The following is a 57,671-nucleotide window of genomic DNA, read 5'->3' as shown; positions in this document are numbered from 1 at the left end:
GAGGAGAAAGAGTACAAGGAGTTTTGGGAAAAAATGTACGATGAGTTTCAGCTTACCACCCAGCTCCTGCTCGACGTATCGGGCCAGGGCGAGCTGCTCAGCAACAACAACGTATCCAAGGAGTCGATCCGGATTCGGGAGCGGATCGTGCTGCCGCTGATCACCATCCAGCAGTACGCCCTGCAGATGCTGGCCGAAGATCCCAAAACCCTACCTGTCGACGTAGAGATGTACAACAAGCTCGTGATGCGGGCCATGTTCGGGATTATCAACGCCGCCCGGAATTCGGCTTAAAGGCAAAGTACCTTCAGGTACTTTGAAGAGATAAGCGGTAGAGGGTTCGCGTTGCAAACGCGAACCAGCCCAGTACGTTAGTTTGCGTTTGCAACGCGAACTACAGAGGCTAATCCCTGAAAATTCATCCAAAACGCCCAGCGAATAAAATTGTCCGCTGGGCGTTTTGGGCTTTATTCCTGCGCTCGGGTATCTTAGGTACCTCTTTCCCCTCCCTTTCCTCTTATTTAAAATAAAAATAGTTCAAACAATTTGACTTAATGGGTAGTTTGTTTGTATAATTGTTGCCTAAACAATAGTTGTTTTGCTTTGACTTGAGTTTGCCGTTAAACCATACGCGCTATGCCCATCTACCACCGACAGGGGACGATCCCCCACAAGCGCCACACGCAGTTTGAGAAGCCCGACGGCGGGCTGTACCAGGAGCAGGTATTTGGTACGATTGGCTTCGACGGCATGTCGTCGCTGCTGTACCACATTCACCGGCCCACGCAGGTGAAGTCGGTAGGGCCGCCGCTGGACGTACGGCCGCGTGTCGCGGTGGAACACAACCTTACCATGCGCAAGCTGAAAGGCTTTGAGCTGGCCCCGGCCGAAGACTACCTCCAAAGCCGGGTACCTCTGCTGCTCAACCGCGACGTCACCATCGGCCTGGCGGCACCGCAGCGTTCGCTGACGGGGTACTTTTACAAAAATGCCGATGCCGACGAGCTGCTGTTTGTCCACCGGGGCTCGGGGCGGCTGCGTACGCTGCTGGGTACGTTGCCGTTTGTGTACGGCGACTACCTCGTCATTCCGCGCGGCATGATTTACCAGATCGAATTTGATACGCCCGACAACCGCCTTTTTTACCTCGAATCGCACACGCCCCTTTACACGCCCAAGCGTTACCGCAACCACTTCGGACAGCTGCTGGAGCACGCGCCCATGAGCGAGCGGGATTACAAACTACCCCACTACCTGGAGACGCACGACGAAGCGGGCGATTTTCTCATCAAGATCAAAAAGCAAGGGATGCTCCACGAGCTCGTCTACGCCTACCACCCGTTCGATGTTGTGGGCTGGGACGGCTACAACTATCCCTGGGGCTTTTCGATCCACGATTTTGAACCCATCACGGGGCGCATTCACCAGCCGCCGCCCGTACACCAAACCTTCCAGACCGACGCCTTCGTGGTGTGTTCGTTTTGTCCGCGGCTCTACGACTACCACCCCAAGGCCATTCCGGCCCCTTACAACCACAGCAACATCGACTCCGACGAGGTACTTTACTACGTCGATGGCGACTTCATGAGCCGCAACGACGTAGCGCCGGGGCACATCACGCTGCATCCGGGCGGGATTCCGCACGGGCCGCATCCGGGAGCCTACGAGCGCAGCATCGGCAAAACCGAAACGCACGAGCTGGCCGTGATGGTGGATACTTTCCGGCCGCTCATGCTCACCGAGGCCGCCCTGGCGCTCGACGACGGCCGGTACTTTGCGAGCTGGCTGGAATAGCGTAAAACCATTCAGAATAAGGTACTTCAATTCATCAACAAAATAAAGAAAGTAACATGGAAGCATTGGAAATAAAAGACGTTCAGGTACCCGATGAGGTGGATTTTTTACCCATCAATGGTACCGACTACCTGGAGCTCTACGTAGGCAACGCCCTCCAGGCGGCGCACTACTTCCAGACGGCCTTCGGCTTTCAGCCGCTGGCGCACGCGGGCCTCGAGACCGGCCAGCGCGACCGCGAGTCGTACGTGCTGGTGCAGGGCAAGATCCGGCTGATATTGACCTCGCCGCTGATAGGAGGTACCACCATCGGTTTGCACCTCGACCGCCACGGCGACGGCGTACGCGTCATTGCGCTCTGGGTGGACGACGCTACCCACGCTTACGAAGAAACCGTACGGCGCGGCGCGCGGCCTTTTCTGCAACCGACCACCGAGCAGGACGAGCACGGTCAGGTAGTTCAGTCCGGCATATTCACCTACGGCGATACGGTGCATCTGTTCGTGGAGCGCAAAAACTACCAGGGTACTTTCCTGCCGGGCTATGTACCCTGGGAGCCTACCTACCGCCCCGAAGCCGTGGGCCTGAGGTACGTCGACCATCTGGTGGGCAACGTGGGCTGGAACGAAATGAACGAGTGGGTGCGCTTCTACGCCGAGGTGATGGGCTTCCAGCAGTTGGTTTCCTTTGACGACAAAGACATTTCTACCGACTACACCGCGCTCATGAGCAAGGTCATGAGCAATGGCAACGGGCGCATCAAGTTCCCGATCAACGAGCCCGCCGAAGGCCGCAAAAAATCGCAGGTCGAAGAGTACCTCGACTTCTACGGCGGGCCGGGCGTACAGCACATCGCCGTCGCTACCGACGACATCATCGCGACCGTTGAAGCCCTGCGCAGCCGGGGCGTGGAGTTTTTGCAGGTACCTGCGGCCTACTACCTGGACCTGCAACAACGGGTAGGTACCATCGACGAAGAAATGGCGGAGCTAAGTCGGCTGGGTATTCTGGTGGACCGCGACGAGGAAGGGTACTTGCTACAGATTTTTACCAAACCCATCATGCCCCGTCCCACGTTATTTTTCGAGATAATCCAGCGCAAAGGGGCGAAGTCGTTCGGCAAAGGAAATTTCAAGGCACTTTTTGAGGCCATCGAGCGGGAGCAGGCGCGGCGGGGTACTTTATAGCAGGGGGCATAGGGTTAGGGGCAGAGGGTCAAGGGTACTTTCAAAAAACAGATTTAAGCCATGGATCAAGCGTATGACACCTATACTGCCGCCGACCACGCTACGTGGAGGCGGCTTTTTGAACGGCAAATGGAGCAGCTACCGGCTATTGCCAGCCGCGCCTACCTCGACGGCCTCGGGCAAGTAGGCTTCGTCGCGGATCACATTCCAAACTTCAACGAAGACACCAACCCCCGCCTGCGCGCGCTCACGGGCTGGGAGGTGTACGTAGTGCCGGGGCTGATTCCCCACCGCGCGTTTTACGAGCTCCTGGCCCACCGGCAGTTTCCGGCCTCGACCTGGCTGCGGAGCCCCGAGCAGCTCGACTACCTCGAGGAGCCCGACATGTTTCACGATACCTTTGGGCACGTGCCGCTGCTCAGCAACCAGGCCTTCTGTGATTTCATGGCCGATCTAAGCCGGGTAGCGCTGCGGCATATCGACAGTGAGGAGGCTCTGCAATGCCTCTCGCGGCTGTACTGGTATACGGTTGAGTTTGGGCTGATCCGGGAAGAAGGTACCCTCAAGATTTACGGCGGCGGTATTCTGTCGTCGCCGGGGGAAAGTCAGCACTGCCTGAGCGCGGAAGTACCTAAAATCGACTTCGACGTAGCTACCTTGTTACGGACGCCTTACCACATCGACCGCTTCCAGGAACGCTACTTTGTCATTGATTCGTACCGACAGCTTTATGAGTCGGTGCCGGAAATCGGAGAATTATTAGATGAAATGATAGGCAAGTCGGTATTTTACTAAATATATTTCAAAATAAATCAAATTTTATTAGTAAACTAATAGTTGGTGCGCACTATCTTTGCAGCAGGATAACAGAGATAAACCTTTAGCTAAACGATATGACGCATCATTCCGACCAACGCGCCTATTTTTTTAAGATTGATACCACAATCAAGAAAATACGCAATGCCTTGCAAAAGCGCCTGAATGAAGCCGGGATTGATTTGACGGTAGACCAGTGGGTATTGATCGATCATATCTCCCGCGACGAAGGTACCAGTCAAAATTCCCTGGCCGAAGTGACCTACAAGGACCCCCCGACGGTGACGCGCATCGTGGATCTGCTGGAGAAAAAAGGACTGGTGGAGCGCCGCATGGCCGCCGGAGACCGCCGCAAGTTCAATCTTTTCCTGACGGCCAAAGGCGAAAGTACCTATACAAAGGCCTTCCCGATCGTGGCCGAGATCCGGCGAATCGGCTGGGGGGACCTCAGCGAGGCCGACTACCAGCAGTTTGTACGCCTCATGGATTCGATCTACAATAATTTTAGCGACAAAGAATGACCCAAGCCACTTCCTGGCTGGCAATCCCGGCCGACTCCGATTTTTCCTTCCAAAACCTACCGTACGGGATTTTTAGTACGGCGGCTTCGGAAGAAAAGCGGGTCGGGGTGGCCATCGGGACGTGGATCATCGACTTGGCCGAAGCCGCCCGGCTCGGCCTTTTTCACGACTGGGAGGCCCGCTACGCCGAAGCGAAGCTGGTTTTTCGGCAAATTACCCTCAATGCTTTCATCGCCCTGGGCGCGGCGGCGCATCAGGCCCTCCGCCAGCGGCTGCGCCAACTGCTCACTGAGCCCGAGGCGGGCCTGCGCGCCGGGGCCGAGGAGGTACTTGTGGAGCAAGCGGCGGCTACGCTACACTTACCCGTCCAGATCGGTGACTACACCGATTTTTATTCCAGCCAGGAGCACGCCACCAACGTGGGCAAGCTCTTCCGGCCCGACAACCCGCTGCTGCCCAACTGGAAGTACCTGCCAGTGGCCTACCACGGGCGGGCTTCGTCCATCGTGGTTTCGGGTACTCCGATCCGGCGGCCGTGGGGACAGGTACTTTCCGGAGAGGCGACTGTCCCGGTTTTTGAACCTACCCAGGCGCTGGATTTTGAGCTGGAGCTGGGCTTTATTATTGGTAAAGAATCACGGCTGGGGGTACCTGTACCCGCTGCCGAAGCGGAGAATTATATCTTTGGATTGGTACTTTTCAACGACTGGTCGGCGCGGGATATTCAGCGTTGGGAGTACCAGCCGTTGGGGCCGTTCCTGAGTAAGAATTTTGCTTCGTCTATTTCACCCTGGGTGGTACCGCTGGCGGCGTTGGAGCCGTTTCGGGTACCCGGTCCGGTGCAAGATCCAGCGCCGCTGCCCTACCTGCAAACCACCGGCGCGCTCAATTTTGATCTTCAATTAACCGTCGAAATCATCACTTCCCAAAGTACCCCCGCCGTCGTGACGCGCACCAACGCCAGGTACCTGTACTGGAACATCCGGCAGCAAGTAGCGCACCATACCGTTACGGGCTGTAACCTGCGGGTGGGCGACCTGCTGGCTACGGGTACCATCAGCGGGGGTGAGGGCCCGGACGCGCACGGCTGCCTGCTGGAGCTCACCGAAGGCGGACGCAAGCCCCTACAACTACCTACGGGCGCCGCACGTACCTACCTGCTCGACGGCGACGAGGTGGTGATGCGCGGCTGGGCCCGAACTGAAAATAGTCGGGTTGGTTTTGGGGAAGTACGCGGAAAAATAGTACCATCGGCCTATGAAAACCCTTGATCCGTCCCAGCTCAGCGCGCGCGCCTTCTACGCCTACCTCAACTCGGCGGTAGCGCCGCGGCCCATTGCGTTTGCCAGCACGGTAGACGCCGCCGGGCGCGTGAACCTTAGTCCGTTTAGTTTCTTTAACGTCATGGGCATCGACCCGCCCATTTTGGTCTTTGCGCCCAACCGCCGCGGGCGCGATAATACGGCCAAGCACACGTCCCTCAACCTGCTGGAAGTACCCGAGCTGGTGATCAACATGGTGAGCTACGCCATGGTGGAGCAAATGTCGCTGACGAGTGCGGAGTTTGAGCGGGGCGTCGATGAGTTTGTGAAGGCGGGCTTTACGGCGGTGGCATCGGAGCGCGTACGGCCGCCGCGCGTAGGGGAGTCGCCGGCGCAGTTTGAGTGCCAGGTACTTGAGATCAAGACCATCGGCAGCATGGAGCTGGTGATCGCGGAGGTTATTTTAGCGCATTTTTCCGAAGAAATCCTGGACGAAAACGGGCGGATCGACCAGCACCGCACCGACTGGGTGGCCCGCTTGGGGGGCGACTGGTACGCGCGGGCCAGCGGCGCGGCACTCTTTGAAGTACCCCGCCCGCAGATGGGCGTAGGCGTGGATGCCCTACCCGAGGCGGTGCGTACCTCCCGCATCCTCACCGGCAACGACCTGGGCCGCCTGGGGAGCGTCTTGGAGGTACCTACGCGCGCCGAAATAGAAAGATTTCGGCAGACGCCTGCCATGATGGCCCTGCACGAAGAAGCCCGCCTGGGCTGCCAGTACCTGCCTGATCTACTGCATCTTCACGCGCAGAAGCTCCTGGCGCGGGGGCAGGTCCATGAAGCCTGGCTCACATTACTCCAAAGTACCCTTTAAACCTTTTGCCACCGGCGCGGGTCATAGAGGGGTAGTTGGGGGCCATTCGCTCCGAGCACGTTTTATTTACCAAGTACCTTCATTTTTTATCAACATTGAGCCATGAAAAAACAAGCTTTGCTTACCCTCACTATGCTCGTCTCGACCCTGGGACTGGCTGCTGCCCAAAGTACCCGTACGGACGAAAAACCCACCCGTAACATCGAAGTGACCGGCTTTGCCGAAATGGAAATAACGCCCGATGAGTTGTACTTTACGGTGTCGCTGCGGGAGTACTTCAAGGACGAAAAAAACCAGAAGGACAAAGTGACCATAAGTACCCTGGAGCAGCAGCTGACCAAAGCCGTGGCTGCCGCGGGTTTGCCCAAAGAAGCCCTCACGGTGAGCGGCCTGGGCGGGTACCAAAACTACTGGGACAAGAAAAAGAAGCCAAGTACCTTCCTGGAAAGCAAGCAGTACCTGCTCAAAGTAGACCGGGCCGATAAGCTCGACGGGATTCTCTCGAAGATCGAAAGCCGGGGCATCCAGTACGCCAACATCAGCCGGGTGGATCACTCGCAGAAGGAGGAGCTGAAAAAGCAGGTGAAGATTAACGCCCTGAAAGCCGCCAAGGAAAAAGCCGTTTACCTGCTGGCGGCCATTGACCAAAAGGCCGGGCCGGTGATCATGATCCGGGAGCTGGAAGATAACCTCTACTACCCGCAGCCCATGCTGGCCAAAGCCAACGTGCGCATGATGGCGGCCGAGTCGGCAGATGCGGCTCCGGACAGTGATCTGGAGTATCAGAAGATCAAGATCAGCTACCGGATGCAGGCCGCTTTTGAAATTCAGTAACTAAAATAACTAATAGGAGCCAGGATTTGTTAGTACCCTAACCGATCCTGGTTTTTTATTTAGTAGTACTCCAAAAATCCTAACTGCTATGAGTGTCAACGCCAAACATCTTGCTACGTTTATCCTGGGTGCCGCCGCGGGCGTAGCCCTTCAAAAGTACTTCCAAACCGAAGAGGGAGAAAAACTGGTAGAAAATTTGAAAGCCAAGGCCGAAGGGCTGAGAACCGAAGCGACCGAAGCCGCCGAGAAAGCACCCGAGTACTTTGCGCAGCTCAAAACCAAAGGAGCCGAAGCCTTGAAGGAGAATTTTCCCGACATTGAAAAAATCCTGAACGACCTCATGGAGAAATTCGCCGGGGCTACCCAGCCCGCCTCGGACGCGCCGCCTACGGCGTCGGCCGGATCCCCGTCGGCCGGTACCCCGGCGGGTGATTCGCCGCTGGTGTAGGGGCATTTTCTAGATCCGGATCTGATTGATCAATTTGCTGAAATTCGTGGCGTCGATACCCAGGTAGTTGGCCAGGTACTTGTGCGGCACGCGTTGCAGCATGTGCGGACTGCGCCGCAGGAGCTCCCGCAGCTTTTCTTCGGACGAGTAGCACTGCAGCTCCACCAGCCGCTCAAGTACCCCCGCCAGCGCGTGGGTGAGGCCTTGCCGTACCAGTACTTCCACCGCCGAATGCGCCTGCATCTGGGCAAACAGATCCTCGACTGACGCCCGCAAAAACACCGAGGGCGTAAGCGCTTCGTAGTAGTAACGTGAAGACTGCCTCAGCAGCAGCGCATCGAGCACGCCGCCAAACGACGGTGCGTAGGTAAACACCAGCGTGGCCTCCCGACCCTGGTCGTCGTACCAATATACACGCTGCACCCCTTCCTGCACAAAATAGAGGTACGCCGCCCGCTCTCCGGCGGCGAGCAGCATTTCCTTGCGCCGGGCGGTGTAGGGTTTCCAGATGGTGGCAAAGTCGGCCCAGGCTTCTTGGGGCAGGGGATGCACGGCGTCGACGAGTTGGCGGAGTGCGTGAGGTACTTCGGGCATAGCGCGGGGTCAATAAAAGGTACTTTTCAATACTACTCATTTTTTGGCGTTGCTCCGCTAGGTACCCTCTAAAAGTACCTTCTGGTTTATTTCTGGCTTTGTACTTTCTACGTGGTGTCCAGGTACCTGCGCGCCCTTTCCCTTTTCTTTCCTGCTTCGCTGAGGTACTTTAAATACCATTCAATCACTTTTTTATTTAAATACTATAAAAATAGTTTGCAAACTATAAATATAGTAGTACCTTAGAGGCATGGAACTAGAAAAACTGACCAACAAAGAAGAAGAAGTAATGCAGGTGCTCTGGGAAATGGAGCAGGCCTTCGTCAAAGACATGCTGCCGCGCTTCACGGCCCCGCCGCTGCACTACAACACGGTGTCGACCATTGTGCGTAATCTGGAAGAAAAAGGCTACGTGGCACACCGGCTCTACGGCAACCTGCACCAGTACTACCCCCTGGTGAGCAAAGAAGCCTACCAAAACCAGTTTGTGATGCGCAAGGTACTTGGCGACTACTTCAATAATTCGTACCGTGACATGGTGGCGTACTTTGCCCGCAAGGAAAAAATCAGCGCCCACGAGCTCCGCGACATCTTGCGGGAAATTGAAAGCCCCGACGACGATGAAAGTACCCCTTCCTGAATAAGTACCCCAAAGTACCCCCATTTTCCGCACGTATAAAAACACCAAACTGATCATCCTATGTACCTCTTTCCTTACCTACTGAAAGTCAGCGTGACGCTGGCGCTACTGACCGTCGGCTACCGCTGGCTGGTACGGCGCGAAACCTTTTCGGGCCTCAACCGCTCTCTGCTCTGGATCAACGTGCTAGCGGCCTGGCTGCTGCCGTGGGTACCTCTGGCCCACTGGGGCCCCGCCCAGGTGCAGCAGCAGGTACAGCGCGTGGCTCCCTGGCCGGTGCTGGAAAGTACCCTTATTTCTGAAAAGACGCTGGCTACTTCCCAAGTACCCCTCCCTCATTACCAGCCCGCGCCCGCAAGTACCTCGGTGCTGGCCTGGGTAGGTACTTGGGGTTGGAGCGAATGGCTGCTGGCGCTCTACCTGCTGGGCGCAGGTACCTTGCTGCTGCGGCTGCTGATGGGTACTTTGGGCTTGGCGCGGCGTCTGCGCCAACTACCCTTCGAGCGCACCACCGACGGCCTGCGCCTGGTGGCAGACCCGCGCACGGCGGCCCCGTACTCGTTTTTTCGCTGGGTGGTGTACAATCCCGAAGCGCACAGTCGGCAGGAACTGGCCGAAATCTTGACCCACGAGGCTGAGCACGCCCGGCAGTGGCACAGCCTGGACCTGCTGCTGGCCGAGGTACTGCGGGCGTTGCTTTGGTTCAATCCGGTGGCCTGGTGGCACCAGCGACTCGTGGAGGAGAACCTGGAGTACCTGGCCGACCGCGCCGTGCTGGGACAGGGCTTCGAGAAAAAACACTACCAGCACCACCTGTTGAAAATGGCGCTGCAAGCCCAGGAAGTACCCTTCACGCATTCGTTTGCCCAGACGACGTTGAAGAAGCGTATCCGGATGATGAACCGTCGGCCGTCGTCGTGGCGAGCCGCGGGTAGGTACGCACTGCTGCTGGGGGTACTTTACGGGTCGTCGGCCCTGGTGGCACCCTACCGCGCGCGAATCGTGCAATTCGCCCCGCCGGTGGTGCGACCCATCGTGGAAGCGGCGCTACCCGCTGCGGAACCGGAAAAGAAAACCGACGAAGTATCCGTACCGGAGAAAGTACCCCAGCTTAAGGTAGAAAGTACCTTTACACCAACGAAGCTTGAAGCCCAGGAGGAAGTGATTTCACCCTACTGCGTCATGCGCAACGACACGATTTTCTGGATCATCACGCCGCTCATCAGCATGGATGAACTCATGACGATTCGGGAAACTATCCGTAAGAACAATGGGGATTTTTTCATCGATGAGCTGAAGTATGATTCACAAAGGGCGTTTCTGGAGAGTATGAGATTTTCGGTGATAGAAAATGGGGGAGGTGGTGCATCCTCAGGTTCGAAAGCGGAGGCTAATGAGCCGATAGAAGGTACAGCCGCTTTGTATAGTACAGGTGTAAGGGCGGTTGGGCGTAATTTGTCTTTACCTAGCCAGCTTCGGGAAAAAATGAAGAGTGATTACGAAGAGGCTCTCAAAAGAAAGGAGACGAATCGGATGAAGTACCTGGTTGAAAGAATAAAAGCGGAGGTGATTAAAAACAATTTTGGTGAGAAGCCCAGCATGGGAGGGTCAAATTTCACCATTACGGAAGAATGGATAAAAGAACAAAAAGCCAAGGGATTTTCGGAGCGTCTGGGAATGGGAATCAAGGAAGATGGTACTTTACGAATAGGCGAGCGCTTAAGGAATGCGTTGTTCTTCAAAAATGATCAACCCTCGACTTTTGAGGCCATTAATAAAATACCATATGCAGATGCCTACGAAGTTATGATTTATACTAAGTATAATCCAGAGCAGGATTTCGTAATCGTGTTCATGAAGGAGTGAGGGCGAGTTGTTACTGGAGATAGTGTGAAGTGGATTTTGGTAACGTAGATAAAACGTACTCTTATGATGTACCTACTTCCTTACCTACTGAAAGTCAGCGTGACGCTGGCGCTGCTGACGCTCGGCTACCGCTGGCTGGTACGGCGCGAAACCTTTTCGGGCCTCAATCGCTCTTTGCTCTGGATCAATGTGCTGGCGGCCTGGCTGCTGCCGTGGGTACCTCTGGCCCACTGGGGCCCCGCCCAGGTGCAGCAGCAGGTACAGCAGCAGGTGCAGCGCGTGGCTCTCTGGCCCGTGCTGGAAAGTACCCTCATTGCTGAAAATACGCTGGCTACTTCCCAAGTACCCCTTTCTCAGTTTCAACCGGTACCCGAAAGTACCTCCGCGCTGGCCTGGGTAGGTACTTGGGGCTGGGCGGAGTGGCTGCTGGCGCTCTACCTGCTGGGCGCAGGTACCTTGCTGCTACGGCTGCTGGTAGGTACCTGTCGCCTGGTGAGCCGTTTGCGTAAATGCCCCGCCGAGCGCACGGTCGATGGACTACTTCTCGTGTGTGATAAACAAACGGCGGCTCCGTACTCGTTTTTCCGCTGGGTGGTGTACAATCCCGAGGCGCACAGTCCGCAGGAACTGGCCGAAATCCTGACCCACGAGGCCGAGCACGCCCGGCAGTGGCACAGCCTGGACCTGCTGCTGGCCGAGGTACTGCGGGCGGCACTTTGGTTCAATCCGGTGGCCTGGTGGCACCAGCGGCTCGTGGAGGAGAACCTGGAGTACCTGGCCGACCGCGCCGTGCTGGGACAGGGCTTCGAGAAAAAACACTACCAGCACCACCTGTTGAAAATGGCGCTGCAAGCCCAGGAAGTACCCTTCACGCATTCGTTTGCCCAGACGACGTTGAAGAAGCGCATCCGGATGATGAACCGTCGGCCGTCGTCGTGGCGAGCCGCGGGTAGGTACGCACTGCTGCTGGGGGTACTTTACGGGTCGTCGGCCCTGGTGGCACCCTACCGCGCGCGAATCGTGCAATTCGCCCCGCCGGTGGTGCGGCCGATCGTGGAAGCTGCGCTACCTACCGTGGAGCCGGAAGAAGAAAGGGTGAGTCAGGAAGTACCTTTGGAGGAGCCGGAGCAAGTCGTTTCAAAGCCTACCACCGATACGATAAGACCTGTTTCAATGGTACCTTTAGAGGTGGTAAATCCCGCTCCGCCCTTTCGCTACGCGTACGAAAGCAACGATACGCTCTACTGGGCCATAACAGCCCTTTGTACTATGGACGACATCACGCGCATAGCCACGGCGCTCGAACGCTACGGGCAAAAGGTAGAAATTATAGAACTAAGCTATGAACGGCCCGAAAAGTATGACTTTATGTTCCGCTCAGATATTGAAACCTACCTTGATCATTTAGTCGTAAAAATTGGGAATGGATGGAGTTTTGGGCCGAAAAGTGAAATCCCGTCACCTACACATCATCAGTACGGATTTTATACACTTGGCAAAAAGGGGGGGCGGTCGGGCGGTGAAGTACCCTCCGAGTGGATCAGCAAGGTACTGAAAGAGGACAAACAAGAAGCCGAGCGGCGATTTGCAAAAAACCGTCCGGCGCATGTGTACAAGGCTTTTGAACAGAAAATGAAGCCCCAGCAAGTTACGGCAACCAACTACCAGACAAGAACGCTGTACTACCATACGGACTATGCTAGGGATAGTATCCTTTTTCAAAAATACTGGATATTGGCCCCGCACCGGCGATTCGACGACATCTACATCGACGGAGTACCGTCGGGATACAATACGGTCGCGTCGTTACCCCACAAGGACATTCACAGCATTACGCTCTTTGATCGGGGGAATATTGTCAAGTCGGTGCTGGTACTTACTAAGCAGGGAAATTGGCCTCACGGCAACTAATTAGTACCCTCGCCACTTACGAAGAAATAAAAATTTAACACGGAGGAATGGGTTTTTTAGGCGAAATTGAGGAACAACCAACGTCCAACCCTATGGCAAACCTGAAATTGCTCCTGTGGAACATGGAGTGGATGAATGACCTGTTTGATCAAAACGGGAATTTCCGCGCCGATACGCACAAACCCCAGCACGCCCCCTCGACGACGGTACGGACGCGCCGCAACCACCTGAGTGGGGTCATCAACGAGCTGGCACCGGATATCGTGGTGGTAGTAGAAGGCCCCAACCAAGAGAAAGAGCTGAACCTGTTTTTTGAGGACGACGTGGAAGGTACCTGGGTAGTCCGGCTGCAACCCACCTCGGGGTCGTCACAGTGCATTGGCTGCGCCGTCCGGACCGACCGCGGGCTGCTGCACGCCGAGGAGCCCATCCGCTTCTTTGATACCCGCCAGCTACCCGTTTTTCAGCCCTTTGAACTACCCAACCAAAACGACGGGATCATCGAAAAGTACCAATTTGAGCGCTTCCCGTTGTACGCCGAAATCGTGACGGCCCAGGGAGAGGCGTTTCGGATCTTGGGGCTTCATCTGAAAAGCAAGGGTATTTTTGACGCCTACGAATGGAGCAAGTGGTGGGCCATGGCCGACGCCAACCGCAAGAAGCTCCTGGCCCAGACCCGCCAGATCCGCGTGCAGTTTCTGGACAAGTACCTCGGCGATGTTGCCACGCAGCGCATTCCGCTCATCGTGTGCGGCGACATCAACGACGGGCCGGGCATGGACGCCAGCGAGAAGCGCCTGCTGGGTAGTGCCATCGAGCAGCTCATGGGCAACGTCTGGCGGCCGTTTCTGTGCCTGGGCAACGCGCTCTTTGACGCGCTGCCGCCCAAAGACCAGGATGCGCTGCGCTTCGACAGCATCTACACTACTACGTTCAAAGACCCTATTTTTAACAACGTGCAGCACCGGGAGTGGATCGACCACGTCCTGTACAGCATGAACCGCGCCGAGTGGGTCAAAAACGCCCGGGTCATTACCACTATGACGGACGGCCAGAAGATCGGCACGAAGTACAAATTTGCCTCCGACCACCTGCCCGTCGTGGCAGAGGTTGAGTTGGATTGAGTGAAAGTACCCCCGCTTCCTGAAGGGTACTTTCAGGATTGAAAGTACCTAAACCTATAGGGTTGGCAGGGGTACTTTATTTTTTATTAACTTATTGATTATTAATAGTTTTACATTGAAAATAGTTACTAAATGGTGTAATGATTTTGCTCTGTTTTGTGTTCTATAAAAGGTACTTTATAGCTCATGAAATAGAATAGCAAAAGCGATGAACAAGCTAACCAACCAAGATAGATCACAGGTATTTTCGACGGCCTGGTCGGTTCTGCCCGACTGCACTAACTTTGCCGAGGCACTGCGTAAGGCCTGGGCTTCTTACAAACTTCGCAAGGCCATGAACGAGGGCATCGTGGCCTTTGTCTACCGCAAAAAAGACGGGTCGTTTCGCCCGGCGGCAGGTACTTTGCAGCTCGATCTGCTACATACCGACTATACGCCTAAAAGCGAGCGAGAGCCGCAACTCAGCGTACTCACCTACTTCGACGCCCAGCGCATGGACTGGCGCTCGTGCAAAGTAGCCAACCTCCTGCTGGCGGCTTAGTAGGGGTACTTTCAGGAAAATATACAAAAAGATCAGGGCCTCCCTTCTACTTGAAGACAGGCCCTGATCTTTTTTGTGAGTATACCCAAAGTACCCCTACCGATCCAGCACCACCAGATTTTCTACTAGGAAGGAACCCATTTCGGTGCGTAGGGTACAGGCCGTGGCAACCGGGCGGGCTTTGGCTTGAATGAGGCCCACTTTCCAGGCCGAGAGCAGGCCCGTGGCGGCTTCGTAGCGCAGCAGCACGTCGCCTTTCTTAAGCTCACTCACCAGCTTGCGTCCAGCCAGCGTCTGCACGGGGTGATTGGGCGTGGCTTCCAGCAAGAGTGCCGGTACCATCGGCCAGCTTTGGCGGCTGGCGGTCACTTCGTCGACGGGCCGTAGGTACAGCTCGGTGATGGAAGTAAGGGCGGCTGTGGCTACCTCTTTTACGTGGGTGGTGGTGAGTTGGCCTTCGTAGTAGCACTTGATCCGCTCGCCCGCGCATACTTTTGAAATGGGCTTGGAAGTACCGTCGGCCATCGTGACGGACGCGTAAGCGGGAAAAAAAGCCGGGGCGTTTTCTTTCGTTGCATCGCCCTGAGGCACTTCCTGCGCGGCAAGGTACCTTTTCTGTTGTTTTTTGGACTGCGCCAAGGTACTTACGGAAAGGGTAGCGGCTACGGCCGTAGCCACCAGCATCAAGCGTATTTTCATCCTAGGTAGGTTAAATGCTTAGGGCCAACCAGGTACCTGGTTGGCCCTAAGCCATGTTGGTTAGACCGCTATTTTCTGGAAAGCATCGCCAAAGTACCTCATTTCTTCCATGGTACCCAGGCTCACCCGGCAGTACGACTGCCCGCGGTAGTCCCAGTGCTTGATCGACACGCCCTGCTTGGCCATTTCGCCCACAAAGGCCCTGCCGTCCGACTTCAGTGGGAAAAGTACAAAATTGGTAGAAGAAGGAATGGGCGTATAGCCTTTGCTTTTGAGCAAGGCGTAGAGGTACTGCTTGGCCTCTTCGGTTTTCTGGAGCGAGTACTTCATAAAGTCGGCGTCCTGGTAGCTCACCACGGCTCCCTGAATGGAGGTAGCACAGATTCCGCCGCCCCCGGCGTAGAAATTCCGGATGGTATTGACAATCTCGGGCTTGGCCAGCAGGTACCCTACGCGCAGGCCGGCGAAGCCATGTACCTTGGAAAACGTACGGGCGATGATCACATCCTGCCCCTTACGGATACACTCGGTCATGGTGGCCGTTTTGGGATCTGATACGTAGTCGATGTAGGCCTCGTCGATAAACACCGGTTTTTGCTTCGTGGCCGTTTGGCAGAAAGCCGCCAGTTGGGCCGAGTCGACGGGGATGCCGGTGGGATTGTTGGGGTTGCAGAGGTATACCAGGGAAGTACTACCGTCAATGGCCGACAGCATGGCATTCAGGTTGTAATCCAAATCCGCCGTGAGAGGTACCCCTTTAAAGTCTACGCCAACTTTTTTGGCCGCGCTGATGAGCTGCATGTAGGTGAGGTCGCCCCCCACGATGTGGCTCTTAGGCCCGCCTTTCATGGCGTAGCACAGCGCCGTAGCCACCAGCAACTCCCCGGAGCCCGCGCCCAGGATCACGTGGTCTTCGGTGAGTCCGTTCTCCGCCGCAATGAGCTTCCGCAGCTTCATGGACGACTCGCGGTGGTACATGTAGCTGGACGGAATGGCCGCCGCTATAACCTTCTGCGCCTTGGGCGAAGGACCGTGCGGATTCTCGTTGGAGCTAAGCCGGGCTTTGATCGCCATACCGGCCAGGTGCGGCAAACCTACTTCGGCTGCTTCGGCAGGCCGCCAAAAATCAGTGACCGCAACGCCGGCCGTGAGCGCGGCGGCAGAGCGCAGCCAGTTGCGGCGGTTGAACGTTGTCATGGGGCTCGGGGATTAAGGTGAAGGAAGTTTTTTTGCAAAAAACGAATTAAGGAAGCCAGCCTAGGCCTTGGACAGCCGCACGAAGACCTTACTTACTAAGTTTGGGACGGCACCCAGGCCAATGAGGATCAGCCCGGAGGTGATCAGCGTCGTGACGTCGGCGAAGAAAGTACCCGTAGAAAGGATACCCAGGATCAATACCGTTGAGAAGGGCAGCGAGAAAGCCAGCAGCAGTACGGCCAGCTCCATGTCGAACGTCCGCCGCTCCTTGGATTGCCCGTTGGCGTCTTCTTTGAGGTTGAAGGCCGAAATGTGCGCAAACGGCCAGAAGCTGGCCGAGCTGAGCGGAATCACCGTAGCCAGCAGCATCATTTTTAAATCACTGATGTTAAAAATGGTAATGATGGCCGCGCTGAATAGCATCGTAACCCCCGCCCGAAAAAACAGGATGGACGTAACGAGTTTCTTTTTACCCTCCCGTAGCTGCACGGCCAGGCCAATGAAGATCAGCACCAGGGGCGTCATGAGCGCGCTGGTTTTGTCAAATAGCTCGGCAATGACGGGTGGAAAAGCCTGGTAGTTAATGCCCAGGCTGAGCAGAATAAACGCCAGCAAGATAAGAATGTTGATCGGTTCTTTCAGTAAACTCAGGAGCAGGCTTTTGATCTTGCTGCCCAAATTGGAGGTTTCGCTGGCGCTGTTTTTCAGGTACATGCCCATCGCGATCATATACAGAAAGATAAGCACAAAGAACTTATTGCCGACGTCGGCCATGGCGGCCATAGCCAGGCTGTCTTCCCCCAAAAACTCGGCAATGAACGGAAAACACGACAAGCCCGGTGCCAGCGAAGGAATGAGCATCATGAGCGTGCGGCCCGTAGCACTGTGCCGCTCAACGCCAAAAAGCGACAGCGCAAAGGGCGAAATGAGGTACATAAAAAAGTTGAAAACCAACGTAACCAGCGGCACCAGGATGAGAGTGGTATCGACGTGAATTTTCATTAAGGCAATGAAGATGGTGGAGGGAAGTGCTACTGACAGCACGATCTCCTTGATCCCATTGGTCTGTTCTTTGTTTTTAAATTTTGATCGAAGTACCAATCCCAGGCCAATCAGTAAAAGTAGGGTGATGGTTTTTTGCAGGGCGTCGCTCATAAACACAGGTGGTATTTAAAGACTACTACTTTCGTCTTAATAGATAATTAATCCTGAAAACCAGGATGTTTGATTAGGTAGTGGGTAAAGCGTAGCCTCCCATCAGGGACCTTTCTACCTGATCGAGAGACTACGCTTGTGTGAGGGTTGGGCGGGCCTTCCACGCCAGGAGAGCCCGGCTCCGTGTTAGCTTATTTGCTGCAAGGCACCTACGAAGAGTTTCATTTCGTCCATCGTACCGATGCTCACCCGACACCACGGCTTGTTCTGGATTTCAAACGCCCGCACACCAATGCCCTTGGCCGACATCTTAGAGAGCAAATCCCGCCCTGACATCCCAATCGGGAAGATCACGAAGTTGGTATAGGAAGGAATGTACTTGTAGCCCATCTTGTCGAGGTTTTCGTAGAGGTATAGCTTGGCTTCGTGGTTGAGCTTGCGGGTTGTTACCTGAAACTCAGTGTCGTCCATGCTGGCGGAGGCGGCAAAAATGGAGGTGTAGGAGATACCCATACCCCCGCGCGTGATTTTCTGGATCTGCGCCAGGAACTCCGGCTGTGCGGCCATGTACCCTACGCGGATACCCGCCATTCCCATGATTTTGGAGAAGGTACGGGCTACGATCACGTTTTTCTTCTGAGCCAATAGCGACACCATGCTTTGGGTATCGGCGCCAACGGCTAGTTCAATGTAAGCTTCATCAACAAAAATGGGTACTTTTTCCGAAACCCGCGAGCAGAAATCCAACAGCTCTTTGCCGGACGTAATGCTACCCGTGGGGTTGTTGGGATTACAAATATACACCAGTTTGGTCTCGCTGTCGACGGCGGCTTCCATGGCCTTCAGGTCGTGTGACCAGTCAGACGTACACGGAACGGCCTTCCAGCTCGCGCCGACGGTTTTGGCTACGTTGACCAGCGACATGTAACACGGATCAGCCGACACGACGTTGCCTTTGCCGTTCATGAAAAGTACCAGCGCTACTTTTTCCAGCAGGTCCGAAGAGCCGGGGCCCATCATGATATGTTCGGGCGTAACGCCTTCTTTCTTGGCTATCTTTCCGATCAGGTCGTACATTTCCTGCCAGGCGTAGCGGTTGCCGCGTTCAACCGATTCGGCCACGGCTTTCCGGGCCGACATGGGCGGACCGTAGGGATTTTCGTTGGCGTTGAGTTTCGCCACGATTTTGGGAGCGTTCGTATTGTCCAGAAAGTACTCGCGTACCATCGGGCTGCGGTAGATCCGCTGCTCGGGGTCCAGCGTAAGGGACGAGTCACCGAAGGCACCGGCGGTCAGGTGAGGGGCTACGGCAAGGCCACCCAGGGTCATCAAACCAGATTTGAGTAAGTCGCGGCGGTTAAGTTTTTGATTCATTGTGACTAGATGTTGGTTGATAGGTAAATAGTAAACAGGACAAGTACTTTCTAAGACAAGAGTAATTTAACGCCTAATGAATTAGTATTCAATATTTTGATTCAATTTTTTCGGAGAAAATGCTATACCTGCTGGCTCTATGTATGTATAGACCAGCAGGTATAGCAAGTCCAGTTGACTACCTGGCCTGTACTTGAGACAGCCGGGTAAACGTAATTCCTTTATAGCTCCCGGTCCAGGATATTCTCACATTCGAACCGGCCCGCGGTGCCGCTACGCCTAGTTCTGCCCAGGTTTTTTCGAGCCTTACCATTCCGTTGGCATCCGAAGTTACTTCGCCCAGCGTAGCACCGGTGCGGAGGGTAATCTTCATGGCAATATTAGCAACCGGAATGGAATCAATACCCTTGGTATAATCCAGGATATTGGTTTTGTCGAGTTCGAGGAGGCGGGCCGTCAGAATTACCCGGGCGTCGGTAGCTGGGTACGTCACGGTAGGTTCTGCTCCGAAAGGAGCCGCGTAGGGAGCCCCTACGATGTCTACCAGCACGGGCGCTACCACCCGATCCACGAAGGGATCATCCACTTTGCAGGAAGTAACAAAAAGAGCCGTTGAAAGCAGGCAAGCTGCGGATAAGCAATGGATAAGTATTTTTTTCATAGTGAAATGCTGTTTTTCGGTGAACTACGTACGGGTTGCGTTCCTATTTCTCGGCCCACCAAAGTTTGGTTTGCATCGTATTCGCGCCGCCGTTGAGTGCTTCGCCCGCCTTGACGTTGGCTTCGTTGAGCGAATACTCGGAGTTGGGGTAGGGGAAGCGGGTAGGTAGTATGCCGTTGTTTTGCAGAATAGCGCGTGAGTCCGGGGTAGGAAATACGGGGAAGCCCGTACGACGCCATTCGATCCAGGCCTCTACCCCCTGGCCAAACAAAGCGATCCACTTTTGGTCAAGTACCTTTTCGCGGGTAACAGGGCCAACGGTGGCCAGGTAGTTGGCAGGTACCGTCAGGCCAAATTGGGTAAAGGAAGCCGCGATGCCTTTTTCAAAGTACCCCTGGGCGTCGCCACCCGGAATGTCTCCGTCCAGGGCCGCTTCGGCCAGGATCAGGTTCAGTTCCGACAGCGTCATCACTACCTCCGGGGCATTGGCCCGGGTAAAGTAGTTGCCGATGGTAGAGCTGGTAGCCAGGTACCCGGTGGCGATGGCGTCAGGTAGTCCGTTGGCGTGGCCTTCGTACTTGCCATCCTTGTTGGGGTTGGCATACACCGTAATGCGGGTATCACCCAGGGCATTCATTTTGTCGGCCAGCGTTTTGCTGATGTTCCAGTCGGTCCGGCCGTCCTGGATCATCACCTGGTGCCACTCGTTGTTGCTGGGCAGTACCGTGGTACAGTTGAGCTGGGCGTTGTCGGCGTTGCTCGTGAAGATAGGGTACTTGGCCGGGTCACCCAGGATTTCGGCGAAGATCGCCCGCGACTCGGCGGGTTTCTTAGCCGCCTGGCGGTTGGCCAGTCGCAGCCGCAGTGAGTTAGCAAACTTTTTCCACTTCAGAATATCGCCACTGTACAAGATGTCGCCCGCGATGGCCGGTCCCGAGGTACTTAGCTTCTCGTTGGCGGTTTTCAGGTCGTTCAGCATACCGGCGTACACCTGCTCCATGGCATCGTACTTAGGCGTGTAGATGGGCTCACCCGAGGTGCCTTTAATGGCTTCCGAGTAGGGAATGGCCCCGTACATATCCGTGAGCAGCGAGAACACCCAGGTACGCATCACCAGCGCTACGCCTTCGTAGTTGGCGTTGGGGGCCGTACCATCCGGTGCCGACTGGATGATGATGCGCTGAAAGTTCAGCAGGGCGTCATTGAAGAAGCCTTTCCAGTTGTTGGCCACCAGCGCGGGCGATACCGTGTAGTCATCGCCTTCGTTGGAGTAGATGTTGCGGGTCAGGTGCTGCACGTACAGCTCCGCGGCATCGATGTTAATCCGCTCAAAGCGCGTGCGGTGTCCCCAGTAACGGTCGATGGAGGCTTCCAGTCCGGTAGGAAGCAGGTACTGCGCTCCAATGGCCGTCGGGCTGTTGGGATCGGTATTCATTTTATCAAAGCCGTCGGTGCAGCTGCTGATGGTGAGTAGCCCGGCGAGTGCGGTCGCGCAAACCATCTTATAGTTTAGTATTCTTTTCATAGGATAAACTTTTTTTTAGTCAATCTGGGGCTACGTGATTAGAAAGAGAACGATAGGTTCATCCCTAAGCTACGGGAGCTGGGAAGCTCACCGTACCCAAAACCTTGTCCGTTGCCTCCTTTGGCATCAAACTCAGGATCGACATGGGGCGTGTTTTTGAAGATCATCCACACGTTACGTCCCACCAGCGATACCTTGGCCGATTGAATGTGAATCTTTTTGAGCAGCGATGCCGGAATGTTATAGCCCAGCGACAGCTCACGCAGCTTGACGTAGCTGGCGTCGAAGATCGCCGCTTCGTGGTAGTTACGGGGGTTGTTGTAAGCGTAGAGTTGGTTCGCCGTCACGATGATGTCGTTCGGGATGTAGCTCACCGAGCCGTCGGCGCCTTTGATTTCACGTACTCCCTTGCCAATAACGCCTTCCTCGCGTCCCAGGGCCGTTTCGGCGTATTGGCCCGTCCAGCGGCCGGTGCCGGTACCTTCATCAAAGATGTCGCCCCCCATGCGCACGTCCACCAGGGCCGTGAGGGTAATGCCTTTGAAAGAGAAGGTATTCAACATACCGCCGGTCCAGTTGGGCTGGATGTTTCCGATGATCTGTTGCGTGGGGTTGAGGCGGGGCAGGCCGTTATCGCCGTACACGATCTGGCCGTCCGGTGAGCGCAGGAACGCCACGCCGTACAGGGTACCGTAGGGCTGTCCTACGCGGGCTTCGGACGTCATCCCCCGTTGCGTAGCCAGGATGTAGGTCGTAAGGCCTTCGGCCAGCTCAACCACCTCGTTGCGGTTGCGGGCAAAGTTCAGCGACACATCCCAGGAGAAACCATTGGCCAGCTTTACCGGGCTGCCGGACAGCACTATTTCAATCCCTTTGTTGGTTACCTCTCCGGCGTTCAGTACGCGGCGGTCGTAGCCGCTGGCTTTCGAGATCTCCACGCCCAGGATCTGGTTGCGGGTCGTTTGGCTATAATAGGTTACGTCCAGGCCAATTTTGCCGCGCATAAACCGCAGGTCGGCTCCTAACTCCAGTCCGGTTGTGATTTCGGGTTTCAGCGAAGAGTTCGCGATTTCGGTACTTTCGGTAAATTTAGAGAGAGAGCCGTTCCAGGAGCCATTGGCCGTAAACGTCTGGGCCAGACGGAACGGATCGGCGTCGTTACCTACCTGGGCCAGGCTGGCGCGGACTTTGCCAAAGCTGAGCACGTCGCTGTTCAGATTAAGCAGCTCCGTGACTACGGCACTCACCGAGGCCGAAGGGTAGAAGTACGAACGGGCGCTGCTGGGGAGGGTACTTGACCAGTCGTTGCGGGCGGTCAGATCCAGGAAGATCATGTTGCGCCAGCCGAAGTTGGCTGCGCCAAACAAGCTTTGTACCTGCGACCGCTCGATCCGGCTTTGGATGGTGTTCAGGCTGGGTACCGAGTTACCGGCGTTGTAAATCCCATCCACAACGAGCTCTCCCACGTTGAAGTAGTTCCGCTTGTAGTAGTTGCTCCGGATAATCCCCCCCACCTGCACGTTGGTGGTGATGTCGGGCGTAATGTCTTTATTAAACGTCAGGATAGCATCCGAGTTGCTTTCCTGATTGCGAAGTACCTCTTCGTTGAAGCTACCCGGCGTGCGGTTTCCGTTACCGATGCGCTCGAAGTTGGTGATGTTGATGCGGGTGTCGCTCCACACGTCCGTTCCCGTCCGTAGCATCAGGCTCAGGTAGGGCGCTATTTTGTAGTTAAGCGCCACGTTTCCTAGAAGCCGGTCTTTGTCGTTGCCGTACGGGAGTTTTTTATTAGAAAAGAAAGGGTTCAGGAAAAACGTATGTTGCCAGTTAGGCGGAAGGTTATCCGCGGGCCGATTGGCTACCTGGCGCTGGTTGTGTACGCCGATGTAGCTTTCGTAGTCGCGCAGCTGAGCCCAGGAGATGTGGCGGTGCGACCAGATAAACTGCTGGCCCGACTGGTAGCCCCGGTTGGTCGAGCCCGACTTGATGTACTCACCAGACATGGTCACGCTGACGTTTTTGGCCAGGTTATAGCCCGAGTTGATCCGGAAGTTGTTGCGGTGAAAGTCGTTGTAATACATGATCCCCTTTTGATCCACGCGAGAAAGGGCCAGGCGGAAAAAGCCTTTGTCGTTACCGCCCGAGAGGGCCACGCTGTTGTTGATCGTCGAGCCCGTGTTCCAGTACTCTTCCCAGTTGTTGGGCTGGGGCGTGAGCGGCGCTACCTCGTTGCCGCTCCACCAATGGCGTACCAGACGGCCGTCCAGGGGTGCTCCCCAGCTTTCGTCGGTACCGGCCGTGCCGGTGAGCGGGTAGCGAGCGTCGTAGACGGCGCGGTACTGCTGGATTTCGAGCGGGTTCGTAATAGAGCCACTGCGTCCATCGCTGTACCAGGTACGGTAGCCGTTGCCACCGCCGTAGGTATTTTGGAAGTCAGGCTTCACCCAGGGCCGCTCAAAGGTCACGTTGGAGTTGACCTCCACGCCCAGCCCTTTGGTACCTTGTCCGTTCTTGGTCGTGATCAGAATAACGCCGTTGGCAGCGCGTGATCCGTACAGAGCCGCGGCGTTGGGTCCTTTCAGTACTGACATTTCTTTGATGTCGTCCGGGTTCACCTCAGATATTCCTCCTCCCATGGTTCGGTTGCCACTTTGCTGCATAGGTACCCCGTCGATGACGATCAGCGGCTGGTTATTGCCGGAGATCGACGAAGACCCGCGTATCTGGATGGTAGAGCCGCTACCAGGGCCGCCGTTGGACTGGATACGTACCCCGGCGATTTTACCGGAAAGCCCGTTCGCCACGTTCGTTGAGCGCGACTCGGTCAGCGCACTTCCTTTAATTTCCTGCACGGTGTAACCCAGGGCTTTTTTCTCCCGCTCAATACCAAAAGCCGTTACGACGATTTCTGACAGCTGACGCATGTCCGCGACCAGCTTGATGTCAAACTGCGTTTGACTACCAATGGCGATCTCCTGGGTTAAATAGCCTACAAACGACGCCACCAGCACCCCATCGTCGGGTACGGTGAGCGCAAAGTTACCATCGGCGTCGGTGTTGGAACCAATATTGGTACCCTTGTATATAATAGAGGCACCCGGCAAACCGAGCCCATCCTCGACGGCCGTGATCTTACCCTTGATCTGACGCACCTGCGCCGTACCAACGGTAGCGATCAAACAGCCCCATATAAATAGAAGTACAGTTTTCTTCATGAGGAATATCAATTTGGTGAACAGACAGAAGAATGTGTTAAGGTTGTGATGTAAGTACTGAAAGTTATGACTGTGGCAAGTCAGCGCGTTCATGGGCCGCACACACGAGCACGCAACCGCCACAGCCATAATCTTGACCTGTTTTTGCTTTTCCGGAAAGCCCTGTTATCCTCACCGTCGAGGACGATCAGCTGGCGAAAGGGGGTAGTTTACAGACAATAAAATACCCACCATCAACGAGGCTGCTCGTTCACGCTTGTACAGAATAATATCTTTATGAATGTGCTAGGCAGATCGGATGACGGGCTGTTACCATTCACGTAGTTAGTGAATCGGCGGGCCTTCGTTCCGACTACCTTAAATTACAAGTACTTCGAGTGCGGCTGGAAGGTACTTGTCGGTTTAGAAGTCGTCGCTTTTTCTTAATTGACAGATCAAATATATTGTTAAAACGAAATGATGCAAAATATTAAGGGTATTATTTTTCGGTTTTTACAATAAAAGTTGGTCGATCTAGAATTAATCGAAATATAATTGGATTATGCTAATAAAAATTTTGTTAAAAGATACTCTACTGGTTTTGTGGGCTTAAAAAATGCCGTTAGATTGGTTGGAACTGGTACGATGCCGAAAAAAATAGAATAGGATTTTTTGAAGGGTACTTTTTAATAATAATCTTAGTTTTGATATAGTATATTCATTTATAGTTGTTTAGCTATAAGTGGCGGTTATATGGATAGTACATTTTAACTATAACCGTTTGGGTTAAATTAGTGAAATAGGGCGGTGGATTTATTAAATTGGCTCAGATAAGATCACCCAACTAGGGCAAACTACCCCTACTTTCGTCTATACCTTAAAAAGGTACCTTGCACGGTTGCGGAGAAGCGGAGAAAAAGCAGGAAACTAATTGAGGAAAGACCATTAAAAAGGCTGGCTTTTATACTTTTAAAGTAGGCCGATCGGTTTTATAACTAGCTCGGTAGCGTATCTTCTATAGTAAGGCTAATGAAAAAAACGTTTTTTCTCCTCTGTGGGATAGTTATAGTGCTTCTTTCCTCGTTTTCGTGGCTGGGGCTGTTTCGGGATAAGATAGATTACAACGCAGACGTAAAACCTATCCTGAACAAACACTGCATGGCCTGCCACGGCGGGGTGAAAAAGGCGGGTGGCGTGAGCTTTCTTTTTGAGGAAGAAATCATCGAGCCTGGCAAGTCGGGCAAGCGGCCGGTGGTACCCGGCGACGCCGCCAGCAGCGAGATGATCCGGCGCATCCTGACCGACGACCCCGACGAGAAAATGCCCAAAGACGGCCCGCCCCTGACCGACGACGAGGTGGAGGTACTTCGGAAGTGGATCGACCAGGGCGCTACCTGGGGCGACCACTGGGCGTACCAGCGCGTGGAAAAACCCGAGGTACCTTCGGTGGGTACTTTCTGGTCGAGGCTGGGGGTAACCAAAAACAACGAGACCGAATGGGTCAAAAACGAGATTGATCCCTTTACCATCCAGAAACTCAAAGAGCAGAAGTTGTCTCCGGCCGCCGAAGCCAGCCGCGCTACGCTGATCCGGCGGGTGAGCCTGGACCTGACGGGCCTGCCACCTACGGAACAAGAAGTAGCCGACTTCCTAAAAGACACCTCGCCCAACGCCTACGAAAAAGTAGTGGACCGCCTGCTGAAAGCGCCCGCCTACGGGGAGCGCTGGACCGCCATGTGGATGGACCTGGCCCGCTACGCCGACACCAAAGGCTACGAGCGCGATCCGGGGCGGAGCATCTGGCGCTACCGCGACTACGTCATTAAGTCCTTTAACGAAGACAAACCCTTCAGTCAGTTTACGGTGGAGCAACTGGCCGGTGATCTGCTGCCCAACGCCACCGACGAGCAACTGGTGGCGACGGGCTTCCACCGCAACACCATGACCAACGACGAAGGAGGTACCCAGGACGAGGAGTTTCGGGTGGCGGCGCTCATCGACCGCGTCAATACCACCTGGGAGGTATGGGGCGGAACTACCTTCAGCTGCGTGCAGTGCCACAGCCACCCGTACGACCCCTTCCGGCACGAGGATTACTACAAGTACATGGCTTTCTTTAACAACACGCGCGACGAAGACGTGACGACCGAAACGCCCACGCTGCGGTTTTATAAAGGCGAAGACTCGGCGCGGGTGGAGCGGGTAAAAGCCTGGATAAGTACCCACCAGCCCCAAAAGGCGCGTGAGTATGTGCAATTTATGCGGGTGATGGAGCCCAAAATCAACTCGCACGATTTCGATCAGTACGTGAAGGCCTCCCTGCTGGACGCCAAGTTTTTTGGCGCGCAGCACCAGGGCTCGGGCCGCATACCGGGCGTGACCCTGACGGGCAAGAACCGCTTTGTGATGCAGAGCAGCACCGGAGCCGAAGGGGCCACCATGACGCTTTCCCTCGACTCGCTGGGCGGCAGGGTACTTTTACAAACCAAAGTACCCCAGCGCGACACGGTATCCATCCTTCCCATGCCGGCCATAAAGGGCAAGCACGACCTGTACCTGTCGTTTGATAGCCCTACTACGCCTACCAAGTGGGTGCAGATCAAATGGGTGGCTTTTCAGGAAGCGCTGCCCGGCGAACTACTACCTACCTATACGGCCGTGCTGGATGATTACACCAAAGTACTGGCCAGCCGCACCGAAAGTACCCCCATCTTCTGGGAAGGTACCGGCGACCTGGCCCGCAAAACGCAGGTCTTTGAGCGCGGCAACTGGCTCGTGAAAGGCCCCGAAGTGCAGCCGGATGTACCCCATTCGCTGGCCGCGCTGCCGAAAGAGTTCCCCCGCAACCGCCTGGGCCTGGCCCGCTGGACGGTGAGCCGGGACAATCCGCTGACGGCGCGGGTCATCGTGAATCGGTTCTGGGAGCAGCTCTTTGGCGCGGGGCTGGTGGAAACCGTCGAAGACCTGGGCTCGCAGGGCATCGAGCCTACGCACCGCGAACTGCTCGACTGGCTTTCGGCCACGTTCATGGAAGACTACCAGTGGAGCGTCAAGCGGCTGCTCAAGCAAATGGTGATGTCGGCCACCTACCGGCAAAGCTCGGAGGCCTCGCCCGAGAAATTGGAAAAAGATCCGTACAACACCTGGTTGTCGCGCGGGCCACGGGTACGCCTGAGCGCCGAGCAGGTACGTGACCAGGCCCTGGCCGCCTGCGGACTTTTATCCAAAAAAATGTACGGCCCCAGCGTGATGCCGCCGCAGCCGCAGGGTATCTGGCTGTCGCCCTACAGCGGCGAAAGCTGGAAGCTTAGCGAGGGCGAAGACCGCTATCGCCGGGCGCTCTATACCTACTGGAAGCGCACCGCTCCGTACCCGTCGATGGTCACCTTCGACGCCCCCAGCCGGGAGTTTTGCCAGTCGCGGCGCATCCGCACCAACACCCCGCTGCAGGCGCTGGTCACGCTCAATGACCCGGTGTACCTGGAGTCGGCGCAGAAACTGGCCGAAACGATGCAGCAACGGGGCAAAACGCCCGCCCAGCAACTTACCGAAGGCTACCGGCTGCTGACCTACCGCCGCCTGGACGAGCAGCGTCTGGGGGTACTTTTGAAGGTTTATAACCATGCATTGGCCGAATTTAAAAAGAAGCCAAACGAAGTGGATAGCCTGCTGACCTTTGGCGAGAAAAAATCGCCCGGTTTGGCGGCGTTGACGGTTTCCGCCAACGTACTGCTGAACCTGGATGAGGTCGTGACGAAGGAGTAAGGTAATTCAATAGAAAAGAAATACAAGTACCCAGGCTTGCCAGTTAAGCAGGTACCTTGGGGTACTTTAACAATACAAATACTATTTAAGGATGGAGAAGCTACTAAAAGAACTCCAGCAGGCCGATCTGCAACGCCAGACGCGGCGTCATTTTCTGGAAACCTGTGGCTTTGGGCTGGGGGCGATTGGGCTGGGAGCTTTGCTGGGTTCCTGCGGCTCCGAGCCGCGAAACGTGACGGCCTCCGCCGAGCTGGCCAACTCCATGGACGTGCGGCTCCCCCAGTTTGCGCCTAAGGCCAAGCGGGTGATCTACATCCACATGGCCGGTGCGCCCTCGCAGCTGGAGCTCTTCGACTACAAGCCCGAGCTGGCCAAGTACCACGGCGTGGACTGTCCGGCGGAGTTTCTGGAAGGTAAAAAATTCGCTTTTATCCAGGGGGTACCTAAGATGCTCGGTCCGCAGGGGCAATTTAAGCAACACGGGCAATCGGGAGCCTGGATCTCCAACTACCTGCCCTACCTCCAAACCATGGCCGACGACGTAAGCTTTCTGAAAGCCATGTACACCGACCAGTTCAACCACGCGCCCGCGCAGCTCCTGATGCACACGGGCAGCGCGCGGCTGGGGCGCCCCAGCCTGGGGGCGTGGTCGGTCTACGGGTTGGGGTCGGAGAATCAAAACCTCCCGGGCTTTATCGTCCTGGCCTCCGGGGGCAAGCAGCCCGACGCCGGCAAAAGCGTGTGGGGGAGTGGCTTCCTGCCTACGGTGTACCAGGGCGTGCAATGCCGTACCGGCGGCGACCCCGTGCTGTACGTTTCGGACCCCAGCGGCATGAACCGCGACCTCCGCAAGCAAACCATCGAAGCCATCAATGAGATTAACCAAAAAACCTACGAGGAAGTAAAAGACCCCGAGATTCTGACCCGGATCAGCCAGTACGAAATGGCCTTCCGGATGCAGATGTCGGTACCCGACGTGATGGACGTATCCAAAGAGCCGCAGTACGTACTGGATATGTACGGCGTACAACCCGGCGAAGGTACCTTTGCCATGAACTGCCTGCTGGCGCGTAAGCTGGTAGAAAGCGGCGTGCGCTTCGTGCAGCTCTTCGACTGGGGCTGGGATACCCACGGTACCAGCTCCGACGGCGCCATCGAGATTGGCCTCATGAACAAATGCCGCCAGTCGGACCAGGCCGTAACCGCATTGCTGCAGGACCTGAAAATGCGCGGCCTGCTGGACGAAACGCTGGTGGTATGGGGTGGCGAGTTTGGCCGGACGCCCATGCAGGAAAACCGCGACGGACAAACGTTGCCCTTCATGGGCCGCGACCACCACCTGGAGGCCTTTACGGTATGGATGGCCGGTGGCGGCGTGAAGCCAGGCATCAGCTACGGCGAAACCGACGAGCTGGGCTACTACGGCGTCAAAGACCGCACGCACGTCCACGACCTGCAAGCTACCATTCTGCATCTGATGGGTTTTGACCACGAAAAATTCACGTATCCGTTCCAGGGACGCAACTTCCGCCTTACCGACACGGCAGGGAAGGTAGTCAAGCCCATTTTGGCCTAGCGGAATTTTAGCAGAAAAGCGGAATGCCTGCTACCCCGCGCAAAGTTTATATTTTTTAGATTGAGTACATCGTAAGCCCTTTACGCTTTATAATACACAAACTAGGTGGGCGGCCCGGATTGGGCACAAGTACCTATTCTCTCGTAACGTATGTTGATTGCTATTCTCCTCCAGGTCTCTGATTGGGCTATTTTTTTCGGACGTTTTCACCCGGTTCTGGTTCATTTACCCATTGGTTTTCTATTGCTGGCTGCTCTGCTCGAAATGGGGCGACGGAGTGGTAAAATCGCCGTCAGTGATTCCACCATTGCCTTCGTATTGCTGTGGTCGGCGCTGGGGGCTACGTTGGCCTGCGTAGCGGGCTACCTGCTTTCGCTGGGCGGCGGCTACGAAGAGCAGCTCCTCAATGACCACAAGTGGCAGGGTATTTGGGTGGCGATTCTGGCCTGGGTAGCCTGGCTGGTCAAGTCCGAGCGCTTTGCCGACAAAGTACCTTTCGGGCCGCTCTTTTACGTACCGGCGCTGGGCATTGCTACGTTGCTTACCATGCTGGCGGGGCACAAGGGCGGCTCGCTTACCCACGGCGACGGGTACCTGACGCAGTACACGCCGGAGCCTTTCCGGGGGCTGGCGGGGCTGCCGCCCCGAGCCGAGGAGATCACCGAGCTAAAACCCATCGCCAACGTAGAGCAGGCACTGGTGTACCAGGACATCGTGCAGCCGATCCTGAACGTCCGGTGCGTGCAGTGCCACAATGCCTCCAAACAAAAGGGAGGCCTGCGCATGGATGGCCTGGACAAGTTGATGAAGGGAGGCGAAAATGGGGCCGTATTTGTGGTTGGGAAAGGCGCTGAGAGCGAGCTGGTCAAGCGCTGCCTGCTGCCGCTGGAAGACGACAAGCACATGCCCCCCAAAGGCAAAACGCAGCTGACCAACGCGCAGATTGACTTGCTAAGCTGGTGGATTGACCAGGGCGCACCCGCCGATAAAAAAGTGGCCGAGCTCCAAGTCAATGAGGCCATAAAGCCCGCGTTGGCTACTTTGAGCAAGGGTGGGCAGGAGCCGGAGTCGACGGAGGGCAGCCAGTCGGCGGTGCTGAGCCTACAGGTACCTGCGCCCGACGCCAAGGCGGTGGAGTCGTTGAAAAAAGTGAACCTGCTCGTGATGCCTTTGGCCCAGGGACAAAACCTGGTGGAGGTGAGCGCCGTCAACGCGCCATCGTTGGCCGATGGGCAGGTGGCCTTGCTGGCCCCGCTGTCGGAGCAGGTCGTATGGCTGAAGCTAGGCCGTACCCAGGTCACCGACGCCGCCATGGCGGAAGTAGCCAAGCTTAAAAATCTCAATAAATTACACTTAGAGCATACGGCCATCACGGATGCAGGCCTGAAAAAACTGACCAACTTATCCTACCTGGAGTACCTCAACCTCATCGGTACCAAAGTGACCGACGCCGGGCTGAAAGAGCTGGCCGCCCTGAAAGGCCTGAAAAGCGTTTATATATGGCAGTCAGCGGTATCGGATAGCGGCATTGTGGCGCTTCGCAAGGCGCGGCCTAACCTGGAGATCATCAACGGGCTGGACGAGACGGCCGTTGCGGCTTTCTTAAAAGCGGGCGAAGTACCTCCCACGCCCGAAGTACCCGCCAAGGATAAGAAGCAGTAGGTCGTACCTAACCTGCTTTGGAATGCCTCCTGCTTTACATTTAGCTTAGGTCATAAAAAATCCCACTAACGCGTGTGCTAGTGGGATTTTTTATGACCCATGTATCCGTAATAGATAAGTAGATTCTTTATTATTTAAAGTTTTTTATAAAATGTATGGTAAATACTAAATAGATTTGGCTTAAGAATAAAAGTAGGGCAATTCTTGACGAATCCGCTCCGGTCTCATATCCTCCCTTCTTTAGAGTTCCTCCACACTGCAAGTGCCTAATTGGCTTTATTTTACTTAAATTGTTCTTACTATTTTACCAAAAATATCAAAAAACAGTCATAAGTAATCAATAGCCGGAAAGATTATGGCACTTTATGGTTGTAAAATTGTACTTTGAATTTTTTGTAAACCCATTACTCTATGCAATAGAAAACTACTTTACTTTTTTCTTCTTGCCAGGCCGTCCGGCTTCCGGATAGCAGTCTGATCTACGCTGGTTTCATAGCCTATGGCTTTGATTCTCTGTTGCCTCTTTGCCCTTTAATTAATCTATTTTTTGTATCATTCAACTTATGTCAATCGTATGAAATTTTCTACGCAAAGGACACATCTCATCATGAGGAGGTGTATGTACGCGCTTTGTTTATTCCTGGCTTCGGCCCTGGGCGTAATGGCGCAAAGCGTATCTGTAAAAGGAACGATCACCGACGAGCAGGGGCAAGCGCTGCCGGGCGTGAGTGTGGTCGTTAAATCTACCACGGTGGGTACCGTTACGGACGGAGACGGGAAGTACTCCGTGACGGCCAGCCCGGGTGCTACGTTGGTGTTTTCATTCATTGGATACCTAACCCAGGAAGTGAATGTTGATAATCGTTCTACCGTTAATGTTACTTTAAGTACCGATATCAAATCCCTCGGTGAGGTGATTGTGGTAGGGTACGGTACTCAGAAGAAGGAAACGATCACGGGCTCGGTTGTGTCAGTAAAAGGAGAAGACCTGGTAAAATCGCCCGCCCTGAACCTTTCTAACTCCCTGGCGGGACGCCTACCGGGCGTTACGGCCGTAAACCGAAGCGGTGAGCCGGGCTACGATGGCTCGACGATCCGGATACGGGGTGCTAATACCCTCAATAACAACGGTGCTCTCATTGTTGTGGACGGAATTCCTAACCGGGCCGGTGGGCTCGACCGGATCAACCCGGCCGACATCGAGAGTATCTCGGTTCTGAAAGATGCCGCCGCGGCTATTTACGGATCGCGCGCAGCCAACGGGGTTATTCTGATCACGACCAAAAAAGGGAAAACCGGCAAGCCCGAACTTTCCTATTCGCTCAATCAGGGCTGGTCGAACCCCACAGTCATTCCTAAGGTAGCCAATGCGGCTCAGTACACCAGCATGTTGAACGACCTGCACATTTACGAACTACCCGTATCGGAGTGGGCCGCCGCCAACCAGGCGTACAAAACGACGGGTTCATTCACGCGGCCCAACGGCACCGTACGTAACGCACCTTTCTCACCGGACGCCATTCGTAAGTACCAGGATGGCTCCGATCCCTGGGGCCACCCGGATACGGATTGGTTTGGGGCTACGCTAAAGAGAAACTCGCCGCAGGTACGTCATAACGTACAGCTAAACGGCGGAACCGAAGCTGTGCGCTACCTGGCCTCGCTGGGCTACCAGAACCAGGATGCCTACTACATCAACTCCGCTACGGGCTACAAGCAGTACGACCTGCGCCTGAACCTGGATGCGAAAGTAAACAAGTACGTTAACGTCAATTTGGGCGTGGTGGGTCGGCAGGAAGGCCGGGGTTTCCCGACCAAGTCGGCCGAAACGATCTTCCGGATGCTGATGCGGGGCAAGCCGCAGGAGCAGGCCTATTGGCCCGACGGACGGCCTGGTCCGGACATCGAAAACGGAGAGAACCCGGTGGTGATCACGACGGATTTGAGCGGGTACGACCGCGATACGCGCAACTACCTGCAAACCAACGGAACGCTGGAAATTAAGGTTCCGGGCGTAGATGGTCTTAAGTTTACGGGTACGGCGGCCATTGACTACCTGAGCCGTAATACCAAGCGCTGGGAGATACCCTGGACGCTCTACCAGCGCGGAAGTGGCTTCGAAGCCGATGGCGTAACGCCCGTACTGGTAGCGAGCCGACGCGGCCCGGCCGATCCTAACCTGAACCTGGGAAATAACAACCAACTAAATATCTTGCTGGGAGGGGTACTTTCCTACGACAAAACCTTTGGTGACCATACTCTGAATCTGTTGGCCGGTACCAACCGCGAGACCATCGAAGGAGATAACTTCTCAGCTTACCGCCGCTTCTTCCTCTCGACGACCCTGGATCAAATGTTTGCGGGGGGTGATTTGCAGCGGAACAACAACGGGGGGGCTTTTGAAATTGCCCGTATCAACTACTTCGGTCGGGTAGGGTACAACTACAAAGAGAAGTACATTGCGGAGTTCCTGTGGCGGTACGATGGTTCGGATATTTTCCCCCAAGAGACGCGCTACGGATTCTTCCCAGGCGTCATGGCGGGATGGGTTGTTTCGGAGGAAGGCTTCTGGAAAAACAATATCCCTACCGTCAACTTCCTGAAGGTAAGGGGGTCGATCGGACAGCTGGGTAATGACCAAATCGATCGTTACCAGTACTTGTCAACTTACGGTTTCCGGTCCCACATCATTGGAAACCAGGAGGTGAAAACCCTGTTTGAGGCCCGCATCCCGAACCGGAGCATTACCTGGGAGGTGGCTACCAATTCCAACATTGGAATGGAAGGACAATTGTTTAACGGCGACTTGTTCTTTGAACTAGATGCCTTCTGGAACAAGCGTACGAACATCCTTTGGACGAAAAATGCCTCCGTTCCCCAAAGTACCGGCTTAACACTTCCCCGCCAAAATATTGGTGAGGTGTCCAACAAAGGGTGGGAATTTAACATAGGCTACCGCAACCAGATCAACGACTTCAAGTACAACGTCAGCATTAATGGGGGCTATGCTCAGAATAAAATTCTGTTCTGGGACGAAGCACCCGGTGCCCCGGATTGGCAACGTACCACGGGTAAACCCATGTTTACGTACCAGATGTACCTCTACGACGGGGTATTCAAAGACCAGGCTGAGATCGACGCCAACACCATCAACTACTCGGCGATCGTGAACACCCTGCGCCCCGGCGATATGAAGTACAAGGACATTGGTGGGCGCGATGCCAACGGAAATCCTACGAATGTACCCGACGGGAAGATTACACCGGATGATATGATACGGAACAACCGGACCAACATTCCTCTCTTCACGGGCGGAATCAACCTGGGCGGAAGCTACAAAAATATCGACCTGACGGTGCTGATTCAGGGCGCGGCGGGTGCTCAACAGTACATCAGTACGGGTGAATCTGGGAACATAGGAAACTACCTGCTGGAAGTGTACGAAAACCGCTGGACCATCGAAAACCCCAGCAGCGTACACCCCCGCATCGCCAACCGGAGTGACCAGTATTTCTCCGGAAATAACACCTACTGGCTGCGCAGTACGGATTACGTTCGTCTGAAAAACCTGGAGGTGGGCTATACGCTGCCTACTTCGATCATTAGTAAAATTGGCATGAGCAACCTACGGTTCTACTTCAACGGCATGAACTTGTTCACGGTCAGTGAAATGAAAGCGTTCGATCCTGAGGCTGCCAACGCAACGGGCTACTACTACCCTCAGCAGAAGATCATCAACGTGGGTTTAACGGCTGCATTCTAATTCTGTAAATTGAAAAGACTATGAAAAGATATAAATTAGTAGGTTTAGCGTGCGTAGCATCCCTGCTTATCACGACTAGCTGTAGCGATGATTTTGTGAACACGCAGCCGCTGAACGAGCTTTCGGAAAATGCGGTGTGGTCTGATGCCCCCCTCGCCGAAGCCTTTGTGACGGAAATCTACGCGGGCTTTCAAATGGGTGGTTTCGAGGAGCAAATGCTGGCTTCTCTGACCGACGAGGCTCTCTTTACGCACCCCGGCCGGGGTATTACCACGGTGACGGAAGGACGGACCAACCCCGCCGATATTGGCTGGATCAGCGGTACCCGTACCTGGCAGCAAATGTACCTGCGCATCCGGGCGGCCAACCTGGCCCTGCAAAAGCTTGAAAATGCGCAGTTTCCTAACACGGGCGGCATCGTGGATCGTCTCAAGGGAGAAGCTAAGTTTCTGCGGGCTTATTACTACCACCAATTGGCGCGTAACTACGGCGGAATACCTTTGATCGATCGTCCTTTTGAACTGGGCGAGGAAGATTATATGACCCCGAGAGGTACTTGGGAGCAAACCGTAAACTTCGTTGTGAAGGATCTGGATGAGGCCGCCGCCTTACTGGATGGCCGCTCAATGGCCGCCGGACGGGCTACCAAAACGGCTGCCTTGGCGTTGAAATCAAGGATGCTGACCTACGCAGCCAGCGACCTTTATGACAACCCTACGGCCAAAGCGAAGTCGAGTGTGATTGCTTCGTACACAAAACCGGAGCTAGTAGGGTATCTCAGCGGTAACCGCACGGAGCGCTGGCAAAAAGCCAGGGACGCTTCCAAAGCGGTACTGGATATGGCCTCGGGCAACCTGATGAACCTCACGGAGCCCGTGAGCGCGCAGCAGGGTACTACCAACTACATGAACAACTCCCTGTCCAGAAACGGCGGACAGAACGAGCTGATCCTGGCCCGCTACTTCATTAACCTGAAGCAGGAGAACGGCGGCCGTCAGGGACTTTACAATGGTCCTAACGGCTACAACAACTGGGCGGGTAACACGCCAGTACAGCTGCTGGTAGATGACTACGAAATGATGGATGGTACGAAGTTCTCCTGGAGCAACCCCGCGCAGGCGCAGGCACCTTACGAAAACCGCGACCCTCGTTTCTATGCTTCCATCATGTACGACGGCACGCAGTGGAAGCCCCGCAGCTCGGCCAACGCCCCCCGCGATCCGCTCGGCCAAATCCAGACCGGACGCTACGAAGTAGGAAGTGCTTCGGGTACCAAAACCACGCACTTTGGCCTTGATACCCGCAGCAGCCCCATCGAAGACTGGAACGGAAGCTACACCGGCTACTACGTACGGAAGTTTATCGATCCCAACCCGGCTATCGTAGACCAGAACACCTGGCAGGAAGTACCCTGGCCCATGATTCGCTACACCGAGATCGTGTTTAACTACATCGAGGCCAGCATTGAGCTGGGGCAGGATGCGGAAGCCCGCGCCTGGCTGAACAAGATCCGCTTCCGGGCCGGTATGCCCGCCATCACGGAGTCTGGGGCGGCGCTGAAAGAACGCTTCCGTCAGGAAAAACGGATTGAGATGGCCTTTGAGGAGCAACGCTACTACGACGTCCGTCGCTGGATGATTGCCCCCACTACCCTAAACCGGAAGGCCAACGGCATCAACATCGTGGGTACCCTGAAGCCGGGCGCATCGGTGAGTGTGTATCGCTACGATAAGAATAGCTACAACTACTCTTATACCGTTTTTGAAATAGACCCTGGTAAGGAAAACCGGGCCTGGGCCGATAAGGTATACTTTATGCCCATTCACCGCGACGAAATGAACCGGAACAAAAATCTGGTCCAGAATCCGGGCTACTAAGTACCCTGAGTTTAGTAATCAAAGAAACTATGCTGGCCTCCGGGGCGGCATAGTTTCTTTTTGTATTTTTAACCCTACCAAAGTACCCCACCGGCATAAGGTACTTTGCTTCCTCTCTCGTGTATGAAATGCTTAAGGTACCTCCTGGCGCTGGGGGCAATGGTAGCGCTGGCTAGTTGTCAAAAATCGACTTCGGACGAAGCAGAAAGTACCTCCCAGGTACCTCCGCTTTTTACGCTGATGTCCCCGGAGCAAACGCGCGTTTCCTTTGAAAATACGCTCACCGAAGGCCTCAACGCCAACGTACTCATGTATGAGTATTTCTACAATGGCGGTGGCGTAGCCGTGGGCGACCTTAACGGCGACGGCCTGGAAGACCTCTACTTCTCGGCCAACATGGTGCCTAACCAGCTCTACCTCAACCGGGGTAGTTTGCAATTTGACGACGTCACCGCGCAAGCCGGGGTGGCCGGGCGCGAAGCGGGCTGGAAAACGGGCGTCACGATGGCGGACGTCAACGGCGACGGTCTGCTGGATATTTATCTTTGCTACTCAGGTAACTACCCGCCCGAAAAACGAAAAAATGAACTGTTCATTAACCAGGGGCCCGACGCCCAGGGCGTTCCCCGCTTTCTGGAGCAGGCCGAGCAGTACGGCCTGGCCAGCGAAGCCACCAGCACCCAGGCTACCTTTTTCGACTACGACAAAGACGGTGATCTGGACGTATTTCTGCTCAACCACAACCCCAAGTCGCTGCCCGTTCTGAACGAGCTGGGAACGGCCGAAATGCTCCGGCAGGACGACCCGATGAACGGCTCGCGGCTCTACCGCAACGACGGAGGTACTTTTAAAGACATAACCCGCGAAGCGGGCATTCAAAGCTCGGCCTTGTCGTACGGGCTGGGGGCGGGGGTGTCGGATGTCAACGGCGACGGCTGGCCGGACCTCTACGTCTCCAACGACTACCAGGTAGCTGACTACCTCTACATCAACAACCGCAACGGTACCTTCACCGACCAGGCCGCCACGAGCCTGGGGCATACGTCGCACTTTTCGATGGGCAGCGACCTGGCCGACGTCAACAACGACGCCCGGCCCGACATTTTTTCGCTGGATATGCTGCCCGAAAGCAACCGCCGCCAGAAGCTGCTCATGGCCCCTGACAATTACGAGAAATTTAACCTGAACGTGCGGCTGGGCTTCAACTACCAGTACATGCGCAACATGCTGCATATCAACGACGGCAACGGCGGCTTCCGGGAAGTAGGCCAACTGGCGGGCGTATCCAATACCGACTGGAGCTGGTCGGCGCTATTGGCCGACTTCGACAACAACGGCTGGAAGGATCTCTACATCACCAACGGGTACCTGCGCGACTACACCAACATGGACTTCCTGAAGTACATGAGCGATTTCATCCAGAACAAGCAGCAGGGAATTCAGCGGAGCGACGTGCTGGAGCTTGTGTATCAGATTCCTTCCTCCAACCTCACCAACTACGCCTTTGCCAACGGCCGTGACTTAACGTTTACGAACGTGACCCGCGCCTGGGGGCTCGATACGGCCTCGCACAGCAACGGTGCGATCTACGCCGACCTGGACAACGACGGCGACCTGGACCTGGTGATCAACAATGTCAATAAACCCGCCTTTATTTTTAAAAATGAAACGGATCAGCGTCACAAACACCACTACCTCAAAGTAAAAACCCAAGGTACCGCCCCCAACACGCAAGGGATTGGCGCGCAGCTGACGCTCTACAGCGGTGGCGCGCAGCAGTACCTGGAGCAGGTACCTACGCGCGGGTACCAGTCGAGCGTGTCGCCGGTGCTGCACTTTGGGCTGGGTGAAAAAACGACCATCGACTCGCTCCGGATCGTGTGGCCAGGTACCCGCCGCACCGGTGGCGAGCGGCAGCAGGTACTTCGCAACGTCCAAGCCGACCAGGTACTTACGCTATCCGAAAAAGACGCCACCGAGCCCTACCGTCGTCCCGGCCCGGTACCGGCACTGTACCAGGAAGTAAAGGCGCCCATTGCCCATACGGAGGCTACGCCGGTGCTCAATGATTTTTACCGGCAACCTTTATTGGTCAATCCGTTGTCGTTTGCGGGGCCGGTCCTGGCCAAGGGCGACGTCAACGGCGATGGCCTGGACGATGTATTGGTAGGCGGAGCCAAAGGCCAGGCCAACGGGCTGTACCTGCAGCAAAAAGACGGACGATTCGTACTTAAAAGTACCCCCGCGTTTGAGGCCGATAAAGCCAGCCAAACTACCGCGGCGGTGTTTTTTGACGCCAACGGCGACGGTACCCTGGACCTCTACGTAGGCCACGGCGGCTACGCCGATTTCGCGCCGGAGGACGCGCGCCTGCAAGACCGCCTCTACCTCAACGACGGCCAGGGTACTTTTACGCTCACTACCAACGCCCTCCCCGCCTTCCTCACCAGTACTGGAGCCGTGTGCGCTGCCGATTTCACCGGCGATGGCCGGCCGGATCTTTTTGTGGGCGGACGCGTAGTGCCGGGCAAGTACCCCGAAGTACCCCGCAGCTACCTGCTCGTCAACGACGGCCAGGGGCACTTCCGCGACCAGACAAGTACCCTGGCTCCCGAGCTACAGCAGATCGGCCTGGTGACGGATGCGGCGGCGGTGGATTTGAATAACGACCAAAAGCCGGACCTCGTCCTGGTGGGTGAGTGGATGCCCGTGACGGTGCTGATCAACGAAGGAAAAAAATTAGCGGATAAAACCACCGACTACTTCGACAAGCCCTACCGCGGCTGGTGGAACCGGCTCCTGGTACAAGACCTCAACGGCGACGGCAAACCCGACCTGGTAGTAGGAAACCAGGGCCTCAACTCCCAGGTGAAAGCCAGCGACCAGCAACCCGCCTCGCTGCACTACAAGGATTTTGACAAAAACGGCACCCTCGATCCCATCCTGAGTTTTTACATCCAGGGCAAAAACTACCCCTACCTCACCCGCGACGAGCTCGTGAGCCAAATGAGCGGCATGGGCGCGCGCTACCCCAACTACAAAAGCTACGCCGACGTAACCCTGGATGAGCTATTTTCGGCCACGGAGCTCGAAAGCGCCCAGCGCCTGGAAGCCAACTACCTCCAGACGGCCTGCTTCCTAAGTACCCCCGCCGGGAAGTTTCAGCTTAGCCCACTGCCCCTTGAAGCGCAGCTGTCGCCGGTGTTTACCATCACGGCGCTGGACTACGACCAGGACGGCCACCAGGACCTGCTCCTCTGCGGCAACATCAGCCGGGGACGGCTGCGGCTGGGTAAGTTCGACGCCAACCACGGGGTACTTCTGCGCGGCGACGGGCGCGGCGGCTTCACCTACGTGCCGCAGCAGCAGTCGGGCTTCCGGCTCACGGGCGACGTCCGGAGCGTACTGCCCATCGGTACCACGCTGCTCTTTGGCGTGAATCAGCAGCCGCTGAAGGCTTATCAGTACCGTGGGGCTGGTAGGAAGTAGTCAGAGAGTAAAAGTACCCCTCGCTTATTGATGAGGGAGTAAGTCAGTAACTATTTTCTTAAAGTGCTCTGTACAATCATGCGCGGCGGGAGAGCGTTTAGAGCTCATTCACGCATCCCTAATGATGAGCCGAATCAGTTCATAGGCACACGATGTTTATAGCTAAAAGGGCCACCCAAATCCGTCAGCGTGCCTTTAGGTACGCAACCCCAACGCTGGTTACGTACCTATGAACTGTCAAATTTCACAAGGCATTGGCCAAATTTTCTTCGGTTGTCAAGTTTAATCCAGGATCGAATGGTTTTCCCGATTGTAAAACGGCTAAGGCTACCCGAACCCATTTGTGCATAACGGCAATGATGGCTTCTTTGAAGGATTCCCCCCCCTGTCGTAAGCGTATGTACAAGCGTTGAAAGACTGTGTCGGTTTTGAGCCTCATGGCTAATGTACAGGCCGGTAACCACAACTTCTGCCGCAACCAGGGCACCGCCGAACGATTGATGTGGCTTCCACCTCGGACCGAACGACCCGATTGGTGGAGCGTGGGAGCCAGACCTATATATTTCACAAAGGCTTTACTTGCGCCAGGCTGTTGCCAACCCTCAAAACCCGCTAAGGCCTCCAGAAAAACGGCCGTGCTAACGGTTCCGAAGCCCGGTATGGAGGCTAGTAGCTGGCGAGACTGCTGGTAGTGATCGGCAACTAGTTGGTTAATCTGAGCTTGTAAATCGGCAATTGCCTGCTCGATATAAACTAGCTGTTGGTCGAGGATTTGCTGACTAAAAGCATCAGGTTGGGGATGGACACACAGGGCATGTTGCTGGTTAGCCAAGGCCTGCCGTTGTTGTTGCAACTGGCTGAGTACCATCCGCCGTTGGCGCAAGTACTGCAAATGTTGATCGGGTTGTCGGTAGGGTGCCGGACGTTGTTGCTGACCGTACCGAGCCAACAAAACCGCATCGCGCTGATCCGTTTTGGTGATGGACGCTAGCATCTGACCATAGCGCTTGACCGACAGTGGATTGACGACCGAAACCGAAATGCCTGCTTCGAGCAGCGCATAGGTCAACCGCAGGTGGTAGTTACCGGTGGCTTCCAATACACACTGATCGGTCTGAGGATTCAGACTTTCGATGAATCGAGCAATCTGCTGGGGCGTCTGATAGTCCCACCGTTGGATCTGATAGCTGGCAGTAGGCGTGGGCCGAGCTGAAACAAAGGAGCGGGCGGCAATATCGATTCCGATGTAATTTGTTATCATTGTTGTAGAGTTTAGGGCTAAGTGAGCTTTAACCGCACCTTCATCATGCACACAGGCTCGAGGCCTAACAAACTGTCCGGTGTTGCCGGGCCGCCGATGCGGTTAAAGCAGGGGGATGGGAACACACATAGGCAACGGTGTCAGGCACCTACGGCACTGCTGTTTTTATCCATCCCCTACCACTTAGCTAAATAGTTGCCAAAGATAATTCGGTAAAAGCTAATCAGATAACGTAATGAGCAAAGGTATGAAAGGCACGCGGGGCACTTTTCTCCATCGCAGCGACCTACAAACATTCGACCGCTACGCGGCCCCGAAGGCGCGTTATTGACCCGTAAGTTAGTTGTAAACGCTTCTGAATTTTATAGCAGGGAAATTCTACAAGGTACTTTATAAACGTATTCACTAATCCCAAGCGTGGGGTACTTTATTTTTTTTCAATCCTGGTATTTTTCGGCCATTCGTAGGTAGGGACTTCAGCTTTCAAGGTGGTTATCCCATGCTTTTTATTAATTCAAAAAGCAAAGTATACTTTGCTCCGTTTGTGTCCGTTTTGTAACTGGCTTGGTTTTATATTTTAAAAAAATAGAGCATAAAATTTGATTTAATGATAGCTGTGCTAGTATCTTTCGGCATTGAATCAAATTCAACTTTCCGGTCAGTATCAATAAAATCTTTGATTCCTTTTTAAGGGGTCTAATAGAAGATTGCACTTTTTACGTATTGTAGTTTTCCAAATCAATTTTATCATTTCTCTTAGTATGAATGATTGGTGGATGTACTACGCCTTCTACTCTATACCTAGCTTGAGCTAAGTAATACATCGGTGCCATTTCGGTTGCATTTTCCATGAAATGTAAAGTATTATTTTATTGCTCAGATAGGTATTCGTCTGAATAGTGCTATTTAACCCTCCATTAATTATTAACCTCTTTATGATTGGAATTAAAGACGCTGACCCCGAATACTTAGCTACGTCTTATGATATTGATTGCAAGTATTGCCACAGCCCAAGGAAATTGAATTTCTACTACTATTATTCCTATTCCTACTTCGGCTTCTTAAAAGTATTTCCATTAGGAAAAAGCTTCTACTCGCAGTGCCAGAGCTGTAAGCATTTTCTACAGGAAGCAGCCTTTGACGACCAATACCGCGCCGAGCTCAACAATTACAGGGACCGGGCCAAGCTTCCCTGGACCCTCTACATCGGGCCGGTACTCATAGGGTATTGGCTTATTTCATCTCTTATTTCATCCCTCTTCTAACTAATCACTTACACCATGTTTCTTATTCGCGGAAGAAGAACCAAGTTTAAAAAAGCTTGGCAATTAAATGCTCCATGCCCAAACTGTGAGCAGAAGAATACCCTTGCACTATCCGTATTTACGAGCTACGCCCACTTATTCTGGATTCCCTTTTTTTCGATGGGACGCACGGGAGCGGTGCTGTGTTCTCATTGTGGATATACTGAGGAAGTAAAGAAAACCAACGAAGAAATATATGGGCTCTATAATACTCTAAAAAGTGAAGTTAAAATCCCCCTTACCTACTACATGGGTTTTCCTCTTTTATTCATTGTTTTCTTCCATTCTATAATTAGTAGTAATGATGTAAGAGCCGAGAAGTCTGAGTACCTGGAGCATCCAGAGGTAGGAGACGTGTATGTTTTTAAACCAACGGGACAAGCCGAATTTATGGGTTTCCGGGTAGTTGACGTTCAGGAAGATACCTTGTTCGTGCACATGAATATGTACGGCTCTACCTCGGGCTATAAAATGGAAACGGCCGATGTCGATACGTCGTATATAGATTTCCGTATAGGATACCCAAAAGCGGAACTGAAGGAGTGGCATCAGCAAAATGGTATTTATTCCATTAAGCGAAAAAATAAAGAGTGATTTTCTCTTGAAAACCAGGGAGTTGATCTCAAGTACCCTCCATGAGAAAAGGCTCTGGAGGGTACTTCCGTTACCGCCAGTTTGTAACTGATGGTTTTTAGTACCCCGCTCCCGCCAGTTGCAACGGGTGGTTTGCAAAGTACCCCCGCTAAACTTTTCGGCCCGCAGAAAGTATATACTACGGAGAAAACAATTCATCAACATAACTCATCAACATGAAGAAGTACCAAGCGGAAGTAGCGCTCGAGCTGGAGGCAACCCTGGGCGAAGGCCCCCTGTGGCACCCGGAAGAGCAGAAGCTATACTGGGTGGATATTGAACAACAAAAGGTACATCAGTACGACCCCGAGCGCCAAACGCACCAGCACTGGAAGCTCCCCAAAAAAGTGAGCGCGCTGGTACCTGGCGCGCAGCCAGGTACCTTGGTGGTGGCCTTGCAGGGCGAAATCGCCAGCTTCGACCCGGCCACAGAAGCCCTCACGGCGCTCGTAGACGTAGAAAAAGACAAACCTGCCAACCGCTGCAACGACGGCAAGTGCGCACCCGACGGCCGCTTGTGGGTAGGTACCATGAGCACCGAGAGCGAAGATAAAGCCGGAGCACTGTACTGCCTTGACGGGGCGCTGCAACTCCGCCTCGTGCGCGACCACTGCACCATCCCCAACGGCATGGCCTGGACCACCGACGGCCGTACGATGTACTTCATCGAGACGTCGGAGTCGTGCGTGCGGGCTTTTGACTATGACTCCGAAAAAGGTACTTTGACGAACGAGCGCGTGGTGGTGAAGCCCGAGGAAGGCGGCTCGCCCGACGGCATGTGCATCGACGCCGAAGGCAAGCTCTGGATTGGCTTTTGGGACGGCCAGCGGGTAGGTTGCTACGACCCCCAAACCGGCCAACTACTGGCCGAGGTAGAAGTACCCGCCGTGAATGTCACGTCCTGCGCCTTCGGCGACGCCGACTTGGGTACTTTGTACATCACCACCGCCCGCGACGGCGTCAGCGACGAACAGCTCGAAAAGTACCCCCTGACAGGTAGTTTGTTCCGCTGCCGCCCCGGCGTGAAGGGTACTTTGGCCGATTCGTTTGCGCTTTAAAGGTACCTGGTTCGGAACTATTTTTAGCGGCACCAAGCGGGTACTTCCGGCTTGATGCCGCCGTTTTTTGTGCTGTATAAATAACCCTTTTCCCTTGGAAATCTAGCGGTCGAGTGGCTATCTTGGTAGGATATTGATAGCAACCTACAACCTGGATGAAAAGAATTTTGCTGCTGGTCGTCGCCTCTTTGCTTAGCGCGGCTACCTATTCGCAGATCAAACTACCCCGGCTCATGAGCCACGGCGCGGTGTTGCAGCGCGAAGTACCCATTACCCTCTGGGGTTGGGCTTCGCCGGGCGAACAAGTAGTGGTGGATTTTAACCAAAAGCAATACCGCACCGTAACCGACCAGGCCGGGAAATGGCAGGTACCTCTACCGCCGCAGCCCGCGGGCGGGCCCTACGACCTCACGTTTACGGGCAGCAACCAAATCCAGCTTCGCGACGTACTTTTTGGCGATGTGTGGCTGTGCAGCGGGCAGTCCAACATGGAGATTCCCATGAGCCGGGTGGAAGATACCTACGCGGCGCTGATCGCTAGAATTAACAACCCGAACATCCGGCAGTTTGAGGTACCTGATCGGTATAATTTCGAAAAACCCGAAGCCGATTTTCCTGCGGGCGAATGGCGACCCGCCACCCCGGAGCATATCCTGAGGTTTGGCGCGGTGGGGTACTTTTTTGCTAACGAGCTTTACGAAAAGTACCAGGTACCCATCGGGCTGATCAACGCGGCCGTGGGGGGCTCGCCTGCCGAGGCCTGGATCAGCGAAGCGACCCTCAAAAAATTCCCGACCTACTACCAGGAGGCGCAGCGCTTCAAGGATCGGAACCTGATCCGGCAAATCGAAACGGAGGACAAGCGGCGCAGCGACGCGTGGTACGCCCGGCTGAACCAAACCGACCAGGGCCTGAAAAACAAATGGGCGGCCCCGCAACTGGACGACACCGCCTGGCCTACCATGCAGCTGCCGGGCTACTGGGCCGACCAGGTACCTGAAAGTACCCAGGGCGTGGTGTGGTTTCGGAAGCAAGTGACGATCTCCGCCCAGGCGCTGGGCCAACCGGCCAAGCTGCTCCTGGGGCGCATCGTCGATGCCGACTCAGCCTTTATCAACGGTACTTTCGTGGGCACGACGAGCTACCAGTACCCACCCCGCAAGTACAAAGTACCCCCCGGCCTGCTGCAAGAGGGCTTAAACACCATTGCCGTGCGGGTGATCAACAGCGCCGGAAAGGGCGGCTTCGTGCCGGATAAACCCTACGGGCTTGTTATTGGAAAGGATACGCTGGATCTGCAAGGTACCTGGAAGTACCAGGTAGGTACCCGGATGGACCCGCTGGCGGCCCCGACCTTTGTGCGCTGGAAGCCGCTGGGCCTCTTCAACGCCATGATTGCCCCGCTTACGAGCTACCCCGTCAAGGGGGTACTTTGGTACCAGGGCGAGTCCAACGCCGAGCGCCCCGCCGACTACGCCGATCTGCTCACGACGCTCATCGCCGACTGGCGGCAACACTGGCAGCGCAGCGACCTGCCGTTCATTGGGGTGCAACTGGCCAACTACCTGGAGCCGCAGCCCGAGCCCTCGGAAAGTACCTGGGCGGAGCTACGGCAGGCGCAGCGAGCGGCGCTCTCGGCACCCAATACGGGCCTGGCGGTGGCCATTGACCTGGGCGAGTGGAACGACATTCACCCGCTCAACAAGCAGGACGTAGGCAGGCGGCTGGCGCTGCAGGCCCGGCGCTTGGCCTATGGCGACCGGCAGGTGGTGGCTTCGGGGCCGCTTTACGCGTCGGTGCAGAGGCGGGGAAATAAGCTGACGGTGGCGTTTAGCGAGGTCGGTGGCGGCCTGCGGGCGGTAGATGGCCAAGCGCTGAGGTACTTTGCCGTGGCCGGAAAAGACAAAAAATTTGTGTGGGCGAGTGCCGAAATCAAAGGCCCGCGGGTGGTGGTGTGGAGCGACCAGGTACCTGACCCGTACTACGTCCGCTACGCCTGGGCCGACAACCCGGCGGGGGCCAATCTGTACAACCGCGAGCAGCTACCGGCTTCGCCCTTTGAAGCCAGTATTCAAACCAAACGCTAATCAACATGGCAAAAACGAAGGCGACCGCCACCACCGTGGCCGACTTTATGGAGCAGCTACCACCGCCGCTGGCCGACCTTGTGGAGGGCGTCCGGCAGCTGATCCTCAGTACCGACGCGGCCATCGGCGAGCAGATCAAGTGGAACTCGCCCAGCTTCTTTTACACGGGCGAGATGAAACCCTTCGATCCCAAAGAGTACAAGCGCGACATCGCGGTGCTGAACCTGCACCGGGGCTACGTGCTGCTGGTGTTCCCGACGGGTGCTAAAGTACCCGACCCCTCGGGCGTGCTGGAAGGTACCTATACCGACGGCCGACGGCTCGTCACGATCCGGACCCGGGAGGAGCTAAAAGCCAAGGAAGAAGCGCTACGGGCGGTGCTCAGGGCCTGGCTTGCGTTGGTGGAGAAATGAATAAACAACAAAGTACCCCGCTCCCTAGAGGTAGTTGGCTCTGGGGGCGGGGTATTTTGAGGTACTTTATAAAACCTAGAAACTTACTTGATCAATACCCTGGCTACTACCGGCAGGTGGTCGGAGGGGAAGCGCTGGTCTTTGCCGTCGGTGAGGGCGGCGTACTTTTGCACTTCGATGTTTTTACTTACAAAAATGTAGTCGATGCGGTCGCGCAGGGGGGCGTCCCACTTGAAGGCGTTGAAGGTACCTTCGGGGCCGTAGGGAGGCATTTTGGTCACCTGGTGAGCATCGTTCAGGAGCGTCTGCATGTGCTTGATCTGCTCGGTTTCGGGCGTGGAGTTGAAGTCGCCCACGCAGATGGCGGGAGTACTTTTGGCAATCTCCTGAATCTTTTTTACCATCAGCTTACCCGACTCCTGTCGTGCCTTCACGCCCTGGTGGTCGAAGTGGACGCTGAAGAAGTAGAATTGTTTTTTGGTATTCAAATCCTGAAACTTGGCCCAGGAGCAGATGCGGTTGCAGCAGGTCGCGTCCCAGCCTTTACCGGGTACGTCGGGCGTTTCGCTCAGCCAGAAATCGCCGGACTCAAGTACCTTGAAGCGGTCTTTGCGGTAAAAAATGGCTGAGTGCTCACCGCCTTGCTGCCCGTCGTCGCGGCCTTTGCCCAGGAAGGCAAACTCCTTCAGTTCCGCGACGTCGTCCAGCTGTCCGCGCAGGGCTTCCTGCGTACCGAAGAGGTCGAGCTCGTGGTACTGCACCAGCGCCTTGACGTTCTCCTTGCGGTTGGGCCAGGCGTTCACGCCGTCGCTGGCGGTGTTATAGCGCAGGTTGTAGGTAGCTACGTTAATGGTAGCCGTTTTTTGGGCTACCGAAGGAAAGGTGGCCAGGAAGAAAACCCCCAGCCAGATCAGGACGATTTTTTGCATGTTGTACATAAAAAGTGAAGGAATGATGCGCCAAAAATACGCATTATTTCTTAAGACACTTGGCGAATGGTCCAGCCTCATTTCCTTTTCAGCGTATACGGCCCCACCACTACCTCGCCGTCGTCGCGGATCATTTTGGTGCGCAGCTTTTTGGTCGTCGCGTGCAGCTTGATGAGCGTGGTCCACCCTTTATACCCAAAAGAAGTGGAAACAAAGTACCTACGCTGGTACTTCCTTGCCTGGGAATCTGTCCGGCCTACGGCCACGTTGAGCACGTGATCGTACTAGTCAAGCGTTATTTTGGCTACCACCGGCAGGTGGTCGGAAGGAAAGCGCTGCTCCTTGGCGTCGGTTAAAACCCCATACTTAAGCACCTGTATTTTCGGACTCACAAAAATGTAGTCGATGCGGTCGCGCAGGGGGGCGTCCCACTTGAAGGCGTTGAAGGTACCTTCGGGACCGTAGGGCGGTACTTTGGTCACCTGGTGAGCATCGCTCAGGAGCGTCTGCATGTGCTTGATCTGCTCCGTATCGGGTGTGGAGTTGAAGTCGCCCACGCAGATGGCGGGGGTACTTTTGGCAATCTCCTGGATCTTTTTTACCATCAGCTTGCCCGACTCCTGCCGCGCTTTTACGCCCTGGTGATCAAAGTGGACGCTGAAGAAGTAGAACTGTTTCTTCGTGTTCAGATCCTGAAACTTGGCCCAGGAGCAGATGCGGTTGCAGCAGGTGGCGTCCCAGCCTTTGCCGGGTACGTCGGGCGTTTCGCTCAGCCAGAAATCACCGGATTCAAGTACCTTGAAACGATCTTTCCGGTAAAAAATGGCCGAGTGCTCACCGCCTTGCTGCCCGTCGTCGCGGCCTTTGCCCAGGAAGGCAAACTCCTTCAGTTCCGCGACGTCGTCCAGCTGTCCGCGCAGGGCCTCTTGCGTACCGAAGAGATCAAACTCATGGTACTGCACCAGCGCCTTGACGTTCTCCTTGCGGTTGGGCCAGGCGTTCACGCCGTCGCTGGCGGTGTTATAGCGCAGGTTGTAGGTAGCTACGTTGATGGTAGCCGTTTTTTGGCTATACGTAATGTGACTTAAGCACTGACAAAGAACAAAGAGCAAAGCTATTTTTTTCATAAAAGGTAATCAAAGGGGTGGCCTTAGTTAGGCTTAATAAACTTGACGTTTGAAAAGAAAATACGGGAGGCATCCTGCCGCTCTTTGTGGTAAAAGGGAGAGTACATGGTGGCCGATAAAGTACCTTTGTCGGGGTCAACTTCCAACAGACGAATGTACCCGCCGCCCAAATCTTCGTTTTGGTAGTTTTGCAGGAATTGGTAAATGCGGTTCCCCTTTTCGCCTTTGTCGTTGCGCCAGGAGGTATAGCACACGTGGCCGCTCAGTACCATCAGGATGTTGGCGTGCCTGGTGATCAACTGGTCGTGGATCTGGGCGGGGCTTAAATCTCCGTACCCGGCGTTGCGTTCGCTGATGTCGCCGTTGGGGTTCAGGTGGTAGTGCGTCAGCACGATCACGTTGTGGCCGGGGTGGTTGCTCACCACCGTATTGGCCCAGTCTACGGGCCCCTGGCGGGCGCAAAATTCCAGCGCCAGCACCAGCCACTTCAGGCCACCGGCCTCAAAAGTATACCAGGCGTTGTCGCTTTTTTCTTCTTCGTACCGTCCTTTCTGAAGCGGAAACCGGCTCACCGGAAAGTACCGGTTAAACTTCGCGGTCTTTCGTAGGTTCTGGTTTACGTTGCCGGGGGCGGCGCTGCCGCTGTTTTCACCCACGGCCTCCGTATCGTGATTCCCCAGCGTAACGGCGTAGGGTACACCGGCCCTATCCAGGATTTTAAATCCGGCGTCGGCCTTTTCCCAGTGCCCGATGTTGTCATAGTCGACGATGTCGCCCACGTGCAGTACCAGCGGAAAATTCAACGAGTCTCTTTTTTGAACCAGCCAGTTAAGCTGGCTGTGCAGCATCTCGGGCCGCGCGTTTACTTCGCCCTGCGTGTCGGGCAAGATGGGCAGTACAAACTTCTGGGCCAGGCACAGAGGGCTGCCTAGCCAGGCAAATGAAAGGGCGGCCAACCAGGCCAGCCCTTTCTTACACGTATTTTTTTGCATCCTGTTTTTTATGAAATGACTTACTTCCAACCCGGATTTTGCTGCAACGCCGGATTTAGCCCCAGCTCATTGACGGGGAAAGGCCACAGGTAATCCTTGGCTGGGTCAAAGCGCCGGAACGAAGCATCTTGTACCAGAATTTGCCCCTCGGCATTTAGCTGCACCGGCGTATCAACACCAAACTCATCCCTGAAGTAATAATTACCCAGGACGGCTTTCGGAAGCTCTACTTCGGCCGTTTTCCAGCGGATCAAATCCCAGTACCGTAGGTTTTCCTGGGCTAGCTCAACGCGGCGCTCCCGGCGTATTTCTTCGCGCATGGCTAAGCCGTTTGCCTGCACAAAGGCGTTGGAAAGCTTGGCTACGTTGCCTCTTTGACGCAACAGGTTTATCGTCAAATCCAGATCTGCGTCCGAGATGGTACCGTTGCGTTCAAAAGTAGCCTCGGCGTAGGTAAGCAGTACTTCGGCGTAGCGAATAAGGACCCGGTCGAGCAGAGCCTGCCGGGTGGCAAAGTCGCTGGCGTTAAAGTACTTTTTGGCCCCAAAACCGGTTTTGTAGTATTGGAGCTGCATGGTAAAATTCGCCCCCACGTTATACGGCTCTCCTAGTTGATACACTGACGCCAGCAGGCGTTCGTCCCGGTTGTTAAACACGTCATTCGACACGACGGGCTTCTGGTAAAGCGGCGACTTCGTGATGGGCAGCCCGTCTTTCATCAGGTAGCTGTCCACCAGGCTTTTGGTAGGGTTGGCAGCGCCGGTGTAGATGTCCAGCGAGTAGTTATGGTTGAGGACAAGATTCGCCGGATCAGTCCCATACTGTTTTACCAAAATGTTCTCCCGGTTTTGGCGGCCTTCTCCCGCGTACTGGAACAATTTGTAGTAGCTGGCAAACAAGCTATGCTCTTTGCTATCCATCACGGCTTTAGCGGCTTCCAGAGCGAGGGTCAGGTGCAGGGTAGGGTCACCATCCTGATGGTACTTGGCGCGTGTGCCCTCAAACAGAGCGATCCTGGCTTTTAAGGCCAGGGCCGTAGTGTTGGCTATTCGTCCGTAACCGGCGTTTCCCAAAGCCGTGGGCGTTGGTAGGGTAGCCGCCGCTACGTCCAGGTCGGCATAGATTTGCCCCATGACTTCCCGGCGCGGATTGGCGGGTTGGCTTAGCTCGGGTGAATTTTCTTGTAGGGTTTTTAAAATGAGGGGTACATTGCCGTATTTCTGCACGAGTTGCACGTAGGCAAAGGCCCGGAAGAAGCGGGCTTCGGCCATGTACCGATCCTTAATGCCTTGTTCTACCGGCGCATCAGGTACTTTTTCCAGGATATTGTTGGCCGCCCGGATCAGTTGATACGGGGCCGAATAATCAGTAGCCGTAGCGGGAGGGAGCCTGGTGCCGTCACTGATCGGGTCGGGTTGGGTACCGTACGCATTGTCAGACCATACTTCCTCCTTCGTAAAGCCGGGCAAAAAGGTGTAGAGGTAGTTGGTAGCAGATTTAATATCCGATTCTGACTTCCAGAAGGAAGGGTCGGTGATTTGCGTTTCCGGCAGGCGTTCTACATCACAAGCTACTAGGCTTAGCAGCAAGAGAACAACCGGTAGTTTATAGAATGACATTTTCATATCGTGTCTTGGTTGTATTTTTTACTAAAAGTAAACTCCACTAAAAGGTTAGGTTCAGACCAACGGCCGCCGTAGCAAAAAAGGGATAGTCGGCGGCTACACCGTCGCGTTGTTCGGGGTCAAACTGATCCTTGAATAGACCCAGCCCGGAAAAGGTAAGGATGTCCTGCCCCGTGAAATAGATTCGGGCCCGGCTAATCTTTATTTTATTCAGCGCGCGGGCGGGGACGTTATAACCCACCTGGAGGTTCTTCAGCCGGACGTACTGGCCGTTAAGTACCCATTTGTCGGAGGTCAAAAAGTTATGAGCACCATCTACGAAGGGACGAGGAAAAGCGGCGTTGGGGTTTTCGGGTGTCCAGTAGTCGCGGTGGATGGCCAGGGCCTGGTAAAAACTGGCGATGTTGGGGTCGAGCGCCTGGCGGGTAGGGGCGAAGTTCCGTTTGCCTACGCCCTGGAAGAAGGCGGTGAAATCAAAGCCTTTCCATTGCAGGGCCAGATTGGCCCCAAACAAAAGCCGGGGCTGGGTAGTACCCAGGTACACCAGGTCGCCGTGATCTTCCATGTTGCCGGAGCCCACGGTGATGCGGTTGTCGCCGTTTAAGTCTAGGTACCGCACATCCCCGGCGGCGGTACGGCTATTTTGGAAAGCCCAGGCTTTGACCTCATCGTTGGTTTGAAAGTACCCGTCGGTCAGGTATCCCCAAATGGAGTTGAGCGGGTAGCCTTCCAGGGTTGATACCGTACCAGCATTGATCACTCTGCGGCCCGCAAAGTTGAGCAGCTTGTTCTGGTTGTCGGATACATTGAGGCCTAGCGAAAAAGTAAAATCATCGCCGATCCGGTCGCGGTAGTTTAGCTCGGTCTCCCAGCCCCAGGATTTCAGCTCGCCGTTGTTGACCCGCGGGGTACCTACGCCGAAGGTGGCGGGTAGTTGCAGGGCCGTGAGCATGTTGCGGTTGTACTTTACGTAGTAGTCGGCGCTGATCTGGATTTTATTTTTGAATAAACCCAAATCCAATCCGCCGTTGCTGGTCTCGATCGTTTCCCACGACAGCTGCGAAGACGGTACTACCGTTTGGGAAAAATAGGTAGAGCGAATCTCCGGTGAGCCCAGCACCAGGTTGGCACCCTGGTTGATGAGCGCCAGGTAGTCATAGAGCCCAATGCCCGACGCGGCTCCGAGCCTTCCCCAGGAGCCTCTCACTTTTAACTCCGAAATAACCGGTACCGTAAACCACGCCTCGCGGTGGATGTTCCAACCGGCCGACAGCGAAGGAAAGGATTTCCGGCGGAGGCCCGGCGCCAGGCGCGAGCTTTCGTCTATGCGGAAGGTAGCCTCCAGAAGGTACCGGTCGTCAAAGTTATAGTTGAAGCGGCCAAAGTAGGACTGAAACGCAAAGGTCGAGATGTTCTGGGAATTGGTTTTGGTGGTGGCGTCGCCCAGGCCCAGGGCGGGCAGGTCATTGCTCACCATGTTGGTGACGCCGGTTGAGATGGCCTCGCCGCGGCTGTCTTCCCACTGGTAGCCGGCCAGGACGTGAAACTTGTGCCGTTGGGCAATCGAAAAGTCGTAGTCGGCCAGAAATTGCAGGTTGTTGCTCTGGGTTAAATCTTTGGAGATCGTATAGGAATTGGGCGTGTTGAGAATATCGCCGGGGGCGGTTCGGTACCACCTTTGAACCGTACGCCGGAAAAGCTCCCGGTCGCCCCGCCGGTACTGAGCCCCGTACACGGCCCGCAGGCTCAGTCCCTTCGTGACGTCGAGGCGGGCGGTAAAGACGCCGTCAAAGAAATTCCGGCTGTAATTGTTATACCCCCCGGCGTCCATCATGGCGTAGGCGGTGGCGCCCGTGGTGGTGTTGTAGCGTCCTTCTGGAGTCAGCAGCGGGTTGATGCTGGAATAGCGGTAAAGATTGTAGAGCAGCGCCCCGTTCCCGTTGATGTTCACCGACGAAGCTTCCTGGTTTTGTCGGGTATAGGTAATGCGTGAATCGAGCGAAAGGTGCTTGGTGAGCTGGGCACCCAGGTTAAGTCGGAGGTTATACCGGTCATTTTTATCGGGCCCTACCTTAAATACCCCTTGCTTGTCGTAATACCCCAGCGAGATTAAAAAATTCAACTTATCGGTTCCGCCCCGAGCCGAGAGGTTGTGGGTATGCATGAGGGTATTTTTTCGTAAAAGCTGATCGACGATGCTTTCCGTGCCAAAGTACTCGTAGCGGGTGGTGTCGTTGGGGTTGATCCGGTACTGCATCACGCCTTCTTTTACAATGGCTATTTTTTCCAGCGTATGCCCCGGAGCCGCGCCGGAGTTGACGCGGGCCAGGTTGTTATGCTCCAGCTCTTCCCATACTTCCATTCTTTTGGGTACATTCAGGGCCCAGTCGGTGCCCACAATGGAAGAGTACTCAAAAACGGTCTTGCCCGACTTCCCTTTTTTGGTAGTCACCAGGATCACGCCCCCGGCGGCCTGAGCCCCGTAGATGGCCGCGGCGGCAGCATCTTTTAGTACGCTGATGCTCTCAATATCGTTGGGATTCAGGGTTTGCAGAGAAACACCCGGGCTGGTCACGCCATCCACCACGAGCAGCGGCTCCACGTTTCCGTTGGCCGAGGTCGCCCCCCGGATCTGGATACCAATGCCTTCGTCGCCCGGCTGGCCGGACGAGCGCGTTACCGACAGGCCCGGTGAAAGCCCCTGTAGCGCCATAGCGACGTTGGACACCGGCCGGTTTTCAATATCCTTGGCGTTGATCGTCGATACCGCTCCCGTCAGGTTTTCTTTTTTCTGGGTACCGTAGCCTACCACCACGACCTCTTCCAGGGCTCGTACGTCCGCCTCGAGCGTAATGTTGAACTCCGAGCGGTTACCTACGGCCACCTCCTGCGACAAGTACCCCACAAAACTGAACACCAGCACTACCTGGGCGTTGGGTACCGCCAGCTCAAAGCGGCCGTTGCCGTCGGTGGTGGTACCCGTCGTGGTGCCTTTCACCACCACGCTCACGCCCGGCAGGGCGTCTTTGCCGTCGACCACCGTGCCCCGCACCGTGATGTCCTTGGGCGCCGTCCATTCCCGCAGCTTTTCTTCCAGCTGCGGGATATGGGAGGTACTTTTATCCTTGGCGGGCGACAGCACGATCTGGTTGTTGATTTCGCGGTAGCTGATGCCGCGGGGCAGCAGCAGCTGATCCAGCACGCGCGATAGCTTTTGGTTCTCGGCCTGGATCGTAATGGGAGCGTTGAGGGACACACGGCTGCTGTACACAAATTTGACCTGGGTTTTTTCCTGGATCTTCCCCAGGGCTTCTTTGAGCGTAACGTTGGTCAGGCTGAGCGTCATATCCTTACTCAGGACCGACTGAGCCGAGCTTTCCCGGGCGTAGCTGGCGCTGGCCAGCAGGGCGGCCAGAAGCCATTGTAGCAATCCGATGCGCATAATCTTTTGCCAGTTAATCGGCTTGGTACGTACTGATTTTTTCATAAATTTGATTGTCTGATGGTTAGCTAATTGGACAAAAGGCTGCTCATCTTCCCACGGTGGCACGTGGGCTTGGCTGAGAGCAGTAAACAGTACCCGATCGGGAGTGGTGGCACACTCCCGGTTTTTTGTTTCTAAGGGGGCAGATCCGTGTAGTGATTCATGAATAGTGTATGAGGATTAAGGAATTAGTCGCAGCCAGCGCCTTCGATCAAAATGGTTTTGCCGGACATCGTGTAGGTGGCATCTAACGAGGCGCATAGCATTTCCAAAATGGCCGGTAAGGGCTGCTGTTCAAAGTCGGCCGTGAGCTGGCAGGTCTTCATGGCCGGGTTGGCCAGGTGCAGGCGCACGTCGAAACGCTTGTCGAGCTGCTCCAGGGCCCGGTCCAGCGGGGTACCTTCAAAGGTCACCGTCACGGGTTCATAAATTTCTTTTTTATCCTGCACGGGCAGGGTACTTTGCGTAAGCCGCTTCGTGCTGGTTTCAAACAGCACCTGCTGGTGTGGAGCCAATACTACTTTCTGCGGATTGGCCTGGTGATCAGCGGCGCTCACGGCCACACTGCCCGACACCACCGCTACCTCAAAAATACGCTGCGCAGGCGGGGCCTTTACGTTGAAGCGGGTACCTAGTACCTCGATCGTCATTTCACCGCTCCGGATCACGAACGGTCTCTTTTTGTCAGGGGTAATGTCAAAAAAACCCTCGCCCTCAAACGAAACCTGGCGCTGACTGGCCGCGAAGGTACTTGGGTACGTAATGGAAGCCCCCGTGTGCAGCCAGAGGGTACTTCCGTCGGGCAGCTGGTGCATCACCGGGCGCGGCTGATCGTTCACGAAATGTACCTGGCCATCGGCAAGAGCCGGGGCGGTACCTTCTACGCGGGCTTCGGTAGGGGTACTTTGGCGCGTAGGCCAGAGCCACAGCAGCCCCGCCACCAGTACCAGCGCGGCGGCCACGCCCAGCCACGGGCGGCGGAGCAGCGTCAGCACAGGTACCTGGGGACGGGAAGTAGCCAGTTGGTGTTGGATATGCCGGAAAGTTTCTTGCTGCAGGCGGTTGCGCTCCGCCTCCGACAAGGTACTTAGGTAGTTGGAGGTACCTTGCAGGGAGGCGTACCAGGCCTCCACAAGGTCTCGCTCCTCAGCGGTACATTCGTCGAGGAGGTACTTTTGTAATAATTCGGGCGAAAGGGGTGCTTGCTTCATGCCAAGGGAACGGTGCGCTGAGGATTGTTTGAACCTTAAGTCGCACGGGAAGCGGGGTACCCTTAGTCAGAGTAGAAAAATTTACAGAAATAGTTGAAGTACAGTAAGAAAGTAGAGCAAATGTTCTTTCAAATGCCCCCGAAGTATCCGCAGCGCTTTGGTAATGTGCTGTTCGACGGTTTTTTCCGAAATCCCCAACGTACCGGCTATTTCGCGGTGGGGGAGGCCCTGACGGCTTAGCACAAAAACCTCGCGGCACTTCTCGGGCAGCAGCTTCAGGCCTTCTTCGTAGCGGTGCTGGAGGTCGCCGGTGAGAGCCTGCTGGTCGGAGGGGTCGGTGGTCTCGGGGCGCAAAGTACCCCACTGGCTGTGGTGGCGCTGCCGCGTAAATTCTTTTCGGAAGTAATTGATCACCAAATTTTTGGCCATCGAAAAAAGGTAGGGTCGGCACACCTGCACGGCGTAGCGGTGGCGCTGCTGCCAAAGGCTCACAAACAGCTCCTGGACAATCTCCTGCGTTGTGAACTCGTCGTTCACTTTGGCGTAAGTGTAGTTGAAAAGCGGCCGGAAGTACCGTCCGTAGAGCTCTCCAAAGGCCAGCTCGTCGTCATGCTGCTGCATGAGCGCCAGTAGGTCTTCATCCGAATAGGTCACGTAATGTTCGCTCACTCTACCGCTTGGTTAGTACGCTTTGACCGCCAAAAGTAAACTTAAAAGGGTACTTCTGGAAAGCAAAGGATGTTACGATATAGTTAAGAAACGGAGCGTGTTTTTTTACTTACTGCTTAAATAAGAAATCGTGAATGAAGTAGTACAAGGTACCTGAATGTTGGTGTGTGATTCCGCCGGAATCAGGCTAAGTACCTCGACCTTTTTGGCTATAAACGTGCGATTCCGCCGGAATCGGCTGCTCAGGTAAGTACTCAACGGCAGCACCGTTGCACGTTTATAGGGAAATCTGGTTCTGATTCGCTCGACCACAGCGTGGTCACACCCACTAGGAGTTCAAGCCCACCTTTCAGGTACCTTGGGTACTTGAAAGGTGGGCTTGAAAGAAAAAAATAAAGAACATCAGGCTTCTTGCCAGAGCTCTTTTAGTTTCTTGATGTCTTTGCGCATGGCCGTGTAAATGGCCTTTTGGTCCACGCTGGGCGTGCGGGAGCCGTGCTCGGCTCCGCCCAGGTCGTACTCAAAGTGC

43 protein-coding genes (2 of these 43 running past the window's edge) are annotated in these 57,671 nt (G+C 55.2%); 25 read left to right on the top strand and 18 right to left on the bottom strand.

Translation table 11 applies throughout. The features are described 5' to 3' along the window. From HNQ92_RS17025 to HNQ92_RS16985, 9 genes are all read left to right on the top strand, one after another. A protein-coding gene (locus HNQ92_RS17025; RefSeq protein WP_184175366.1) for a phosphoenolpyruvate carboxylase crosses the window boundary here: on the top strand, nucleotides 1–294 show its 3' portion. Its footprint begins 2,292 nt before the window's first position; only the last 294 of its 2,586 coding nucleotides appear in the window; its start codon lies beyond the left edge, outside the window; its stop codon occupies nucleotides 292–294. A gap of 342 nt (nucleotides 295–636) precedes the next feature. Next, on the top strand, nucleotides 637–1,794 hold the full coding sequence (locus HNQ92_RS17020; protein WP_184175364.1) for a homogentisate 1,2-dioxygenase: 1,158 nt from the start codon (nucleotides 637–639) through the stop codon (nucleotides 1,792–1,794). 56 nt (nucleotides 1,795–1,850) lie between these two features. Beyond that, on the top strand, nucleotides 1,851–2,981 hold the full coding sequence (hppD, locus tag HNQ92_RS17015) for a 4-hydroxyphenylpyruvate dioxygenase (RefSeq protein WP_184175362.1): 1,131 nt from the start codon (nucleotides 1,851–1,853) through the stop codon (nucleotides 2,979–2,981). A gap of 60 nt (nucleotides 2,982–3,041) precedes the next feature. Then, nucleotides 3,042–3,776, top strand: a complete 735-nt coding sequence (gene phhA / locus HNQ92_RS17010) for a phenylalanine 4-monooxygenase (RefSeq protein ID WP_184175360.1) — start codon at nucleotides 3,042–3,044, stop codon at nucleotides 3,774–3,776. Nucleotides 3,777–3,874: 98 nt separating this feature from the next. Further along, nucleotides 3,875–4,318, top strand: coding sequence for a MarR family winged helix-turn-helix transcriptional regulator (locus tag HNQ92_RS17005; protein WP_184175358.1), 444 nt, complete (start codon nucleotides 3,875–3,877; stop codon nucleotides 4,316–4,318). Beyond that, nucleotides 4,315–5,589, top strand: a complete 1,275-nt coding sequence (fahA, locus tag HNQ92_RS17000; protein ID WP_184175355.1) for a fumarylacetoacetase — start codon at nucleotides 4,315–4,317, stop codon at nucleotides 5,587–5,589. Before HNQ92_RS17005 ends, fahA begins: the two co-directional genes overlap by 4 nt. Next, a complete protein-coding gene (locus HNQ92_RS16995) occupies nucleotides 5,576–6,454 on the top strand; it encodes a flavin reductase family protein (RefSeq protein ID WP_184175353.1) in 879 nt (292 codons plus the stop codon). The genes fahA and HNQ92_RS16995 overlap by 14 nt, the downstream gene beginning before the upstream one ends. A gap of 102 nt (nucleotides 6,455–6,556) precedes the next feature. Further along, the gene (locus HNQ92_RS16990) at nucleotides 6,557–7,288 is read left to right on the top strand and encodes an SIMPL domain-containing protein (RefSeq protein WP_184175351.1); all 732 of its coding nucleotides are present in this window, start codon (nucleotides 6,557–6,559) and stop codon (nucleotides 7,286–7,288) included. 88 nt (nucleotides 7,289–7,376) lie between these two features. Beyond that, nucleotides 7,377–7,736: a YtxH domain-containing protein gene (locus HNQ92_RS16985; protein ID WP_184175349.1), complete on the top strand. Its 360-nt coding sequence runs from the start codon at nucleotides 7,377–7,379 to the stop codon at nucleotides 7,734–7,736. A 9-nt stretch (nucleotides 7,737–7,745) separates the two neighbouring features. On the opposite strand, the gene HNQ92_RS16980 is transcribed toward HNQ92_RS16985, so the two are convergent. Beyond that, the gene (locus HNQ92_RS16980; protein ID WP_184175347.1) at nucleotides 7,746–8,330 is read right to left on the bottom strand and encodes a Crp/Fnr family transcriptional regulator; all 585 of its coding nucleotides are present in this window, start codon (nucleotides 8,328–8,330) and stop codon (nucleotides 7,746–7,748) included. Between the two features lie 250 nt (nucleotides 8,331–8,580). Here HNQ92_RS16980 and HNQ92_RS16975 point away from each other — a divergent pair, with 250 nt between their 5' ends. From HNQ92_RS16975 to HNQ92_RS16955, 5 genes are all read left to right on the top strand, one after another. Then, nucleotides 8,581–8,970, top strand: coding sequence for a BlaI/MecI/CopY family transcriptional regulator (locus HNQ92_RS16975; protein WP_184175345.1), 390 nt, complete (start codon nucleotides 8,581–8,583; stop codon nucleotides 8,968–8,970). Between the two features lie 60 nt (nucleotides 8,971–9,030). Then, on the top strand, nucleotides 9,031–10,836 hold the full coding sequence (locus HNQ92_RS16970) for a M56 family metallopeptidase (protein ID WP_184175344.1): 1,806 nt from the start codon (nucleotides 9,031–9,033) through the stop codon (nucleotides 10,834–10,836). 63 nt (nucleotides 10,837–10,899) lie between these two features. After that, the gene (locus tag HNQ92_RS16965; protein ID WP_184175342.1) at nucleotides 10,900–12,747 is read left to right on the top strand and encodes a M56 family metallopeptidase; all 1,848 of its coding nucleotides are present in this window, start codon (nucleotides 10,900–10,902) and stop codon (nucleotides 12,745–12,747) included. A 92-nt stretch (nucleotides 12,748–12,839) separates the two neighbouring features. Beyond that, complete coding sequence (locus HNQ92_RS16960) at nucleotides 12,840–13,871, top strand: endonuclease/exonuclease/phosphatase family protein (protein ID WP_184175340.1); 1,032 nt, start codon at nucleotides 12,840–12,842, stop codon at nucleotides 13,869–13,871. A 208-nt stretch (nucleotides 13,872–14,079) separates the two neighbouring features. Further along, nucleotides 14,080–14,412 carry an SH3 beta-barrel fold-containing protein gene (locus HNQ92_RS16955; RefSeq protein ID WP_184175338.1) on the top strand — a complete coding sequence of 111 codons (333 nt, stop codon included), beginning with the start codon at nucleotides 14,080–14,082 and terminating at the stop codon, nucleotides 14,410–14,412. A gap of 96 nt (nucleotides 14,413–14,508) precedes the next feature. On the opposite strand, the gene HNQ92_RS16950 is transcribed toward HNQ92_RS16955, so the two are convergent. The 7 genes from HNQ92_RS16950 to HNQ92_RS16920 form a co-directional block, all read right to left on the bottom strand. Then, on the bottom strand, nucleotides 14,509–15,111 hold the full coding sequence (locus HNQ92_RS16950) for a hypothetical protein (RefSeq protein WP_184175336.1): 603 nt from the start codon (nucleotides 15,109–15,111) through the stop codon (nucleotides 14,509–14,511). Between the two features lie 60 nt (nucleotides 15,112–15,171). Continuing rightward, a complete protein-coding gene (locus tag HNQ92_RS16945) occupies nucleotides 15,172–16,308 on the bottom strand; it encodes a pyridoxal phosphate-dependent aminotransferase (protein WP_184175334.1) in 1,137 nt (378 codons plus the stop codon). A 60-nt stretch (nucleotides 16,309–16,368) separates the two neighbouring features. Then, on the bottom strand, nucleotides 16,369–17,463 hold the full coding sequence (locus tag HNQ92_RS16940) for an AEC family transporter (RefSeq protein ID WP_184175332.1): 1,095 nt from the start codon (nucleotides 17,461–17,463) through the stop codon (nucleotides 16,369–16,371). A 186-nt stretch (nucleotides 17,464–17,649) separates the two neighbouring features. Further along, entirely contained in the window at nucleotides 17,650–18,837 is a 1,188-nt protein-coding gene (locus tag HNQ92_RS16935) for a pyridoxal phosphate-dependent aminotransferase (protein ID WP_184175330.1), read from the bottom strand. 178 nt (nucleotides 18,838–19,015) lie between these two features. After that, on the bottom strand, nucleotides 19,016–19,498 hold the full coding sequence (locus HNQ92_RS16930; protein WP_246440322.1) for a hypothetical protein: 483 nt from the start codon (nucleotides 19,496–19,498) through the stop codon (nucleotides 19,016–19,018). Between the two features lie 43 nt (nucleotides 19,499–19,541). Beyond that, nucleotides 19,542–21,023, bottom strand: a complete 1,482-nt coding sequence (locus tag HNQ92_RS16925) for a SusD/RagB family nutrient-binding outer membrane lipoprotein (RefSeq protein ID WP_184175328.1) — start codon at nucleotides 21,021–21,023, stop codon at nucleotides 19,542–19,544. A gap of 38 nt (nucleotides 21,024–21,061) precedes the next feature. Next, nucleotides 21,062–24,238: a SusC/RagA family TonB-linked outer membrane protein gene (locus HNQ92_RS16920; RefSeq protein ID WP_184175326.1), complete on the bottom strand. Its 3,177-nt coding sequence runs from the start codon at nucleotides 24,236–24,238 to the stop codon at nucleotides 21,062–21,064. 1,008 nt (nucleotides 24,239–25,246) lie between these two features. Between HNQ92_RS16920 and HNQ92_RS16915 the strand changes: the two genes are divergently transcribed. From HNQ92_RS16915 to HNQ92_RS16890, 6 genes are all read left to right on the top strand, one after another. Beyond that, nucleotides 25,247–27,982 (top strand): DUF1553 domain-containing protein, encoded by a 2,736-nt coding sequence (locus HNQ92_RS16915; protein WP_184175324.1) that lies wholly within the window; start codon nucleotides 25,247–25,249, stop codon nucleotides 27,980–27,982. Between the two features lie 91 nt (nucleotides 27,983–28,073). Next, on the top strand, nucleotides 28,074–29,558 hold the full coding sequence (locus HNQ92_RS16910) for a DUF1501 domain-containing protein (protein ID WP_184175322.1): 1,485 nt from the start codon (nucleotides 28,074–28,076) through the stop codon (nucleotides 29,556–29,558). A 150-nt stretch (nucleotides 29,559–29,708) separates the two neighbouring features. Beyond that, complete coding sequence (locus HNQ92_RS16905) at nucleotides 29,709–31,220, top strand: c-type cytochrome domain-containing protein (protein WP_184175320.1); 1,512 nt, start codon at nucleotides 29,709–29,711, stop codon at nucleotides 31,218–31,220. Nucleotides 31,221–31,794: 574 nt separating this feature from the next. Continuing rightward, nucleotides 31,795–34,983, top strand: a complete 3,189-nt coding sequence (locus tag HNQ92_RS16900) for a SusC/RagA family TonB-linked outer membrane protein (RefSeq protein WP_425504294.1) — start codon at nucleotides 31,795–31,797, stop codon at nucleotides 34,981–34,983. A 20-nt stretch (nucleotides 34,984–35,003) separates the two neighbouring features. Next, nucleotides 35,004–36,860, top strand: a complete 1,857-nt coding sequence (locus tag HNQ92_RS16895; RefSeq protein ID WP_184175318.1) for a RagB/SusD family nutrient uptake outer membrane protein — start codon at nucleotides 35,004–35,006, stop codon at nucleotides 36,858–36,860. A gap of 123 nt (nucleotides 36,861–36,983) precedes the next feature. Continuing rightward, entirely contained in the window at nucleotides 36,984–40,349 is a 3,366-nt protein-coding gene (locus tag HNQ92_RS16890; RefSeq protein WP_184175317.1) for a VCBS repeat-containing protein, read from the top strand. 244 nt (nucleotides 40,350–40,593) lie between these two features. Here the strand turns inward: HNQ92_RS16890 and HNQ92_RS16885 are convergent, their stop codons facing one another. Continuing rightward, on the bottom strand, nucleotides 40,594–41,610 hold the full coding sequence (locus HNQ92_RS16885) for an IS110 family RNA-guided transposase (protein WP_184175315.1): 1,017 nt from the start codon (nucleotides 41,608–41,610) through the stop codon (nucleotides 40,594–40,596). A 935-nt stretch (nucleotides 41,611–42,545) separates the two neighbouring features. On the opposite strand from HNQ92_RS16885, the gene HNQ92_RS16880 reads away from it, so the two are divergent. The 5 genes from HNQ92_RS16880 to HNQ92_RS16860 all read left to right on the top strand — a co-directional run bounded on the left by HNQ92_RS16880 (nucleotide 42,546) and on the right by HNQ92_RS16860 (nucleotide 47,105). Then, nucleotides 42,546–42,875 carry a hypothetical protein gene (locus HNQ92_RS16880; RefSeq protein ID WP_184175313.1) on the top strand — a complete coding sequence of 110 codons (330 nt, stop codon included), beginning with the start codon at nucleotides 42,546–42,548 and terminating at the stop codon, nucleotides 42,873–42,875. Nucleotides 42,876–42,890: 15 nt separating this feature from the next. Next, on the top strand, nucleotides 42,891–43,508 hold the full coding sequence (locus HNQ92_RS16875; protein WP_184175311.1) for a hypothetical protein: 618 nt from the start codon (nucleotides 42,891–42,893) through the stop codon (nucleotides 43,506–43,508). Between the two features lie 215 nt (nucleotides 43,509–43,723). After that, nucleotides 43,724–44,605 (top strand): SMP-30/gluconolactonase/LRE family protein, encoded by an 882-nt coding sequence (locus HNQ92_RS16870; RefSeq protein ID WP_184175309.1) that lies wholly within the window; start codon nucleotides 43,724–43,726, stop codon nucleotides 44,603–44,605. 155 nt (nucleotides 44,606–44,760) lie between these two features. Then, nucleotides 44,761–46,692, top strand: coding sequence for a sialate O-acetylesterase (locus HNQ92_RS16865; protein WP_184175307.1), 1,932 nt, complete (start codon nucleotides 44,761–44,763; stop codon nucleotides 46,690–46,692). A gap of 5 nt (nucleotides 46,693–46,697) precedes the next feature. Beyond that, complete coding sequence (locus HNQ92_RS16860) at nucleotides 46,698–47,105, top strand: DUF1801 domain-containing protein (RefSeq protein ID WP_184175305.1); 408 nt, start codon at nucleotides 46,698–46,700, stop codon at nucleotides 47,103–47,105. A gap of 83 nt (nucleotides 47,106–47,188) precedes the next feature. On the opposite strand, the gene HNQ92_RS16855 is transcribed toward HNQ92_RS16860, so the two are convergent. The 9 genes from HNQ92_RS16855 to HNQ92_RS16815 form a co-directional block, all read right to left on the bottom strand. Continuing rightward, nucleotides 47,189–48,034 (bottom strand): endonuclease/exonuclease/phosphatase family protein, encoded by an 846-nt coding sequence (locus HNQ92_RS16855; RefSeq protein WP_184175303.1) that lies wholly within the window; start codon nucleotides 48,032–48,034, stop codon nucleotides 47,189–47,191. Nucleotides 48,035–48,111: 77 nt separating this feature from the next. Beyond that, nucleotides 48,112–48,309 carry a hypothetical protein gene (locus HNQ92_RS16850; RefSeq protein ID WP_184175302.1) on the bottom strand — a complete coding sequence of 66 codons (198 nt, stop codon included), beginning with the start codon at nucleotides 48,307–48,309 and terminating at the stop codon, nucleotides 48,112–48,114. 9 nt (nucleotides 48,310–48,318) lie between these two features. After that, on the bottom strand, nucleotides 48,319–49,161 hold the full coding sequence (locus HNQ92_RS16845; protein ID WP_184175301.1) for an endonuclease/exonuclease/phosphatase family protein: 843 nt from the start codon (nucleotides 49,159–49,161) through the stop codon (nucleotides 48,319–48,321). A gap of 23 nt (nucleotides 49,162–49,184) precedes the next feature. Continuing rightward, a complete protein-coding gene (locus tag HNQ92_RS16840) occupies nucleotides 49,185–50,153 on the bottom strand; it encodes a metallophosphoesterase (protein ID WP_184175299.1) in 969 nt (322 codons plus the stop codon). 20 nt (nucleotides 50,154–50,173) lie between these two features. Continuing rightward, nucleotides 50,174–51,778, bottom strand: coding sequence for a RagB/SusD family nutrient uptake outer membrane protein (locus HNQ92_RS16835; RefSeq protein ID WP_184175297.1), 1,605 nt, complete (start codon nucleotides 51,776–51,778; stop codon nucleotides 50,174–50,176). Between the two features lie 40 nt (nucleotides 51,779–51,818). Next, entirely contained in the window at nucleotides 51,819–55,265 is a 3,447-nt protein-coding gene (locus HNQ92_RS16830) for a TonB-dependent receptor (protein ID WP_246440320.1), read from the bottom strand. A gap of 185 nt (nucleotides 55,266–55,450) precedes the next feature. After that, a complete protein-coding gene (locus tag HNQ92_RS16825; protein WP_184175295.1) occupies nucleotides 55,451–56,473 on the bottom strand; it encodes a FecR family protein in 1,023 nt (340 codons plus the stop codon). Nucleotides 56,474–56,554: 81 nt separating this feature from the next. Next, nucleotides 56,555–57,142 (bottom strand): RNA polymerase sigma factor, encoded by a 588-nt coding sequence (locus tag HNQ92_RS16820; RefSeq protein WP_343063012.1) that lies wholly within the window; start codon nucleotides 57,140–57,142, stop codon nucleotides 56,555–56,557. A 402-nt stretch (nucleotides 57,143–57,544) separates the two neighbouring features. Further along, nucleotides 57,545–57,671 carry the 3' portion of a sugar phosphate isomerase/epimerase family protein gene (locus HNQ92_RS16815; protein WP_184175293.1) on the bottom strand. 836 nt of this gene lie beyond the right edge of the window, so only the last 127 of its 963 coding nucleotides appear in the window; its start codon lies beyond the right edge, outside the window — the gene reads right to left on this strand; its stop codon occupies nucleotides 57,545–57,547.

Origin of the sequence: Rhabdobacter roseus, from assembly GCF_014202275.1 — a bacterium.
GTDB classification, from domain to species: Bacteria; Bacteroidota; Bacteroidia; order Cytophagales; family Spirosomataceae; genus Rhabdobacter; species Rhabdobacter roseus.
Note: the sequence above shows the minus strand (reverse complement) of the source record. Positions and strands in the feature narration are given on the sequence as shown.

Excerpts from the sequence above, each read along its gene's own strand:
- HNQ92_RS17020 (WP_184175364.1), top strand. The coding sequence starts at position 637 with ATGCCCATCTACCACCGACAGGGGACGATCCCCCACAAGCGCCACACG.
- hppD (WP_184175362.1), top strand. The coding sequence starts at position 1,851 with ATGGAAGCATTGGAAATAAAAGACGTTCAGGTACCCGATGAGGTGGAT.
- phhA (WP_184175360.1), top strand. The coding sequence starts at position 3,042 with ATGGATCAAGCGTATGACACCTATACTGCCGCCGACCACGCTACGTGG.
- HNQ92_RS17005 (WP_184175358.1), top strand. The coding sequence starts at position 3,875 with ATGACGCATCATTCCGACCAACGCGCCTATTTTTTTAAGATTGATACC.
- fahA (WP_184175355.1), top strand. The coding sequence starts at position 4,315 with ATGACCCAAGCCACTTCCTGGCTGGCAATCCCGGCCGACTCCGATTTT.
- HNQ92_RS16995 (WP_184175353.1), top strand. The coding sequence starts at position 5,576 with ATGAAAACCCTTGATCCGTCCCAGCTCAGCGCGCGCGCCTTCTACGCC.
- HNQ92_RS16990 (WP_184175351.1), top strand. The coding sequence starts at position 6,557 with ATGAAAAAACAAGCTTTGCTTACCCTCACTATGCTCGTCTCGACCCTG.
- HNQ92_RS16985 (WP_184175349.1), top strand. The coding sequence starts at position 7,377 with ATGAGTGTCAACGCCAAACATCTTGCTACGTTTATCCTGGGTGCCGCC.
- HNQ92_RS16980 (WP_184175347.1), bottom strand. The coding sequence starts at position 8,330 with ATGCCCGAAGTACCTCACGCACTCCGCCAACTCGTCGACGCCGTGCAT.
- HNQ92_RS16975 (WP_184175345.1), top strand. The coding sequence starts at position 8,581 with ATGGAACTAGAAAAACTGACCAACAAAGAAGAAGAAGTAATGCAGGTG.
- HNQ92_RS16970 (WP_184175344.1), top strand. The coding sequence starts at position 9,031 with ATGTACCTCTTTCCTTACCTACTGAAAGTCAGCGTGACGCTGGCGCTA.
- HNQ92_RS16965 (WP_184175342.1), top strand. The coding sequence starts at position 10,900 with ATGATGTACCTACTTCCTTACCTACTGAAAGTCAGCGTGACGCTGGCG.
- HNQ92_RS16960 (WP_184175340.1), top strand. The coding sequence starts at position 12,840 with ATGGCAAACCTGAAATTGCTCCTGTGGAACATGGAGTGGATGAATGAC.
- HNQ92_RS16955 (WP_184175338.1), top strand. The coding sequence starts at position 14,080 with ATGAACAAGCTAACCAACCAAGATAGATCACAGGTATTTTCGACGGCC.
- HNQ92_RS16950 (WP_184175336.1), bottom strand. The coding sequence starts at position 15,111 with ATGAAAATACGCTTGATGCTGGTGGCTACGGCCGTAGCCGCTACCCTT.
- HNQ92_RS16945 (WP_184175334.1), bottom strand. The coding sequence starts at position 16,308 with ATGACAACGTTCAACCGCCGCAACTGGCTGCGCTCTGCCGCCGCGCTC.
- HNQ92_RS16940 (WP_184175332.1), bottom strand. The coding sequence starts at position 17,463 with ATGAGCGACGCCCTGCAAAAAACCATCACCCTACTTTTACTGATTGGC.
- HNQ92_RS16935 (WP_184175330.1), bottom strand. The coding sequence starts at position 18,837 with ATGAATCAAAAACTTAACCGCCGCGACTTACTCAAATCTGGTTTGATG.
- HNQ92_RS16930 (WP_246440322.1), bottom strand. The coding sequence starts at position 19,498 with ATGAAAAAAATACTTATCCATTGCTTATCCGCAGCTTGCCTGCTTTCA.
- HNQ92_RS16925 (WP_184175328.1), bottom strand. The coding sequence starts at position 21,023 with ATGAAAAGAATACTAAACTATAAGATGGTTTGCGCGACCGCACTCGCC.
- HNQ92_RS16920 (WP_184175326.1), bottom strand. The coding sequence starts at position 24,238 with ATGAAGAAAACTGTACTTCTATTTATATGGGGCTGTTTGATCGCTACC.
- HNQ92_RS16915 (WP_184175324.1), top strand. The coding sequence starts at position 25,247 with ATGAAAAAAACGTTTTTTCTCCTCTGTGGGATAGTTATAGTGCTTCTT.
- HNQ92_RS16910 (WP_184175322.1), top strand. The coding sequence starts at position 28,074 with ATGGAGAAGCTACTAAAAGAACTCCAGCAGGCCGATCTGCAACGCCAG.
- HNQ92_RS16905 (WP_184175320.1), top strand. The coding sequence starts at position 29,709 with ATGTTGATTGCTATTCTCCTCCAGGTCTCTGATTGGGCTATTTTTTTC.
- HNQ92_RS16900 (WP_425504294.1), top strand. The coding sequence starts at position 31,795 with ATGAAATTTTCTACGCAAAGGACACATCTCATCATGAGGAGGTGTATG.
- HNQ92_RS16895 (WP_184175318.1), top strand. The coding sequence starts at position 35,004 with ATGAAAAGATATAAATTAGTAGGTTTAGCGTGCGTAGCATCCCTGCTT.
- HNQ92_RS16890 (WP_184175317.1), top strand. The coding sequence starts at position 36,984 with ATGAAATGCTTAAGGTACCTCCTGGCGCTGGGGGCAATGGTAGCGCTG.
- HNQ92_RS16885 (WP_184175315.1), bottom strand. The coding sequence starts at position 41,610 with ATGATAACAAATTACATCGGAATCGATATTGCCGCCCGCTCCTTTGTT.
- HNQ92_RS16880 (WP_184175313.1), top strand. The coding sequence starts at position 42,546 with ATGATTGGAATTAAAGACGCTGACCCCGAATACTTAGCTACGTCTTAT.
- HNQ92_RS16875 (WP_184175311.1), top strand. The coding sequence starts at position 42,891 with ATGTTTCTTATTCGCGGAAGAAGAACCAAGTTTAAAAAAGCTTGGCAA.
- HNQ92_RS16870 (WP_184175309.1), top strand. The coding sequence starts at position 43,724 with ATGAAGAAGTACCAAGCGGAAGTAGCGCTCGAGCTGGAGGCAACCCTG.
- HNQ92_RS16865 (WP_184175307.1), top strand. The coding sequence starts at position 44,761 with ATGAAAAGAATTTTGCTGCTGGTCGTCGCCTCTTTGCTTAGCGCGGCT.
- HNQ92_RS16860 (WP_184175305.1), top strand. The coding sequence starts at position 46,698 with ATGGCAAAAACGAAGGCGACCGCCACCACCGTGGCCGACTTTATGGAG.
- HNQ92_RS16855 (WP_184175303.1), bottom strand. The coding sequence starts at position 48,034 with ATGCAAAAAATCGTCCTGATCTGGCTGGGGGTTTTCTTCCTGGCCACC.
- HNQ92_RS16845 (WP_184175301.1), bottom strand. The coding sequence starts at position 49,161 with ATGAAAAAAATAGCTTTGCTCTTTGTTCTTTGTCAGTGCTTAAGTCAC.
- HNQ92_RS16840 (WP_184175299.1), bottom strand. The coding sequence starts at position 50,153 with ATGCAAAAAAATACGTGTAAGAAAGGGCTGGCCTGGTTGGCCGCCCTT.
- HNQ92_RS16835 (WP_184175297.1), bottom strand. The coding sequence starts at position 51,778 with ATGAAAATGTCATTCTATAAACTACCGGTTGTTCTCTTGCTGCTAAGC.
- HNQ92_RS16830 (WP_246440320.1), bottom strand. The coding sequence starts at position 55,265 with ATGAAAAAATCAGTACGTACCAAGCCGATTAACTGGCAAAAGATTATG.
- HNQ92_RS16825 (WP_184175295.1), bottom strand. The coding sequence starts at position 56,473 with ATGAAGCAAGCACCCCTTTCGCCCGAATTATTACAAAAGTACCTCCTC.